This is a genomic window from Angustibacter luteus (assembly GCF_039541115.1).
GTDB classification, from domain to species: Bacteria; Actinomycetota; Actinomycetes; order Actinomycetales; family Angustibacteraceae; genus Angustibacter; species Angustibacter luteus.
Map to the genome: position 1 here is coordinate 849624 of NZ_BAABFP010000005.1, position 56534 is coordinate 906157.

The 56534-nt window shown below is 72.7% G+C and carries 56 protein-coding genes (2 of these 56 cut by a window edge); 22 read left to right on the plus strand and 34 right to left on the minus strand.

Annotated elements, in window-relative coordinates; translation table 11 throughout:
- The 3 genes from ABEB17_RS13225 to ABEB17_RS13235 all read right to left on the minus strand — a co-directional run.
- Window positions 1-2723, minus strand: the 5' portion of a protein-coding gene (locus tag ABEB17_RS13225; RefSeq protein WP_345717152.1) for a vitamin B12-dependent ribonucleotide reductase. The gene continues 187 nt to the left of window position 1, outside the view; the window shows 2723 of its 2910 coding nt (coding positions 1-2723); the start codon lies at window positions 2721-2723; its stop codon lies beyond the left edge, outside the window.
- Between the two features lie 184 nt (window positions 2724-2907).
- Window positions 2908-3402 carry a transcriptional regulator NrdR gene (gene nrdR, locus ABEB17_RS13230; RefSeq protein ID WP_345717153.1) on the minus strand — a complete coding sequence of 165 codons (495 nt, stop codon included), beginning with the start codon at window positions 3400-3402 and terminating at the stop codon, window positions 2908-2910.
- A gap of 442 nt (window positions 3403-3844) precedes the next feature.
- Complete coding sequence (locus ABEB17_RS13235) at window positions 3845-4264, minus strand: LysM peptidoglycan-binding domain-containing protein (RefSeq protein WP_345717154.1); 420 nt, start codon at window positions 4262-4264, stop codon at window positions 3845-3847.
- A 276-nt stretch (window positions 4265-4540) separates the two neighbouring features.
- On the opposite strand from ABEB17_RS13235, the gene lexA reads away from it, so the two are divergent.
- Window positions 4541-5284: a transcriptional repressor LexA gene (lexA, locus tag ABEB17_RS13240; RefSeq protein ID WP_378226953.1), complete on the plus strand. Its 744-nt coding sequence runs from the start codon at window positions 4541-4543 to the stop codon at window positions 5282-5284.
- A gap of 30 nt (window positions 5285-5314) precedes the next feature.
- Here lexA and ABEB17_RS13245 read toward each other — a convergent pair whose 3' ends face one another.
- Window positions 5315-5620 (minus strand): STAS domain-containing protein, encoded by a 306-nt coding sequence (locus ABEB17_RS13245; protein WP_345717155.1) that lies wholly within the window; start codon window positions 5618-5620, stop codon window positions 5315-5317.
- A gap of 153 nt (window positions 5621-5773) precedes the next feature.
- A complete protein-coding gene (locus tag ABEB17_RS13250; protein ID WP_345717156.1) occupies window positions 5774-6841 on the minus strand; it encodes an aminotransferase class V-fold PLP-dependent enzyme in 1068 nt (355 codons plus the stop codon).
- An 81-nt stretch (window positions 6842-6922) separates the two neighbouring features.
- On the opposite strand from ABEB17_RS13250, the gene ABEB17_RS13255 reads away from it, so the two are divergent.
- From ABEB17_RS13255 to ABEB17_RS13275, 5 genes are read left to right on the plus strand one after another with little or no spacing between them, the layout of a single operon-like run.
- Entirely contained in the window at window positions 6923-7825 is a 903-nt protein-coding gene (locus ABEB17_RS13255) for a LysR family transcriptional regulator (RefSeq protein ID WP_345717157.1), read from the plus strand.
- Between the two features lie 22 nt (window positions 7826-7847).
- Window positions 7848-8585 (plus strand): monooxygenase, encoded by a 738-nt coding sequence (locus ABEB17_RS13260; RefSeq protein ID WP_345717158.1) that lies wholly within the window; start codon window positions 7848-7850, stop codon window positions 8583-8585.
- 11 nt (window positions 8586-8596) lie between these two features.
- Window positions 8597-9439 carry a carotenoid biosynthesis protein gene (locus ABEB17_RS13265; protein WP_345717159.1) on the plus strand — a complete coding sequence of 281 codons (843 nt, stop codon included), beginning with the start codon at window positions 8597-8599 and terminating at the stop codon, window positions 9437-9439.
- Window positions 9436-10563 carry a glycosyltransferase family 2 protein gene (locus tag ABEB17_RS13270; RefSeq protein WP_345717160.1) on the plus strand — a complete coding sequence of 376 codons (1128 nt, stop codon included), beginning with the start codon at window positions 9436-9438 and terminating at the stop codon, window positions 10561-10563. The genes ABEB17_RS13265 and ABEB17_RS13270 overlap by 4 nt, the downstream gene beginning before the upstream one ends.
- A 21-nt stretch (window positions 10564-10584) precedes the next feature.
- The gene (locus tag ABEB17_RS13275; protein ID WP_345717161.1) at window positions 10585-12096 is read left to right on the plus strand and encodes a phytoene desaturase family protein; all 1512 of its coding nucleotides are present in this window, start codon (window positions 10585-10587) and stop codon (window positions 12094-12096) included.
- A 13-nt stretch (window positions 12097-12109) separates the two neighbouring features.
- Here ABEB17_RS13275 and ABEB17_RS13280 read toward each other — a convergent pair whose 3' ends face one another.
- Window positions 12110-12631 carry a CDP-alcohol phosphatidyltransferase family protein gene (locus ABEB17_RS13280; RefSeq protein ID WP_345717162.1) on the minus strand — a complete coding sequence of 174 codons (522 nt, stop codon included), beginning with the start codon at window positions 12629-12631 and terminating at the stop codon, window positions 12110-12112.
- 138 nt (window positions 12632-12769) lie between these two features.
- Entirely contained in the window at window positions 12770-13708 is a 939-nt protein-coding gene (gene metF, locus ABEB17_RS13285; RefSeq protein WP_345717163.1) for a methylenetetrahydrofolate reductase [NAD(P)H], read from the minus strand.
- A gap of 96 nt (window positions 13709-13804) precedes the next feature.
- On the opposite strand from metF, the gene ABEB17_RS13290 reads away from it, so the two are divergent.
- Complete coding sequence (locus tag ABEB17_RS13290) at window positions 13805-14881, plus strand: polyprenyl synthetase family protein (RefSeq protein WP_345717164.1); 1077 nt, start codon at window positions 13805-13807, stop codon at window positions 14879-14881.
- A gap of 13 nt (window positions 14882-14894) precedes the next feature.
- Window positions 14895-16409 (plus strand): phytoene desaturase family protein, encoded by a 1515-nt coding sequence (gene crtI, locus ABEB17_RS13295; protein ID WP_345717358.1) that lies wholly within the window; start codon window positions 14895-14897, stop codon window positions 16407-16409.
- Here crtI and ABEB17_RS13300 read toward each other — a convergent pair.
- A complete protein-coding gene (locus tag ABEB17_RS13300; RefSeq protein WP_345717165.1) occupies window positions 16385-16714 on the minus strand; it encodes a hypothetical protein in 330 nt (109 codons plus the stop codon). The two genes, crtI and ABEB17_RS13300, sit on opposite strands and share 25 nt — an antisense overlap.
- A gap of 320 nt (window positions 16715-17034) precedes the next feature.
- Between ABEB17_RS13300 and ABEB17_RS13305 the strand changes: the two genes are divergently transcribed.
- On the plus strand, window positions 17035-17967 hold the full coding sequence (locus ABEB17_RS13305) for a phytoene/squalene synthase family protein (protein WP_345717166.1): 933 nt from the start codon (window positions 17035-17037) through the stop codon (window positions 17965-17967).
- On the opposite strand, the gene ABEB17_RS13310 is transcribed toward ABEB17_RS13305, so the two are convergent.
- Genes ABEB17_RS13310 through ABEB17_RS13320 form a run of 3 tightly spaced genes read right to left on the minus strand, consistent with a single transcriptional unit; the run spans window position 17899 to window position 18996 of the window.
- Window positions 17899-18306 carry a lycopene cyclase domain-containing protein gene (locus ABEB17_RS13310; RefSeq protein WP_345717167.1) on the minus strand — a complete coding sequence of 136 codons (408 nt, stop codon included), beginning with the start codon at window positions 18304-18306 and terminating at the stop codon, window positions 17899-17901. The genes ABEB17_RS13305 and ABEB17_RS13310 overlap by 69 nt on opposite strands.
- On the minus strand, window positions 18303-18632 hold the full coding sequence (locus ABEB17_RS13315) for a lycopene cyclase domain-containing protein (RefSeq protein WP_345717168.1): 330 nt from the start codon (window positions 18630-18632) through the stop codon (window positions 18303-18305). Before ABEB17_RS13315 ends, ABEB17_RS13310 begins: the two co-directional genes overlap by 4 nt.
- 7 nt (window positions 18633-18639) lie before the next feature.
- The gene (locus ABEB17_RS13320; RefSeq protein ID WP_345717169.1) at window positions 18640-18996 is read right to left on the minus strand and encodes an Rv2175c family DNA-binding protein; all 357 of its coding nucleotides are present in this window, start codon (window positions 18994-18996) and stop codon (window positions 18640-18642) included.
- A 206-nt stretch (window positions 18997-19202) separates the two neighbouring features.
- Here ABEB17_RS13320 and ABEB17_RS13325 point away from each other — a divergent pair, with 206 nt between their 5' ends.
- The 3 genes from ABEB17_RS13325 (at window position 19203) to ABEB17_RS13335 (ending at window position 23250) form a co-directional block, all read left to right on the plus strand.
- Window positions 19203-20297, plus strand: coding sequence for a LysM peptidoglycan-binding domain-containing protein (locus ABEB17_RS13325; RefSeq protein ID WP_345717170.1), 1095 nt, complete (start codon window positions 19203-19205; stop codon window positions 20295-20297).
- Between the two features lie 92 nt (window positions 20298-20389).
- Window positions 20390-22294 carry a Stk1 family PASTA domain-containing Ser/Thr kinase gene (gene pknB / locus ABEB17_RS13330; RefSeq protein WP_345717171.1) on the plus strand — a complete coding sequence of 635 codons (1905 nt, stop codon included), beginning with the start codon at window positions 20390-20392 and terminating at the stop codon, window positions 22292-22294.
- Complete coding sequence (locus ABEB17_RS13335) at window positions 22291-23250, plus strand: DMT family transporter (RefSeq protein WP_345717172.1); 960 nt, start codon at window positions 22291-22293, stop codon at window positions 23248-23250. Before pknB ends, ABEB17_RS13335 begins: the two co-directional genes overlap by 4 nt.
- Here the strand turns inward: ABEB17_RS13335 and ABEB17_RS13340 are convergent.
- The 10 genes from ABEB17_RS13340 to ABEB17_RS13385 all read right to left on the minus strand — a co-directional run bounded on the left by ABEB17_RS13340 (window position 23159) and on the right by ABEB17_RS13385 (window position 34717).
- A complete protein-coding gene (locus ABEB17_RS13340) occupies window positions 23159-23743 on the minus strand; it encodes a molybdopterin-dependent oxidoreductase (RefSeq protein WP_345717173.1) in 585 nt (194 codons plus the stop codon). The two genes, ABEB17_RS13335 and ABEB17_RS13340, sit on opposite strands and share 92 nt — an antisense overlap.
- 7 nt (window positions 23744-23750) lie before the next feature.
- Window positions 23751-24803 carry a threonine aldolase family protein gene (locus ABEB17_RS13345; RefSeq protein WP_345717174.1) on the minus strand — a complete coding sequence of 351 codons (1053 nt, stop codon included), beginning with the start codon at window positions 24801-24803 and terminating at the stop codon, window positions 23751-23753.
- A gap of 13 nt (window positions 24804-24816) precedes the next feature.
- Window positions 24817-26145 carry a class II 3-deoxy-7-phosphoheptulonate synthase gene (locus ABEB17_RS13350; RefSeq protein WP_345717359.1) on the minus strand — a complete coding sequence of 443 codons (1329 nt, stop codon included), beginning with the start codon at window positions 26143-26145 and terminating at the stop codon, window positions 24817-24819.
- A 156-nt stretch (window positions 26146-26301) separates the two neighbouring features.
- Window positions 26302-27309 carry a sugar phosphate isomerase/epimerase family protein gene (locus tag ABEB17_RS13355; protein ID WP_345717175.1) on the minus strand — a complete coding sequence of 336 codons (1008 nt, stop codon included), beginning with the start codon at window positions 27307-27309 and terminating at the stop codon, window positions 26302-26304.
- Between the two features lie 21 nt (window positions 27310-27330).
- Entirely contained in the window at window positions 27331-28479 is a 1149-nt protein-coding gene (locus ABEB17_RS13360) for a Gfo/Idh/MocA family protein (protein WP_345717360.1), read from the minus strand.
- A gap of 32 nt (window positions 28480-28511) precedes the next feature.
- Window positions 28512-29579, minus strand: a complete 1068-nt coding sequence (locus ABEB17_RS13365) for a substrate-binding domain-containing protein (RefSeq protein WP_345717176.1) — start codon at window positions 29577-29579, stop codon at window positions 28512-28514.
- A gap of 139 nt (window positions 29580-29718) precedes the next feature.
- Window positions 29719-30657: an ABC transporter permease gene (locus ABEB17_RS13370; RefSeq protein WP_345717361.1), complete on the minus strand. Its 939-nt coding sequence runs from the start codon at window positions 30655-30657 to the stop codon at window positions 29719-29721.
- Window positions 30658-30803: 146 nt separating this feature from the next.
- Window positions 30804-32282 carry a sugar ABC transporter ATP-binding protein gene (locus ABEB17_RS13375; protein ID WP_345717362.1) on the minus strand — a complete coding sequence of 493 codons (1479 nt, stop codon included), beginning with the start codon at window positions 32280-32282 and terminating at the stop codon, window positions 30804-30806.
- A 17-nt stretch (window positions 32283-32299) separates the two neighbouring features.
- Window positions 32300-33499, minus strand: a complete 1200-nt coding sequence (locus tag ABEB17_RS13380) for an ROK family protein (RefSeq protein WP_345717177.1) — start codon at window positions 33497-33499, stop codon at window positions 32300-32302.
- Window positions 33500-33694: 195 nt separating this feature from the next.
- Entirely contained in the window at window positions 33695-34717 is a 1023-nt protein-coding gene (locus tag ABEB17_RS13385; RefSeq protein ID WP_345717178.1) for a 6-phosphofructokinase, read from the minus strand.
- Window positions 34718-34834: 117 nt separating this feature from the next.
- Here ABEB17_RS13385 and ABEB17_RS13390 point away from each other — a divergent pair, with 117 nt between their 5' ends.
- The gene (locus ABEB17_RS13390; protein ID WP_345717179.1) at window positions 34835-35653 is read left to right on the plus strand and encodes a DUF1028 domain-containing protein; all 819 of its coding nucleotides are present in this window, start codon (window positions 34835-34837) and stop codon (window positions 35651-35653) included.
- Here ABEB17_RS13390 and ABEB17_RS13395 read toward each other — a convergent pair.
- The gene (locus tag ABEB17_RS13395) at window positions 35633-38818 is read right to left on the minus strand and encodes an ATP-binding protein (RefSeq protein ID WP_345717180.1); all 3186 of its coding nucleotides are present in this window, start codon (window positions 38816-38818) and stop codon (window positions 35633-35635) included. The two genes, ABEB17_RS13390 and ABEB17_RS13395, sit on opposite strands and share 21 nt — an antisense overlap.
- A gap of 68 nt (window positions 38819-38886) precedes the next feature.
- Window positions 38887-40284 carry an FAD-binding oxidoreductase gene (locus tag ABEB17_RS13400; protein WP_345717181.1) on the minus strand — a complete coding sequence of 466 codons (1398 nt, stop codon included), beginning with the start codon at window positions 40282-40284 and terminating at the stop codon, window positions 38887-38889.
- A gap of 165 nt (window positions 40285-40449) precedes the next feature.
- Between ABEB17_RS13400 and ABEB17_RS13405 the strand changes: the two genes are divergently transcribed.
- On the plus strand, window positions 40450-41388 hold the full coding sequence (locus ABEB17_RS13405) for a type IV toxin-antitoxin system AbiEi family antitoxin domain-containing protein (RefSeq protein ID WP_345717182.1): 939 nt from the start codon (window positions 40450-40452) through the stop codon (window positions 41386-41388).
- Between the two features lie 69 nt (window positions 41389-41457).
- On the opposite strand, the gene ABEB17_RS13410 is transcribed toward ABEB17_RS13405, so the two are convergent.
- Window positions 41458-42294, minus strand: coding sequence for a lysophospholipid acyltransferase family protein (locus ABEB17_RS13410; RefSeq protein WP_345717183.1), 837 nt, complete (start codon window positions 42292-42294; stop codon window positions 41458-41460).
- Between the two features lie 142 nt (window positions 42295-42436).
- On the opposite strand from ABEB17_RS13410, the gene ABEB17_RS13415 reads away from it, so the two are divergent.
- The 6 genes from ABEB17_RS13415 to ABEB17_RS13440 all read left to right on the plus strand — a co-directional run bounded on the left by ABEB17_RS13415 (window position 42437) and on the right by ABEB17_RS13440 (window position 46826).
- Entirely contained in the window at window positions 42437-43174 is a 738-nt protein-coding gene (locus ABEB17_RS13415) for an alpha/beta hydrolase (protein ID WP_345717363.1), read from the plus strand.
- The gene (locus tag ABEB17_RS13420; protein WP_345717184.1) at window positions 43171-43752 is read left to right on the plus strand and encodes a hypothetical protein; all 582 of its coding nucleotides are present in this window, start codon (window positions 43171-43173) and stop codon (window positions 43750-43752) included. Before ABEB17_RS13415 ends, ABEB17_RS13420 begins: the two co-directional genes overlap by 4 nt.
- Window positions 43753-43799: 47 nt before the next feature.
- Window positions 43800-45050, plus strand: coding sequence for an ornithine cyclodeaminase, nickel-pincer nucleotide-dependent (locus ABEB17_RS13425; protein WP_345717185.1), 1251 nt, complete (start codon window positions 43800-43802; stop codon window positions 45048-45050).
- Window positions 45043-45657, plus strand: a complete 615-nt coding sequence (locus ABEB17_RS13430; protein ID WP_345717186.1) for a hypothetical protein — start codon at window positions 45043-45045, stop codon at window positions 45655-45657. Before ABEB17_RS13425 ends, ABEB17_RS13430 begins: the two co-directional genes overlap by 8 nt.
- Window positions 45658-45670: 13 nt before the next feature.
- Window positions 45671-46408 (plus strand): class I SAM-dependent DNA methyltransferase, encoded by a 738-nt coding sequence (locus ABEB17_RS13435; protein WP_345717187.1) that lies wholly within the window; start codon window positions 45671-45673, stop codon window positions 46406-46408.
- A gap of 61 nt (window positions 46409-46469) precedes the next feature.
- Complete coding sequence (locus ABEB17_RS13440) at window positions 46470-46826, plus strand: VOC family protein (protein ID WP_345717188.1); 357 nt, start codon at window positions 46470-46472, stop codon at window positions 46824-46826.
- A 9-nt stretch (window positions 46827-46835) separates the two neighbouring features.
- Here the strand turns inward: ABEB17_RS13440 and ABEB17_RS13445 are convergent, their stop codons facing one another.
- The 8 genes from ABEB17_RS13445 to ABEB17_RS13480 form a co-directional block, all read right to left on the minus strand.
- Window positions 46836-46976: a hypothetical protein gene (locus tag ABEB17_RS13445; protein ID WP_345717189.1), complete on the minus strand. Its 141-nt coding sequence runs from the start codon at window positions 46974-46976 to the stop codon at window positions 46836-46838.
- Between the two features lie 88 nt (window positions 46977-47064).
- Entirely contained in the window at window positions 47065-48117 is a 1053-nt protein-coding gene (locus ABEB17_RS13450; RefSeq protein ID WP_345717190.1) for an ROK family glucokinase, read from the minus strand.
- Complete coding sequence (locus ABEB17_RS13455; RefSeq protein WP_345717191.1) at window positions 48114-49061, minus strand: ROK family glucokinase; 948 nt, start codon at window positions 49059-49061, stop codon at window positions 48114-48116. The genes ABEB17_RS13450 and ABEB17_RS13455 overlap by 4 nt, the downstream gene beginning before the upstream one ends.
- A gap of 1 nt (window position 49062) precedes the next feature.
- Window positions 49063-49494 carry a hypothetical protein gene (locus ABEB17_RS13460; protein ID WP_345717192.1) on the minus strand — a complete coding sequence of 144 codons (432 nt, stop codon included), beginning with the start codon at window positions 49492-49494 and terminating at the stop codon, window positions 49063-49065.
- Complete coding sequence (locus tag ABEB17_RS13465; RefSeq protein WP_345717193.1) at window positions 49491-50687, minus strand: ArsA family ATPase; 1197 nt, start codon at window positions 50685-50687, stop codon at window positions 49491-49493. Before ABEB17_RS13465 ends, ABEB17_RS13460 begins: the two co-directional genes overlap by 4 nt.
- Window positions 50688-50693: 6 nt before the next feature.
- Window positions 50694-51143, minus strand: a complete 450-nt coding sequence (locus ABEB17_RS13470; RefSeq protein WP_345717194.1) for an SRPBCC family protein — start codon at window positions 51141-51143, stop codon at window positions 50694-50696.
- 95 nt (window positions 51144-51238) lie between these two features.
- On the minus strand, window positions 51239-51691 hold the full coding sequence (locus ABEB17_RS13475) for a hypothetical protein (protein WP_345717195.1): 453 nt from the start codon (window positions 51689-51691) through the stop codon (window positions 51239-51241).
- Window positions 51684-52118 (minus strand): SRPBCC family protein, encoded by a 435-nt coding sequence (locus ABEB17_RS13480; RefSeq protein ID WP_378226955.1) that lies wholly within the window; start codon window positions 52116-52118, stop codon window positions 51684-51686. The genes ABEB17_RS13475 and ABEB17_RS13480 overlap by 8 nt, the downstream gene beginning before the upstream one ends.
- 138 nt (window positions 52119-52256) lie before the next feature.
- On the opposite strand from ABEB17_RS13480, the gene ABEB17_RS13485 reads away from it, so the two are divergent.
- Window positions 52257-54044: an AMP-dependent synthetase/ligase gene (locus ABEB17_RS13485; RefSeq protein WP_345717196.1), complete on the plus strand. Its 1788-nt coding sequence runs from the start codon at window positions 52257-52259 to the stop codon at window positions 54042-54044.
- Between the two features lie 71 nt (window positions 54045-54115).
- Window positions 54116-55345 (plus strand): glycosyltransferase 87 family protein, encoded by a 1230-nt coding sequence (locus ABEB17_RS13490; protein WP_345717197.1) that lies wholly within the window; start codon window positions 54116-54118, stop codon window positions 55343-55345.
- On the opposite strand, the gene ABEB17_RS13495 is transcribed toward ABEB17_RS13490, so the two are convergent.
- Both ABEB17_RS13495 and ABEB17_RS13500 read right to left on the minus strand, forming a co-directional pair.
- Window positions 55307-56464, minus strand: coding sequence for a glycosyltransferase family 4 protein (locus ABEB17_RS13495; RefSeq protein WP_345717198.1), 1158 nt, complete (start codon window positions 56462-56464; stop codon window positions 55307-55309). The two genes, ABEB17_RS13490 and ABEB17_RS13495, sit on opposite strands and share 39 nt — an antisense overlap.
- Window positions 56465-56498: 34 nt before the next feature.
- Window positions 56499-56534: the end of a M48 family metallopeptidase gene (locus ABEB17_RS13500; protein WP_345717199.1), read on the minus strand. Its footprint extends 1281 nt past the window's final position; 36 of the gene's 1317 nt are visible here — the last part of the coding sequence; its start codon lies off the right edge, out of view; it ends in the stop codon at window positions 56499-56501.

The window sequence follows — 56534 nt, forward strand, 5'->3', positions numbered from 1 at the left end:
ACCTCGGACGCCTCGGTCGGCGCCTTCGCTGAGGCCTTGACCGGCACGCCCTGCGAGAGGGACACGATCTCGGACTCGGTGTCGTCATCCGAGTCGCTGCTGCCATCCGACTCCGAGGCCACGTACGACCCCGTCTCGAGCTGGCGCTGACGCTCCTCCGCGGTGTGGATGCCCATGAAGGACCGAGTGTCGAAGTCCAGGTAGTCCAGGGCCAGCCGGCGGAACACGTAGTCCATGATCGACTGCGCCATCCTGACGTCCGGGTCGTCGGTCAGACCGGCCGGCTCGAACCGCAGGTTGGTGAACTTCTCGACGAAGGTCTCGAGCGGCACGCCGTACTGCAGACCGATCGACACCGCGATCGAGAACGCGTCCATCACGCCGGCGAGTGTCGACCCCTGCTTGCCGAACTTCAGGAACAGCTCGCCCAGGCCGTCGTCCGGGTACGAGCCGGCCGTCAGGTAGCCCTCCGCGCCGCCGACCGCGAACGAGATCGTCTGCGACGGACGACGCTTCGGCAGGCGCTTGCGCACCGGGCGGTACTCGACCACCTTCTCGACGGTAGCCTCCGCCGCTCCGTCGTACGCCTTGTCGGCACCCTTGGCCTTGGCGTCGGACAGCGGCTGGCCGACCTTGCAGTTGTCGCGGTAGACGGCCAGCGCCTTCAGGCCGAGCTTCCAGCCCTGCAGGTAGACGTCCTCGATCTCCTCGACGGTCGCCGTCTCCGGCAGGTTGACCGTCTTGCTGATCGCACCGGACAGGAACGGCTGCGCCGCGGCCATCATCCGCACGTGGCCCATCGGGGCGATCGAGCGCGCACCCATGGCGCAGTCGAACACCTCGTAGTGCTCGGGCTTGAGGCCCGGCGCGTCGATGACGTGACCGTTCTCGGCGATGAACTCCACGATCGCCTCGATGGTCTCGGTCGTGTAGCCGAGCTTCTTCAGCGCCCGCGGGATCGTCAGGTTCACGATCTGCATCGAGCCGCCGCCGACCAGCTTCTTGAACTTGACCAGCGAGAAGTCCGGCTCGATGCCGGTGGTGTCGCAGTCCATCATGAAGCCGATCGTGCCGGTCGGAGCGAGCACCGACGCCTGCGCGTTGCGGTAGCCGTTCTTCTCGCCCAGCTTCACGACGTCGTCCCATGCCTTCGTGGCCAGACGCTGCACGTCCTTGTCGAGCGTGGTCAGCGTGCGGATCGAGTCGTTCGCCGCCGCGTGCTTGCGCATGACCCGCTTGTGGGCGTCCGCGTTGCGGGCGTAGCCCTCGTACGGGCCGACCACGGCGGCCAGCTCGGCCGACCGGCGGTACGCCGTACCAGTCATCAGTGAGGTGATCGAGGCGGCGAGCGCACGGCCACCGTCGCTGTCGTACCCCAGGCCCGACGCCATCAGCAGCGCACCGAGGTTGGCGTAGCCGATGCCCAGCTGGCGGTACTTGCGGGTGGTGTCGCCGATCGGCTCGGTCGGGAAGTCCGCGAAGCAGATCGAGATGTCCATCGCGGTGATGACGAGCTCGACGACCTTGGCGAACGTCGCACCGTCGAACGTGTCGTCGTCCTTGAGGAACTTCAGCAGGTTCAGCGAGGCCAGGTTGCAGGACGAGTTGTCCAGGCTCATGTACTCCGAGCAGGGGTTGGACGCGGTGATCCGGCCGGTCTCGGGGTTGGTGTGCCAGTCGTTGATGGTGTCGTCGTACTGGATGCCCGGGTCGGCGCAGGCCCACGCGGCCTGGGCGATCTTGGTGAACAGCCCAGCCGCGTCGACGGTGTCGATGACCCGACCGTCGGTGCGCGCCTTCAGGCCGAACTGGCCCTTGGCCTCGACCGCACGCATGAACTCGTCGTTGACCCGCACCGAGTTGTTGGCGTTCTGGTACTGCACGCTGGTGATGTCGTGCCCACCGAGGTCCATGTCGAAGCCGGCGTCGCGCAGGACGCGGATCTTGTCCTCCTCGCGCGCCTTGGTCTCGACGAACTCCTCGATGTCCGGGTGGTCGACGTCCAGCACGACCATCTTGGCCGCGCGGCGGGTAGCGCCACCGGACTTGATGGTGCCGGCGCTCGCGTCGGCGCCGCGCATGAAGCTGACCGGGCCGGAGGCGGTGCCGCCGGACGAGCGCAGCAGCTCCTTGCTGGAGCGGATGCGCGAGAGGTTGAGGCCCGCACCGGAGCCGCCCTTGAAGATCAGGCCCTCCTCGCGGTACCAGTTCAGGATCGAGTCCATCGAGTCGTCGACGGCGAGGATGAAGCAGGCGCTGACCTGCTGCGGCGACGAGGTGCCGACGTTGAACCACACCGGCGAGTTGAAGCTGAACACCTGGTGCAGCAGCGTCCAGGTCAGCTCGTGCTCGAAGATCTCGGCGTCCTCGTCGGTGGCGAAGTAGCCGTGCTCCTTGCCCGCCTTGACGTAGGTCAGGACGACCCGGTCGATGAGCTGGCGCAGGGTCTGCTCCCGCTGCTCGCTGCCCACGGCACCACGGAAGTACTTCGTGGTGACGATCGTCGACGCGTTCACGGACCAGAAGTCCGGGAACTCGACGCCCCGCTGCTCGAAGATCGTCTCGCCCGTCTTCCAGTTCTGCTGGACGACGTCGCGCCGCTCCCAGGTCACCTCGTCGTAGGGGTGGGTCCCGGGCGTCGTGAAGATGCGCTGCACGCTCACGCCCTTGGCCTGCTCCTTGCGACGGGCACTGCCCCGAGCGCCGCTCGTGGTCTCTGTCATGTTCCCTCGTCCCCTCGCCCTGTCTGTGTCAACGCCCGTGGCGCGACCTGTATTGCCTGCTGAAGTCCGTTACTGCTGTTGTTCGTGTGACTCGTGTGGTGCTGTTCGGAGCGAGCCGCCCCGAGGAAGTTCGAGTGGTGACCGCCGGTGGCGTCGGCTTCCCCTCCGCCGCCACCGGCGGTGTCTAGGGAGCGTTGCTCGAGTCGACGCCGCCGGGCTCGACGCCCGTCGGCTCGCGCTCGGCGCGCAGCAGCGTGATGGCGGACTCGAAGTCCTCCAGCGAGTCGAACGCCTGGTACACGCTCGCGAAGCGCAGGTAGGCCACCTCGTCCAGCTCGCGCAGCGGCCCGAGGATGGCCAGGCCGACCTCGTGCGCCTCGATCTCGGCGCAGCCGGTGGCCCGGACGGACTCCTCGACGCGCTGGGCGATCAGGGCCAGGTCATCCTCGCCGACCGGCCGACCCTGGCAGGCCTTGCGTACACCGGACAGCACCTTGGCCCGGCTGAACGGCTCGGTGACCCCGGAACGCTTCACCACGGACAGGCTCGCGGTCTCGACGGTGGTGAACCGTCGGCCGCAGTCCGGGCACTGGCGCCGGCGGCGGATCGACGAGCCGTCGTCCGCGGCGCGTGAGTCGACGACGCGCGAGTCGGTGTGACGACAGAACGGACAGTGCACGTGCGCCTCCTCTCGGCGGTCGTTCTCGAGGTCGAGCCTGACATCTGCCACCGACAGTCCGAGGCCGTCCGACTTGACCGGCAAGGACCCGATTTCCCGCCCCGACCCGTGCTCCGCTGTGGACGGATCTGTGGATCACCTGGGGATGGACCTGTGGGTAACGACCACAACTTGTGGACGAAGCACATCGGTGTAACTACTAGATGTTGGGGTAGACGCTAGACCGTCCACTAGAGGTTCGCAAGGACCTCACGAGGATTGCTCGGCGTGTCCTGGACTTCCGTGCGGGTCGAAGCGCGCCATGCCCGATGCATTCACAGCCGTCACACGCGCCCCAGGGGCACGAACACCACGCGAAGGCGGAGCTGGGACGACGGAGGCCCCCAATCCAGTCGTGCTGGATGGGGGCCTGGGTCAGCCGCACGTCGAGGTGCACGTCACGTCAACGCGTGGGGACGGCGATCCGCTGGCCGGCCTGCAGGTTCACCGAGCGCAGAGCGTTGAGCTCCTGGATGCGAGCCACCGTGTCGCGACGGTCCGCGTTCGGCGCCACCTGGCCGGCGATGGCCCACAACGTCTGCCCGGGGGCGACGGTCACGTAGCGCGTCGGCACCGGGGCCGAGTCGGTGCCAGCCAGGCTGACCCCGCCGAGGAACATCGAGACGACGATGGCCGCGCTCGCGAGCAGCCCGGTGATCACGAGCCTGCCGCGACGCGTCAGCCGCAGCGCGGCCGCGGGAGCCGCCGACCGCACCGGCGCGATCTGGGTAGCACCCCACTTGGAGCCAGCCGGACGCGCGGCCCGCGCCGCGGCAGCCGGACGTCGCGTGGACATCGGTGCGTTGAGGGTGATCGCGGTCATGGGGGCCTCCGGGGAAGTAGAGGATCGAACGGTTGTTCGATCGAACGCCTGTACGATTTCTAGCACCAGGCCCCGACACTTGTCGAGTCCTGACCGAACACTCGTTCGACTCAGTCGCCTCATTCGTGCTCAGGGACACCACACCAGAGACCACCGACAACGCCCACTGACCGTGGTCCGCTCCCCCGTGGGGCCGGCAACACGTTCGAACAGATGTTTGAATCCGGGCCGGTCAGGCCCTACGGTTGGCCCACCGCCAGACGACGGAGGAACACGATGGCCACGCTCGGACGACCGCCCGCCGATGTGCACGAGATGCCCGAGCGCGACAACGGCGACGGCTTGACCGCCCGCCAGCGCAAGGTCCTCGAGACGATCCGGGACAGCGTGGAGCGCCGTGGCTACCCACCGAGCATGCGGGAGATCGGTGAGGCCGCCGGCCTGGCGAGCCCGAGCAGCGTGTCCCACCAGCTCACCGCGCTCGAGCGCAAGGGCTACCTGCGGCGTGACCCGCACCGCCCGCGCGCCATCGAGGTCATGTCGCCGGACGCGCCAGTGGCCTCGTCCGCCTCGTCAGCGGCCGCCTCCGCCGCACTGACCGCGGACTTCGAGGGCGATGCCACCGGTTCCGGCGATGCCCGTCCCACGCCGACGTACGTCCCCGTCCTCGGCCGGATCGCCGCAGGTGGGCCGATCCTCGCCGAGCAGGCGGTCGAGGAGATCTTCCCGCTCCCCCGCGAGCTCGTCGGTGACGGCGAGCTGTTCCTGCTCAAGGTGGTGGGCGACTCGATGATCGAGGCCGCCATCTGCGACGGCGACTGGGTCGCGGTGCGGCGGGAGCAGACGGCGGAGAACGGCGACATCGTGGCCGCGCTGCTGGACGGCGAGGCCACCGTGAAGACGTTCAAGCGCCGCGACGGGCACGTGTGGCTGATGCCGCACAACCCGTCGTTCGAACCGATCCCGGGCGACGACGCCTCGGTGCTCGGGATCGTCCAGGCGGTCCTGCGCCGCCTCTGACCCGCCCCGCCGCCACCGCAGGTGCGCAGGTCAGTCGACGATTGCCAGCCCGGCGAGGTTGTGTCGTGCGACGGCGTCGCGGACGGCGGGAGACGGTCGCACCAGGGTCACCACCGCCGGGCGGGCGGCCCGTCGAAGCTCAAGCAGCAGCCAGATGCCGGGCAGGCCGAACAGCGTGACCTGCTCGGCCAGCACCTGCACCGGGCGCCCGGCCGTCCCCGCGGCGTCGGACTCCAGGTCCGCAACGAGATCCCGCACATCGGCGTGCATCTCATTGCCGATCGCACCGTGCAGCACCACCAGGACGCCGACGTCGGCGTCGATGAGCAGGCTCACCGAGCCGGGCTCGTCAGCGTGGGTCGTTGGCTCTTGGACATCCAGGGACATGGGCAGCCTTTCAGAGCGCTCCCACCACGTGCGGGGAGCGGCTTCGTGAACGGCCCGCCACCTTGCTGGACGAGACGGCGGTCACCTTAGCAACTGCCGCCGTCATCTCGACAGCGCGTCCCCAACCTGTTGCAGGTCAGCCTCGTCGTTCCACAGGTGGAACGCGATGCGCACCAGACCGGCCCGGCCGGCGACCGTGCACCCGGCCTCCCCGAGCCGCCGGGCGAGCACCCCGTCGGCGTCCGGCAGGGACAGCACCGGCCGACCCTGCGGCGCGAGGTCGAGACGGGTACGCAGCCGGTCCGCCAGTGCGGCCCCGTGACCCAGCTGGTCGGGCGTGAGCGAGGCGAAGAGCTCCAGCGACGGCACGGTGCCCACCCAGGACAGCCAGGCCGGGGACACGTCGAACCGGCGCGCGTCGTTCGCCAGCCGCATCTGCGGCCCGTAGCACGACCCCCAGACAGACTCCCCCGCGTACCAACCCGCGTTCAGTGGGGTCAGGCGCTCGAGCACCTCGGGGCGGACGGTCGTGAACGCCGACCCACGCGGTGAGCACAGCCACTTGTAGGCGGAGCAGACACTCACGTCGAAGTCGGCGGCATCCACGGCCAGCCAGCCCACGGCTTGGGTCAGGTCGCAGAACGTCAGGGCTCCGACCTGGCGGGCGGCATCGAGGACCGCGTCGGCGTCGACCAACCGCCCGTCCGCGGACTGGGCCAATGAGAAGGCCACCACGTCGCAGCCCTCAGCGACCGCATCGGCGAGCTCCTCCAGCGGAACCTGCCGCACGTGCAGCGACCTCTGCACGAGGAACGGGTAGACCATCGAGCTGAAGTCGCCGTCCACGCAGACGACGCGACTGCCGGCTGGCAGGCTGGCCGCCAGCACCCCGGCCGTCACCGACACCTGGGAACCCGTCGCGACCCACGAGCTCGGCACGCCGACCAGGGCCGCGTACAGCGCGCGGGCCCGGTTGACGACCGCGTCGTACGCGACGGCGCACGCCTCACCCCGCTGCCAGGCCTCGACCTCGACGCGCACGGCGTCCGCCGTGGCCCGCGGCGGCAGCCCCAGCGTCGCCGCGTTGAGGTAGCCGGGCGCCGGCGCGAAGGCCGGGTGACCGCCGGGCGTGGGCGCGGTCGGCGTCTCGACATCCAGGTGCGTGATCATCCGACCAGGGTCCCGAGATCCGGGAAGTAGCACAATGACCGGCTCTGTCCGCTGTCCATAACACAGCGTTATGCTCTGTCCATGCTCGACGTCAACGCGCTCCGGGTCGTCCGTGCCATCGGCGACGAGGGCGGCTTCACCGCCGCCGCCAACGCCCTCGGGTACAGCCAGCCCGCCGTCAGCCAGCTGGTCCGCCGGCTCGAGCGCCGGCTGGGCACCGCCCTGGTCGAACGGCACGGCCGCACGGTCCGGCTGACCGAGGCCGGGCTCGTCCTGGCCCGGCACGCGGTCACCGTGCAGGGCGCGCTGGACACCGCCGACGAGGAGATCGCCGCCATCACCGGCCTGCGCGCCGGACGCGTGCGGGTGATGGCCTTCCCGTCCTCGTCCGCCTCCGTCGTCCCGCGCGCGCTGGCCGACCTGAGGGCCCGCCACCCCGGCCTGTCGGTCACCTTCAGCGAGGGCGAGCCGCCGCAGTCGCTGGCCGCCCTGCGCTCCGGCGAGTGCGACGTCGCAGTCGCGTTCACCTACCCCGGAACCAGCGCCGGTCGGGACGTGGACGACCTGTCCGGCCTGCTCACCGTGCCGCTGCTGGACGACGAGCTGCACGTCGTCCTGCCCGCCGACCACCCGCTCGCCGACGGCGAGCGGATCGGCCTGCCGCAGCTGCGGGACGAACCGTGGATCGCCGGCTGCCCGCGCTGCCGCGGCCACCTGCTGTCGCTGGCCGACCGGGCCGGGTTCACGCCACGGGTCGAGTTCGAGACCGACGACTACGTCGCCGTCCTCGGGCTCGTGTCCGAGGGCTTGGGTGTCGCCCTGGTGCCCGGGCTGGTCCTGCGCACCACGACCCACCAAGCTGTCGTCACCCGGCCGCTGCACCCGACGTCCCGACGTTCGGTGCTGGCCGTCACGACCCAGGACCTGCGGCGGGTCCCTGCGGTGCACGCACTGATCGAGTCGCTGCAGCGCGCGTCGCGCTGACCTCGGGCCGTACCGTGAGCCCGTGCCCGCCGCCGCCCCGACCGTCCTGCTGCAGCTCTGGGGAGTGGACACCCGGCACGTGGGCTCCGCCCTGACCCGGATGGCCACCACCCGCCGGCAGCTGCGCGACACCCCGGGGCTGCGGTTCCGCAAGCTCCTCGGCACGGGCAGCGGGCGCACCTTCACCGTCCGGGACGCCGACCCGCACCGCTGGGGGCTGCTGACCGTCTGGGACGGCGAGGCGGACGTCGCGCGCTACCTGGCCGGTCACCAGGCCCTCGACTCCTGGGACGCCGTCGCCACCGAGCGGCTCGACGTCCGGCTCGCGCCGCTCGCCTCCCGAGGTCGGTGGTCCGGGGTCGAACCCTTCGGGAACCCGTTGCCGCGCAAGGTGGACGGCCCGGTCGCCAGCATCACCCGGGCCCGCATCCGGCCGAGCAAGGCCGTCACGTTCTGGCGGGCCGTCCCCCCGGTGTCCCTCGACCTGCAGCGGGTCGACGGGCTCACCCTCGCCCTCGGCATCGGGGAGGCGCCCGTCGGGTTGCAGGGCACCTTCAGCCTGTGGCGCTCCGCGGAGGCGCTGACGGCGTTCGCGCACCGCCGCGCACCGCACGCCGAAGCGGTTCGGCGGACCGCGACCGAGCAGTGGTACGCCGAGGAGCTCTTCGCGCGGTTCCAGGTGCGCGACGTGCACGGCACCCTGGACCACCGGCCGGTCGAGGTCGGCACCCGACCCGACGCCAGCCCCACCAGCCCCTAGACTCGCGCCTCGTGACGGTCCGCACGCGTACCCGTCGAGGCGTCGGGCGCACTCGCGTCGCTGCGCACGACGGCCTGCGCCACCTCTCGGCAGTGCTGGCGGCGGCGACGGTGCTCGCCCAGATCGCCTACCCGCTGACCGATGAAGGCCGACCGCTGCGCCTCCTGACGATCACCACCGTGCTGCTGTTCGCCGGTGCCTCGGTGCTGCACGCCGCCGCGACCCGCGGCTACGGCTGGGCGCTCGGCCTGCTGGTGGTGGCCGGCGGCATCGGGCTGGCCGCAGAGGCGGTCGGCGTCCGCACCGGCTTCCCGTTCGGTGACTACGCCTACACCGGCACGCTCGGCCCCGAGGTGCTGGACGTCCCGGTCGTCGTCCCGCTGGCCTGGGTGATGATGGCCTATCCCTGCCTGCTGCTCGGCCGCCGCCTCGCCCGCGCCGGGGCGAGGCGCAGCCGACGGGGGACGCCGTCCTCGCTCGTGGTCGTCCTCACCGGCGGCCTGACGCTCGCCGCCTGGGACGTCTTCCTTGACCCGCAGATGGTCGCAGCGGGCTACTGGCACTGGGACGACCCGACGCCCGCGCTCCCCGGTGTGCCCGGCGTCCCGCTCACCAACTACGCCGGCTGGATCCTGGTATCCCTGGTCATGATGGCCGTGCTGGAAGCCGTGCTGCCGCCCGGTCGCAGCACCGCCGAGGGCGTGCCCGGCGTCCTGCTGGCCTGGACCTGGGCCGGCTCGACGCTCGGCAACGCCGTCTTCTTCGACCGCCCCGGCGTGGCGATCTGGGGCGGCGTGCTCATGGGCATCTTCGTCGTGCCCTACCTGTACCTGTGGTGGGACGGACGACCGTGAGCGCGCGCGGCCTCGCCCGCGCGCTGACCTGGACGACGTCCGCCGCCGCGCTCGCCCTGACCGCGCACAGCGTGTGGAACCTGCGTCACCTGCGCCAACCGCAGCCCGAACCCCCGCCGCCCGGTGAGTGGGTGTCGGTGCTGCTCCCGGTGCGCGACGAGGCGCACCGCGTCGAACCCACCCTGCGCGCCCTGCTGGCCGCGCTGGACGGCTGCCACGAGCACGCCGAGCTCGTCGTGCTGGACGACGGGTCGAGCGACGGCACGCTCGACCTGGTGCGGGCCGTGGTCGGCGACGACCCGCGCGTGCGGGTGGTCGAGGGCGAGCCGACCCCGACCGGTTGGCTGGGCAAGCCCTGGGCCTGCCGGCAGCTCGCCGACCAGGCGAACCACGCCAGTACCGTGCTGGTCTTCGTCGACGCCGACGTCGTGCTCTCCCCCGACGCCGTCGCCGCAACCGTGCACCAGCTGCGGGACAGCGGGCTGGACCTGGTCAGCCCGTACCCGCGCCAGGTCGCCGTCACCTGGGCGGAACGGCTCGTCCAACCACTGCTGCAGTGGTCGTGGCTGACCACGCTGCCGCTCGCGGTCGCCGAACGCTCCGCCCGCCCCTCCCTGAGCGCCGCGAACGGGCAGCTGCTCGCCGTCGACCGCGCCGTCTACGACCGGGCCGGCGGTCACGGCGCGGCGCGCGCCGACGTCCTCGACGACCTCGCGCTCCTGCGGGCGGTCAAGGCGACCGGCGGCCACGGTGGGGTCACCGACGGCACCACCCTCGCCACCTGCCGGATGTACGAGGGCTGGCCCGACCTGCGCGACGGCTACGGCAAGTCGCTCTGGACGGCGTTCGGCAGCGCCTCCGGCGGCGTCGCCGTCAGTGCGGCGCTCGGCGCCGTCTACTGCTGGCCGGCGCTCGCCGCGCTGGCCGGCTCCCCGATCGGCGCGTTCGGGTACGCCGCCGGGGTCGCCGGTCGGGTGGCGACGGGGCGGCGCACCGGCTCCCGGGTCTGGCCGGACGCCCTCGCCCACCCGGCATCCGTCGCTCTGTTGGGCGCCCTGACCCTGCGCTCCGTCCGCGAGCACCGGGCCGGCACCCTTCGCTGGAAGGGAAGGCCGCTCCCGTGAGCGGCCGGTAGCCTCCCGGCCATGGCGCGGATCGTGGTGGTGGGCGCAGGCATGGGCGGCCTCGCCGTCGCCGCCCGGCTGGCCGCGCAACGGCATGACGTCACCGTCGTCGAGCGGTCCGACACCGTGGGCGGCAAGCTCGGCTGGTTCACCCGCGACGGCTTCTCGTTCGACACCGGACCCAGCCTGCTCACCTTGCCCGCCGTCTACCGCGACCTCTTCCTGAAGACCGGCGCCGCCCTGGATCGCTCCGTCGAGCTCGTCGAGGTCGACCCCGTCTGCCACTACCGCTTCCCCGACGGCACCGAGGTCGACCTGCCGAACGCCTCCCGCGGCCGCGTCGTCCGGGCCCTGGACGAGGCGCTGGGCACCGGCTCCGGCGCGCAGTGGGCGGCTCTGATGGACCGGGCGGGCGCGATGTGGGAGATCACCCGCGGCCCGTTCCTGGAGTCACCGCTCGACGGTGCGCGCACCCTGGTCGGCCTCAGCCGTCGGGTCGGCGACCTGCGCACCGTCGCGCCCTGGCGCACCCTGCGCGGGCTCGGCCGCTCGTACCTGCGCGACCCCCGGCTGGTCATGCTGCTCGACCGGTACGCGACGTACACCGGGTCCGACCCCCGACGCGCCCCGGCCGCCCTGGCGACGGTGCCGTACCTGGAGCAGACCTTCGGCGCCTGGTACGTGCGCGGCGGGCTGCACCAGCTGGGCGAGGCACTGCACCAGCGGGTCGTCGAGACCGGCGCCCAGGTGCTGACCAGCAGCACGGTCACGGAGGTGCTCGTCGAGGGCGACCGGGTGTCCGGGGTGCTCCTGGCCGGCGGGCGGCGGATCGAGGCCGACGTCGTGGTCTCGGACGCCGACGCCGCGCACCTGTACGGCGACCTCGTGCGCAGCCCCGCCGCCGACCGGGCCCGCACGTCGCTGGCCGGCGCGACGCCGTCCCTGTCGGGCTTCGTCCTCCTGCTCGCGCTACGCGGACGCACGCCCGGGCTCGCCCACCACACCGTGCTCTTCCCGCAGGACTACGACGACGAGTTCGACTCCGTGTTCGGCACCGGCCCGCACTCGCGAGCGCCGCGGCCGGCGCCGGACCCGACCGTCTACGTCAGTGCGCCCGACGACCCCGCCCTGCGCCCGGACGACGACCACGAGTCGTTGTTCGTCCTGGTCAACGCGCCACGGCACAGCGTGGACGACGCCGCCGCCGGGATCGACTGGGACGCACCGGGTCTGGCGTCGTCGTACGCCGACCGGGTGCTGGACGTGATGGCGTCGCGCGGGCTCGACGTCCGGGACCGGGTCGTGTGGCGTGAGCTGCGCACCCCCGCCGACCTGGCCCGCGCGACGTCCAGCGTCGGCGGCTCCATCTACGGGTCGAGCAGCAACGGCGTGCGGTCGGCGTTCCTGCGCCCGGCCAACCGGTCACCCGTCGAGGGGTTGTTCCTCGTCGGCGGATCGGCCCACCCCGGCGGTGGGCTGCCCCTCGTCGGGCTGTCGGCCGCGATCGTCGCAGAGCAGATCGGCCGCGCCTGAGACGGCGACCAGGTCAGCGCAGCGTGCGACCCACGACCAGCATCAGCTGACCGAAGCCCACGGCCCCGACGGCGAGCAGGCAAGCGGCCCCCGCCGTCCCCCACGCCGCCGCGGAGTCCGGGTAGATGCCGGCGCCCAACAGGAACATGACCACGACGATGAGCCGGGTGGGGCGCTCGGCGACCGTGATCGCGCCCGCGTCCGGCATGCCGACGGCGGTCGCCCGCGCCCGCGCGTACTCGTGCAGGTAGCCGAGCACGCCAGCGCCGAGCGCCAGCCCGGCCCAGCCTCCGACCGCCCACAGCGCGAGGCAGGCCGCACCGTCCGCGACCCGGTCGGCGACGGCGTCCAGCAACGCCCCCCAGCGGGTCACCCGCCCGCTGAGCACGGCCACCGCCCCGTCCAGGTTGTCCAGCAGACCCGAAGCGACGAGCACGACCGCGCCCAGGACCGGCCAGCGACCGCCCAGCGCGGCGATCGGCACCACGGCGCAGGCGACGAGCAGCCCGACGCCGGTGAGCACGTCCGGGGGCACTCGCCAGGAGGCGAGCGGCCGGGCGAGCGTGAAGGTCAGCGAGAGCCAGAACCGGACGAGGCGGGAGGAGCGAGGGTCGGTACCGTGCAGCCGTGCCCAGCCGTCCAGGTACTCGTCGCGGTTCAGGTCAGCCCCCGCTCAGGCGCTGACGGTCCGGCGGTCCAGCCCCAGGCCCTGGTAGATCTCCAGCGTCGCCGTGGACCGGTTCAGCGTGTAGAAGTGCAGGCCCGGCGCTCCCGCGTCGAGCAGGTCGCGGGCCTGCTCGGTGGCGATCGCGATCCCCGTGGCCCGCACGCGCGCCGGGTCGTCGCCCGCGGCGTGCAGCCGGTCCACGACCCACTCGGGCACCGCCGCGCCGACCAGGCCGGCGACCCGTTCGATCTGCGCGACGCTCGTGATGGGCATCAGACCGGGGATGACCGGCAGGTCGCTGCCCAAACCACGGACCTTGTCCACCAGGTCGGTGTACGCCTCGACGCCGAAGAACATCTGGGTGATGGCGAAGTCGGCGCCCGCGGCCTCCTTGGCCACCAGCACCCGGGCGTCGTGGTCGAGGTCGACCGACTCGGGGTGCTTCTCCGGGAAGGCGGCGACGCCGACGCAGAACGAGCCCATCTGCCGCAGGAGCGTCACCAGCTCGTCGGCGTGGTCCAGCCCGTGCGCGTGCGGCGTCCAGGTGCCTCCTGGCCCGTCCGGCGGGTCGCCGCGCAGCGCGAGCACGTTGGAGACTCCGGCGTCGGCGTACTGACCGATCACCCGGCGCACCTCGGCCACGGACGCGGAGACGCAGGTGAGGTGGCCGACCGGGGTCAACGTGGTGTCCCGGGCGATGCGCTCGGTGATGCGGACGGTCCGGTCCCGGGTCGTGCCGCCCGCGCCGTAGGTGACGGACACGAACGTCGGCTGCAACCGCTCGAGCCGGCGGATGGCCCCCCACAGGGCCGCCTCCCCCGCGTCGTCCCGCGGGGGGAAGAACTCGAAGGAGTACGACCGGCCGCCGCTCTCCAGCAGGTCGCGCAGGCTCGCCTGCACGGACGGTGCGGAGGCGCGCGGCGACGACGGCAGGTCCAGGCCCATGACGCACAGGGTAATCGCGCCACTGCCGGGACCGCTCGGGTGCTCACGGTGTGGGCACGGCATACGCTCTGGTCACCCGTACCGCAGGAGGATCCCGTGCACCACCCGCTGGACGTCGAGGACCTGCGCGACCGCGTGCACAAGGCCGTCGACGACCACCTGAGCCAGCAGGGCGCGACCCTGGACCCGCTCGGTCCCGACCTCGTCCCGCTGCTGCAGGCCATCGCCGACCTGGTGGCCGGCGGCAAGCGGCTGCGCGCCGCCTTCTGCTACTGGGGCTGGCGCGGGGCCGGCGGCCCGGACTGCGCCGAGATCGTGCAGGCCGCCACCGCGTTCGAGCTGTTCCAGGCGGCGGCACTGCTGCACGACGACGTCATGGACGCCAGCGACACGCGCCGCGGCCGTCCCGCCGCGCACCGCCGGATGGCCGCCCTGCACCGCGAGAACGGCTGGGACGGCGACGCCGACCGGTTCGGTGAGGCGGCCGCGATCCTGGCCGGCGACCTGTGCCTGTCGTGGAGCGACGAGCTGCTCAGCCACAGCGGACTCCCGGCGGCCGCCATCACCCGGGCCCGGCCGACGTTCGACCTCATGCGCACGCAGCTGATGGGCGGCCAGTACCTGGATGTCCTCGAGCAGGTGCTGCCCCGATCGGCCGGTGGCGGCACGTCCGAGCGCGCCCGGCGGGTGATCCGGTACAAGAGCGCGAAGTACTCCGTCGAGCACCCGCTGCTGGTCGGCGGCCGACTGGCCGGGGCTCCGCCGGAGCAGCTCGCCGCCTACTCCGCGTACGGGCTGCCGCTGGGCGAGGCGTTCCAGCTGCGCGATGACGTCCTGGGGGTCTTCGGCGATCCCGCGTTGACGGGCAAGCCGGCTGGGGACGACCTGCGCGAGGGCAAGCGCACCGTCCTGGTCGCCGAGGCCCTGGCCCGAGGCAGCTCGGCGCAGGTCCAGCTGGTCGAGCGGCTGCTGGGCCGTCCCGACCTGGATCCGTCCGGGGTCGCGGCGCTCCGTGAGGTCATCGTCGACACCGGTGCCCTGGAGGTCGTCGAGGAGCTGATCGTCGCGTTGGCCGGTCAGGCGAACGACGCGCTGCGCGGGAGCGGCGTCACCGAGCCCGCCCTCACCGTGCTGGGCGACCTCGTGGTCGCGGCCACGTCGCGCACCTCATGAGCTCGCGGTGAGCCTGCGGACGGTGAAGGGTCCGACCGACCACGTGGTCGTCGTCGGGGCTGGGCTCGGCGGCCTGTCGGCGGCGATGCGGCTGGCGGGTGCCAGGCGCCGAGTCACCCTGCTGGAGCGCGAGGACCGGCCCGGCGGGCGCGCCGGACTGGTCGAGCTGGCCGCGCCGGACGGCGCCGGCACGTACCGCTTCGACAACGGACCGACGGTGCTGACGATGCCGGACCTGATCGAGGACTGCTTCGACGCCCTCGGCGAGTCCATGGGCGACTGGTTGCAGCTGGAGCCGGTCGCGCCGCTCTACCGCAGCCTGCACGCGGACGGGTCGCGGATCGACGTGCACGCCGATCCGGTGGCGATGGCGGAGGAGCTGCGGCAGGTGTGCGGACCGGCCGAGGCGGCCGGCTTCGAGCGCTACGTCGAGTTCGTCACGAAGCTCTACCGCTACGAGATGAGCGACTTCATCGACCGCAACATCGACTCCCCGCTGGACCTGCTCACGCCGAACCTCGCCCGGCTGGCCGGGATCGGCGCGTTCCGCCGGCTGGCACCGAAGGTCGGGCAGTACCTCAAGGACGACCGGACCCAGCGCCTGTTCAGCTTCCAGGCGATGTACGCCGGTCTCTCGCCGTACGACGCCCTCGCGATCTACGCCGTGATCGCCTACATGGACTCCGTGGCCGGGGTGTTCTTCCCCAAGGGCGGGATGCACGCCGTCCCCCTGGCGATGGCCGGCGCCGCCGAGAAGCACGGGGTCGACCTGCGCTACGGCACGACGGTGACCCGGGTCGAGCACCGCGGCGGGCGCGCTGTCGCCGTGCACACCTCCACCGGCGAGCGGATCGCCGCGGACGTCGTCGTGCTCAACCCGGACCTGCCGGTCGCCCAGCGCGAGCTGCTCGGCCGCAACCCCTGGTCGATCCGTCGGCTGCGCTACTCCCCCTCGTGCTTCCTGCTCCTCGCCGGGTCACGGCGGCGGTACGACACCGGCGCGCACCACACCATCCACTTCGGCCGGGCCTGGCGAGAGGTCTTCGACGAGCTCGGCTCGGGGCGGTTGATGAGCGACCCCTCCGTGCTGGTCACCAACCCCACACGATCGGACCCGTCGTTGGCACCGGAGGGACGCGAGATCTACTACACGCTGTTCCCGGTGCCGAACCTCGACGCCGACCTGGACTGGGTCACGCTGGCGCCGCGCTACCGCGAGCACGTGCTGGAGACGTTGGAGGCCCGCGGCTACGACGGCTTCGGCGACGCGATCGAGGTCGAGGACGTGACGACCCCGCTGGACTGGGCCGCGCGCGGCATGGAGCGCGGCGCGCCCTTCGCGGCCGCGCACACCTTCCTGCAGACGGGGCCGTTCCGGCCGCGCAACATCTGGGGCGAGAACGTCGTGTTCACCGGGTCGGGGACGCAGCCGGGCGTCGGCGTGCCGATGGTCCTGGTGTCCGGACGCCTGGCGGCAGAACGGGTGCTGGGGGTCGACCCCGGCTACCGCTCGCGGGCCCGGCGATGACCGGCCAGCGTCTCGCGGACCACCGCCACGACCCACAGCGGCCGACGCTGCAGGTCGCGGTAGGTGAAGCGCAGCATCAGGAAGTTCACCCAGCCCACCTGGTCGACGAAGACCTGGCTCTGGACCGGGCCGAGGTCATGGGTCAGCAGGAGCACGCGGGCCGCGCTCTCCAGCACAGACTGCGCCTTCGCGTCGACCAGGCGGACGGCGCGTCGGATCCCCGGACGGCCGAAGATCTCGAGACCGTGGTACTCGGCGGCGGCGCCGCAGCTGAGGACGCCGTTGACGCGGACGGCGACGGTCACGGGGTCCTCCCGGGCGCCCTCGAGGACGTAGAGGCCGCGTGCCTCGCGATGCACCTACCCCGTGCCGCACGCCCGACGCAGGGCGCTGCGGCTGACCCCGTGCCCGGCCAGCTCGGCCCACCTCGCGGCACCACCCAGATCGGTCAGCGCGGCCACCGGGTCCATGACTCCAGGGTTTCGTGGATGGCGTCGCCCTCGCTGAGGCTGTCCACAGGCCCGGCGTGTGCAGAGATCTACAGCCTTGTGCCGCTGCAGCGTCCCAGGAGCTCACCCACGTCACGGCCGTTGCACAAGGCTGTAGATCTCTGCAAGGAGCGGGTATGACGAGGTGGTTCGACCGGTCGCTGGACGCCGCCGGCATCCAGGACCCGTTCCTGCGTCACGCCTTCGAGCAGTGCCGCCTGGTCAACGCCGAGCACGGCAAGACCTACTACCTGTCGTCCCTGCTGCTCCCGGCCGACCGCCGCCCGCACGTGTTCGCGCTCTACGCGTTCAGCCGCACGGCCGACGAGTTCGTGGACGACCTGGAGGCGCCCGACCCCGAGGGGTTGCGCCGGTGGGGGGCAAAGGCCCTGCAGGACCTAGCCACGGGCACGTCCACCGACCCGGTCATCGCCGCGGCGGCGCACACGGTGGCCACCTTCGACCTGGACCTGACCCTGTTCGAGGACTTCCTCGCCGCCATGCGCCAGGACATCGACACGACGCGATACCAGACCTTCGAAGACCTTCGTGGCTACATGTGGGGCTCGGCCGCCGTGATCGGGCTGATGATGCTGCCCCTGCTCGGCCCCCTGCACGAGGACGCCCGCGAGCACGCCGTGGCGCTGGGCGAGGCGTTCCAGCTGGCGAACTTCATCCGCGACGTGGGCGAGGACCTGCAGCGCGGCCGGGTCTACCTGCCCCTGGACGACCTGGACCGATGCGGAGTCACCCCGGAGGACCTGGCCCGGGGCACCGTCACCCCGGCCATCCGCCGCCTGCTCCAACTGGAGATCGCCCGCACCCGGGAGATCTTCGCCTTCGCGGCTCGCGGCGTGCCCCTCGTGCGGCCCGAGAGCCGGCCCTGCCTGACCACCGCCGTCCGGCTCTACGGCGGCATCCTGGACGAGGTCGAGAAGGCGGACTACCAGGTGCTCACCCAGCGGGTCAGCGTGCCGAACCGACGCCGGGCCGCCGTCGCCCTACCCCAGCTGGTCCGAGCCGTCGGCGCCCGGCGCGACGACCGCCGTTGGCACCTCGCGGCGACCTGACCGCACCCGGTCGCGCTGCACCCCGCGACGACCCCAGAACACCCACCAGGACAGCGTCTGCAGGACCAGCGAGAAGCCGAATGCGAGGTCCTCCACCGGCGCGTACAGCACCCGCCAGTGACCGAACGCCACGGCTTCACCCGTGCCCAGGATCGCCGAGCCGGAGTAGGTGACCACGCCTCGGCCGGTGAGCCAGCCGTTGGTGAGCAGCTGGAAGAAGACGATGATCGCGTAGGACACCCAGAACGCCTTGCGCGCCAGCAGCCGGGTACGCAGCAGCGCGAGGTCGAGCAGCACTGCGAGCGGCACCGCGACGAGGCAGAGCTGGGTGTAGGTCATCGCTCGTCACCGACCGGCCACCCGCGCACCCGCCGGACCGCCTCCAGCGTCATCACCGCAGCGAGCGGCACGACGAGGAAGAAGGCGGCCTCCTCGAGCGGGAGCCCACCCGGCAGCCGGACGGCCAGCACCTGCGAGGGGTCGAACTGCCAGTGGTCCTGGGCGATGGCGTAGAGGTCCCAGGCCAGGAACAGGGGCGCCACGCACAGGACGGACAGGCCCAGCCGTCGCCAGCGCCGGTACACCCCGACCTTGAGGTAGAGCTCCAGGGGCAGCGTCCCCAGCAGGCAGAACGCGAGCATGCCCAGATAGCTCAGGTGGCGCACCGAAGGCTCAGATCGCCAGGGCCTGCGCCCGACGCCGGACCTCGGTCTTGTGCCCCGCGTGCAGGGCACCGATCGGGCTCCCACCGGTGATCGAGTCGTCCGGGGTGAACAGCCAACGCAGCGCGTCCTCACCCTCGTAGCCGGCGTCCGCCAGCACGGTGACGGTACCCGGCAGCTCGGGCAGCAGCCCCTCGGCGCCGAGCAGCCCCGCCGGTACGGACAGGATGTTGCGGTCCCCCCGCCGGACGGCGATGAGCTGGCCGTCGTGCACCATGCCGCGCACCTTCATGATGCCGATGTCGAGCCGCTCGGCGACGTCGGGCAGGGTCAGCCAGTCGCCCACGAGGGCGTCGAGTTCGGTCACGAGGCCAGCCTGCCACGACCGCGGCCACGGGAGTAACCGTCACCCGAAACGACGAATTACAGCGGTGTAACTCTTCTGCCGCAACGGATTTCGTGTACCTTCACATGAGTATCGCTTGTCACACCCGTCACTTGGGGCACGCTGGTCACCGGCCCGCCCCCGCCGCCGGCGATCGGCGCACGACGAGATCGAGGGGAACCCCATCCATGCCGGTCATCATCACCGCAGCGTTGGCCACCGCGCCGTTCCTGCTCAGCTCGGGCGCCGGGTCGTGGACGAGCTACACGGTCCAGCCTGGCGACACCCTCTGGGACATCGCCAGCAGGCACCACACCGACGTGCGCAGCCTCATCCGGGCCAACCACCTCAGCGCCGGCGGCCACATGATCCGGATCGGGACGAAGATCAAGGTCCCCGGGCACGCCCGCACCGCGGCGACCCGCCCCGCCGCCGCCCGGACCGCGACGTACCTCGTCCGCTCCGGTGACACGGTCAGCGACATCGCGCACCGGCTCAAGGTCTCCCCCGGCACCCTGCTGCGGCTCAACCACCTCGACGCCCGTGGGCGCATCTACGTCGGGCAGCACCTGAAGGTGCCGGCCAGTGCCCTGCGCGCCCAGACGAAGGCGAAGGCCGCCAGGGCCGCCGCACTGCGGTACACGACGTACCGGGTGCGCAGCGGGGACACCCTGAGCGCCGTCGCCGTGCGGTCCCGCACGTCACTGGCGACGGTGCTGAAGCTGAACCACCTGCACCTGAGCTCGGTGATCCACCCCGGGCAGGCGCTGCGGGTCCCCCGGCACGCCGCAGCCAGGACCAGCCACAACACGTTCGCCGGGCGCACCTACTCCAGCGCCGTCGTCCGCGCCGCCGACGCGAACCGGCACAAGCTGGCCAGCCGGGCCGTCCCGGGCAAGGAGGCCACCAAGCGCATGATCGTGCGCACCGCCAAGCGCTACGGCGTCAACCCGGCGCTGGCCCTGGCCGTGGCCTGGCAGGAGTCGGGCTGGAACCAGCGGCAGGTCTCGGTGGCCAACGCGATCGGCACCATGCAGGTCATCCCGTCGTCCGGTCGCTGGGCCGGCGAGCTGGTCGGGCGGCGCCTCAACCTGCTCAACACCCAGGACAACATCACCGCCGGCGTGGTGATCCTGCGGGCGCTGAACCACTCGGCGAAGACCCCGGACGCTGCGATCGCCGGGTACTACCAGGGGCTGGGCTCGGTCCAGAAGAACGGCATGTTCGCGGACACCAAGCGCTACGTAGCCAGCATCAAGGTGCTCGTGAAGCGGTTCGGCTGACGTGACGCGGGCCACCCAGGACGTCGGGCCGCGTGCTCGTGCCGTGCGTCGCCTCCCCGACGACGCGCCTCGGCGACCGTAGACTCCTGCGGGTGGACGTGTCGGTGGCCGATCCGCTCGTCGGGCAGCTGCTCGACGGGCGCTACGCCGTGCGCGCGCGCATCGCCAAGGGCGGGATGGCCACGGTCTACCTGGCCCTGGACGAGCGGCTCGACCGGGACGTCGCCGTCAAGGTGATGAGTCCCGCGCTGGTGGACGACGAGGACTTCGTCCGGCGGTTCACCCGCGAGGCGCGCTCCGCGGCCCGGCTGAACCACCACGGCATCGTGCAGGTCTTCGACCAGGGGATGCACGAGGGGGTGGCGTTCCTGGCGATGGAGTACGTCCCCGGCCGCACCCTGCGCGACCTCATGCGCGAGCAGGGCCCGATGTGCCCGGCCGACGCGCTGGACCTGCTGGAGCCCGTGCTCGAGGCCCTGGCCGCTGCGCACCGGGCCGGCATCGTGCACCGCGACGTCAAGCCGGAGAACGTGCTCATCGCCGACGACGGTCGGGTGAAGGTGGCCGACTTCGGCCTCGCCCGGGCCGTCGACGCCGGCACGGCGCACAGCCAGACGGGGCTGCTCCTCGGCACCGTCTCCTACCTCGCGCCCGAGCAGGTCGAGCGCGGTGTCGCGGACGCCCGCAGCGACGTGTACGCCGCGGGCGTCGTCCTGTTCGAGCTGCTCAGCGGGAGCAAGCCGTTCGCCGGTGACACGGCGGTGCAGGTCGCCCTGCAGCACGTGTCCAGCCGGGTGCCGGCGCCGTCCACCCGGGTGGCCCCGATCGACCCGGCGATCGACGAGCTCGTGCTGCTGGCCGCTGCCCGCAACCCCGACGACCGCCCGGCGGACGCCCGCGAGCTGCTGATGGTGCTGCGCGAGACCCGACGCCGGATGTCGCCGCAGGCGCTGGAGGCCGTCCCGGCCGCCCTCTCCGGCGCCTCGGCCGCCGACACCACCACCGCGCCCGTGCCCGCGACGCCACAACCGGCGGACGCCGGAGCCGCGCAGCAGGACCAGACCATGGCCCTGGCCGCCGTCCCGCTCGGGCCGGTGCAGGCGCCGCCACGCCGGCGCCACCGGGGACGCAACGCCCTGCTCGTCGTCCTGGTGCTGGCCGCGCTGCTCGGCGCCGGTGGCTGGTACGTGGGTGCCGGCCCCGGCGCGTACGTCGCGGTGCCCAAGGTCGTGGGGAGCACCCAGGCGCAAGCGACGCAGAGCCTGTCCCGGCATGGTCTGTCCGCCGACGTCACGCAGGGCTACAGCGAGCGCATCCCGGCCGGCACGGTCATCTCGGCCGACCCCGGTGAGGGCGAGAAGGTGCGCAAGAACGGCAGCGTCGCCCTGGTGGTCTCACGCGGGCCGGAGCGGCACGCGGTCCCGACCCTGGCCGGGCTGAGCGAGGACGCCGCCCGCAAGGCGATCACCGACAACGACTTGCGGGTCGGCAAGGTGACCCGGGCGTTCAACGACGACGTACCCGAGGGTTCCGTGGTCTCGGCGTCGGTCAAGGCCGGGACGCAGGTGCGGGCCGGGACGACGGTCGACCTCGTCATCAGCCAGGGACCCGAGCCGGTGGCCGTGGCCAGCTGGGTCGGCAAGCCGGCTGACCAGGCCGCCGCCGCGCTCGGCAAGTCCGGCCTGAAGGTCAAGACGTCGCAGGCGTTCAGCAACACCGTCGCCGAGGGCCTGGTGATCAGCCAGAAGCCGGGCGCAGGCACGGCGTTCAAGGGCGACACGATCACCCTGGTCGTGTCCAAGGGACCCCAGCTGGTGCTGGTCCCGAAGGTCGTCGGCAGCCAGGTCGAGGACGCCGTGCGTGAGCTGAAGGGCGCCGGCTTCAAGGTCGAGGTGCACAACATCCTCGGCGGCTTCTTCGGCACCGTCCGGTCGCAGGACCCCGGTGCGGGCGAGAAGGCACCGAAGGGCTCCACCATCAGCTTGACCGTGGTGTGAGCGAAGGACTCGTCCTCCCCCAGCCCGGCACCCGGCGTTCGACCGGCCTGGCGGCCCTGGTGCTGGTCGCGGTCACCGCGGTGTGGGGCAGCACGTTCGTCCTGATCAAGGACGTCGTCACGACCATCCCGGTGCCGGACTTCCTGGCGCTGCGGTTCCTCATCGCCGCTGCCGTGATGGTGCCGGTCTTCTGGCGTCCCCTGCGCCGGCTGAGCCGCGACCTCGTGCTGCGCGGTCTCGCCCTCGGCGCCGTCTACGGTGTCGCGCAGGTGTTCCAGACCTTCGGCCTGGCGCACACGTCGGCTGCGGTCAGCGGCTTCGTCACCGGCATGTACGTCGTCCTGACCCCGGTCATCGGCGTCGTCCTGCTCGGCCAGCGTGCCCCCGCCAGCACCTGGTTCGCGGTGGGTCTGTCCACCGCCGGGCTCGGGGTGCTGGCGCTGAACGGGTTCGCGGTGGGCACCGGTGAGCTGCTGGTGCTGGTCTCGGCGTTCCTGTACGCGCTGCACATCGTGGCCCTGGGGTTGTGGTCCGGAGCGCAGGACGCGCTGGGGCTCGCCACGATCCAGATGGTTGCGATCGCCGTCCTGTGCACCGTGGCCGCGCTGCCGCACGGCATCACGCTGCCCTCCACCGGCGCGGCGTGGGCGGCCGTGCTCTACACGGCCGTGGTGGCCGGCGCGCTGACGCTGATCGGGCAGACCTGGGCCCAGGCCCACCTCCCGGCGACCCGGGCGGCCGTGATCATGACGCTGGAGCCGGTTTTCGCCGCGCTGTTCGCGGTGCTGATCGGCGGTGAGCAGCTGACCCCGCGGATGCTGTGCGGCGGCCTGCTGGTGCTCGCCGCGATGTACGTCGTCGAGCTCACTCCTGGTAGGACCAGCGCTCCTCGCGCCACGCGTCGCCGGTCGCGTGGTAGCCGCGCTGCTCCCAGAAGCCCCGACCAGGCTCGCTGAGGTACTCGATCCCGCGCACCCACTTGGCCCCCTTGTAGGCGTACAGGTGCGGCACGACGAGCCGGACCGGCCAGCCGTGCTCGCGGGTCAACGGCTCGCCGTCGTGGTGGGTGGCCAGCACGGTGCGCGGCGACGCCAGGTCGGACAGCCGCAGGTTGGCCGAGTAGCCGTACTCGGCCCAGACCATGGCGAACTCCGCCCCGGACGCCGGCGGGAACAGGTCGAGCACGTACCGGGTCGACACCCCCGTCCACGTGTTGCTCGGGACGGTCCACCGGGTAACGCAGTGCAGGTCACCGCGCACGCTCACCCGCGGCAGCGCGTCGAACGCCGCCCGGTCCAGCTCGTGGTCCTGGCCGTCCTGGGTGGCGCCGGTCACCGTGAAGTTCCAGCGCTGGGCCCGGTCCGCCGGCACCGGCCCGTAGTGCAGCTCCGGCCACCCGTTCGCCAGCCGCTGCCCCGGAGGGAGCGCGTGGTGACCGCCGTCGCTCACGCCAGCCTCATCCGGCGAGCGCACCCGCGAGGACCTGGGCCGCCCGGTCGGCGCCGTCGTCGTCCACCTCGAGGTGCGTGACCAGCCGGACCAGGGTGGGACCGAACGCGGACACCCGCACCCCTTGGGCCGCAGCGGCCTCGACCACCTGCCGGGACGTGCGCCCCGTGCCGGCCAGGTCCAGGACCACGATGTTCGTCCGGACGTCGTCCACGTCCACCGCGGTCGGGACGGCGCCCGCGCAGGCCCGGGCGATCACGGCGGCGTGCGCGTGGTCGTCGGCGAGCCGCTCGACGTGGTGGTCCAGGGCGTAGAGGCCCGCCGCCGCCAGGACGCCCACCTGGCGCATCCCGGCCCCGTACCGCTTGCGCCACACCCGGGCCTGGGCGACGAGCTCGGCGTCGCCCACGAGCACCGAGCCGACCGGCGCCCCCAGGCCCTTGCTGAGGCAGACCGAGACGGTGTCGAACAACCGGCCCCAGTCCGCCAGCGACTCCCCCGTGGCGACGTGCGCGTTCCACAGCCGGGCGCCGTCCAGGTGCAGCCGCACGCCGGTGCCCTCGACGCCCCGGCGCAGCACCCGCGCCTGCTCCAGCGGCTGCACGGTGCCGCCACCCAGGTTGTGGGTGTTCTCGACCGCGATCGCGGCGGTGGACACGAAGTACGGCCCGGCGTCCGGCTGCATCATCGCCAGCGGCACCGCGGCGTCCAGCCGGCCGCGTTCGGACGCCCAGGTGCGCGTGGTGATGCCGCTGAAGACCGCGGCCGCGCCGAGCTCGGCGCGGGCCACGTGCGCGGTGACGTCGCAGAGCAGCTCCTGGCCCGGGGGCACGAGCATCCGCAGGCCGAGCTGGTTGGCCAGCGAGCCGGTCGGGGTGAACAGCCCGGCCTCGTGCCCGAGCAGCTCGGCGATCCGCCGCTCGAGCCGGTCGACCGTCGGGTCCTCGCCGTAGACGTCGTCACCCACCTCGGCCTCGGCCATCGCCGCGCGCATCGCCGGCACCGGCCGGGTCACGGTGTCGCTGCGCAGGTCCACGAGCGGCGCGCCGGAACCGCTCATCCGCGGGCCGCCATCAGCGCGCGGCCAGCATCTCGGCGACGAGGAACGCGACCTCGAGGCTCTGCTGGTGGTTGAGCCGCGGGTCGCAGACCGACTCGTAACGCGTGGCCAGCGCCTTCTCGTCGATCTGCTCGAAGCCGCCCAGGCACTCGGTCACGTCAGAGCCGGTGAGCTCCAGGTGCACCCCGCCCGGCACGGTGCCGAGCGCCTTGTGCACCTCGAAGAAGCCCCGGATCTCGTCGATGATGTCGTCGAACTGGCGGGTCTTGTAGCCCGTCGGCGACTCGAACCCGTTTCCGTGCATGGGGTCGCTGATCCAGAGCACCTGACCCTCGGCCTCGGCCACCGCCTCGACCAGGCGGGGCAGGGCGTCGCGGATCTTGCCCGCGCCCATCCGGCTGATGAAGGTGAGTCGGCCCGGCTCGCGGTCGGGGTCCAGCTTGTCGATCAGCTCCAGGACGTCGTCCGGCGACGTCGTCGGGCCGAGCTTGACGCCGATGGGGTTGCGGACGCGCGAGAGCAGGTCGACGTGCGCGCCGTCGAGCTGGCGGGTGCGCTCGCCGATCCACACGAAGTGGCCGGAGACGTCGTACGGGTCGCCGGTGCGCGAGTCGATGCGGGTCAGGGCGCGCTCGTACTCGAGCAGCAGCGCCTCGTGGCTGGCGTAGAACGCGACGGTGCGCAGGGCGTCGAAGTCGGCGCCGCAGGCCGCCATGAACTTCATGGCCTTGTCGATGTCGCGGGCCATGTTCTCGTAGCGGGCCTTGGCCGTGTTGCCGACGAAGCCGCGGTTCCACTCGTGCACCTGGCGCAGGTCGGCGAAGCCGCCCATGGTGAACGCGCGGATCAGGTTCAGCGTGGCGCTGCTCGCGTGGTACGCCTGCACCAGCCGGGCCGGGTCGTGCTTGCGGGCCTGGGGGGTGAACGCGTAGTCGTTGACGGCGTCGCCCCGGTAGGCGGGCAGCGTGACCCCACCGCGGGTCTCGTCGTCGCTGCTGCGCGGCTTGGCGAACTGGCCGGCCATCCGCCCCAGCTTGATCACCGGCAGGCTGGCACCGTAGGTGAGCACCACCGCCATCTGCAGGATCGTCTTGATCCGGTCCTTGATGTCGTCGGCGTTGGTGCCGGTGAAGGTCTCGGCGCAGTCCCCGCCCTGCAGGACGAAGGCCTCACCCCGCGCCGCGGCCGCCAGTCGCTCGCGCAGGACGTCGCACTCGCCCGCGAACACCAGCGGCGGGCTCGCCCTGAGCGTGCTCACGGCGCGCTCGACCGCGACCGGGTCGTCCCAGTTCGGCTGCTGCGCGGCCGGCAGCTCCCGCCAGGCGTCCAGGCCGTCGAGCACCAGGCGGGCGCGCTCGTCCGCCGGCGTGGTAGGCGCCGGGGTCGTCGGGTCCGTCGTCGGCACCGTGGTCGGCTCCGTGGGCAGGCTGTCGAGACTCACGACCTCAGGGTAGGTCCCCGGACCGCGCCCCCTGCGCGCGGTCCGGATACTGAACGGTCAGTCTCCCGTGCTGAACGCTGCGTCGAAGGAGGCGGCCGGCGGGTCGAAGGCCAGCCGGCGCACGAGCTCGAGCGCCTCAGGTGCTCCGACCAGCCGGTCCATCCCCGCGTCCTCCCACTCCACCGAGATCGGCCCGTCGTAGCCGATCGTGTTCAGCATCCGGAAGCACGCCTCCCACGGGACGTCGCCGTGCCCGGTGGACACGAAGTCCCAGCCACGGCGCGGGTCGGCCCACGCCAGGTGCGAGCCCATCCGACCGTTGCGGCCGTTACCGACCTGGCGCTTCGCGTCCTTGCAGTCCACGTGGTAGATCCGGTCCCGGAAGTCCCACAGGAAGCCCACCGGGTCCAGGTCCTGCCAGACGAAGTGGCTGGGGTCCCAGTTCAGCCCGAACGCCGGGCGGTGCCCGATCGCCTCCATCGTCGCGACCGTCGTCCAGTAGTCGTAGGCGATCTCGGACGGGTGCACCTCGTGCGCGAAGCGCACCCCGACCTCGTCGAAGACGTCCAGGATGGGGTTCCAGCGGTCGGCGAAGTCCGCGTACCCGGCGTCCACCATCGACTGCGGGACCGGCGGAAACATCGCCACGGTCTTCCAGATGCTCGAGCCGGTGAACCCGACGACCGTGTCGACACCGAGCGCCCGGGCCGCGTGCGCCGTCGCCTGCATCTCCTGCGCCGCCCGCTGACGGACCCCCTCTGGGTCGCCGTCGCCCCAGACCCGCGGCGACAGGATGCCGCGGTGCCGCTCGTCGATCGGGTCGTCGCAGACCGCCTGGCCCGACAGGTGGTTGGAGATCGCAAAGACCTTCAGGCCGTTGCGCTCCAGGATGTCGTGCCGGCTGCGCACGTAGGCGTCGTCCTCGGCGGCCCGGACGACGTCGAGGTGGTCGCCCCAGCAGGCCACCTCGAGCCCGTCGTAGCCCCACTCGCCGGCCAGCCGGGCGACCTCCTCGAACGGCAGGTCGGCCCACTGGCCGGTGAACAGCGTGATCGGTCGTGCCATGTCGCTCCCTCTCGGATCAGCTCAGACGTGCTGCCAGGCACCGGACCCGGCGGAGGCCTCGACGGCGGCGAGCACCCGCTGCACCTGAAGACCGTCGGCGAACGAGGGCGCCGGCTCCCGCCCGCCCGCCAGGTCGTTCATCAGGTCGACCACCTGGTGGGTGAAGGCGTGCTCGTAGCCCAGCCCGTGACCCGCCGGCCACCAGCCGCCGACGTACGGGTGCTGCGGCTCGGTGACCAGGATGCGCCGGAAACCCGCCGTCTCAGCATCCAGCGTGGCGTCGTGGAAGGACAGCTCGTTCATCGACTCGAAGTCGAACGCGAGGCTCCCGTCGCTGCCGTTGACCTCGATCCGGATCGCGTTCTTGCGCCCGTTGGCGAAGCGAGTGGCCTCGAAGACGCCGAGCGCCCCGGGGTGCGCCGTACCCGCGAACCGGGCCAGGAACACCGCCGCGTCGTCCACGGTGACCGCACCCATCTCGTCGCCGCCGCGCCCGCCGAGGCCGGCCGACTCGATCGGCAGCGGCCGCTCGGTGACGAACGTCTCCGTCGCCGCCGTGACCGAGCCGACCGTCAGCCCCGTGATGTGCTGCACCAGGTCGACGATGTGCGCCCCGATGTCGCCCAGCGCACCGGATCCGGCGCGCTCGCGCTGCAGCCGCCAGGTCAATGGCGAGGCCGGGTCCGCGAGCCAGTCCTGCAGGTACTGCGCCCGAACGTGCCGGATCGTGCCGAGCCGGCCCTGCTGCACCAGCCGGCGGGCCAGCGCGATGGCCGGCACCCGGCGGTAGGTGAACCCCACCATCGACCGGACGCCCTGCGCCGCAGCGCTTTCGGCGGCTGCGACCATGGCCTCGGCCTCGGCGACCGAATTGGCGAGCGGCTTCTCGCAGAGCACGTGCTTCCCGGCCTCGAGCGCCGCGATCGAGATCTCGGCGTGCGTGTCGCCGGGCGTGCAGACGTCGACGAGCTGGACGTCGTCGCGGACCAGCAGCTCCTTCCAGTCCCCGACGACGTCGCCCCAGCCGAACCTTCGGGCGACCGCCCCGGCCGCCGCCGTGTCGCGACCGGACAGCACATTCATCGCAGGCAGCAGCGGGAGGTCGAAGAACGCTCCCGCGTTGCGCCACGCCTGCGAGTGCGCCGCACCCATGAAGGAGTAGCCGACCATCCCGACGCCGAGGGGCCCCTCCCCCGACGGGGTCACGACTCGAAGCCCAGCGGCAGGTAGGTGTCGACGTTTGCCTTGGTGATGGTGGCCGAGCTGAGGGTGATGGACGACGGGACCTCCTTCTCGACCAGGTCCGACATCCCCTTCGCCTGGGCCACGAGGCGGGCCAGCGAGATGGCGCTGGACGCCATCGACGGGCTGTACGTGACGGTCGCCTTCAGCACCGTGTTGTCGGCCTTGATGTCCCGCATGGCGTTGGCCGAGCCGGCGCCGCCGACCATGAAGAACTCGTCCCGCCCGGCCTGCTTGATGGCCGCCAGCACGCCGATGCCCTGGTCGTCGTCGTGGTTCCACAGCGCGTCCAACTTGGGAGCCGCCTGCAGCAGGTTCGCCGCGACCCGCTGGCCGCCGGCCGCCGTGAAGTCCGCCGCCTGGCGCGGCCCGACCGAGAAGCCGAACGTCTTGAGGGCGTCCTTGAAGCCCTGGCTGCGCTGCTGGGTCAGTGGCAGGCTGTCGATGCCCGCGATCTCGCCGATGATCGGGCTGGCCACGCCCTTGGCCTTCAACGTGGCACCGACGTAGTTGCCCGCGCTGACGCCCATGCCGTAGTTGTCGCCGCCGATCCAGGTCCGGTACGCCAGCGGCGTGTCGAAGATCCGGTCCAGGTTGATCACCGGGATGCCGGCTGCGGTGGCCTTGAGGGCCGTCGCGGTGAGCTGCTTGCCGTCGTTGGGCAGCATCACGATGACGCTGACCTTCTTGTTGATCAGCGTCTCGACCGCGGCGATCTGCTGGGCGATGTCGTTCGTCGGGTTGACCGGCTCGAACGTGACGTCCTCGTACTGGGCGGCCTGAGCCTTGGCGTTGTTGGCGATGGCCGCGATCCAGCCGTGGTCCGCTGCGGGGGCGGAGAAGCCGATGGTGACCTGCTTGCCCTTCGCCGCGTTGTCACCGGCGGCCACGGCGACGTTCGCCGTGCTGGCAGCGTCGTCCTTGGAGTTGCTCGTGCAGGCGGCCAGCGCGGCCACGGACAGGGCGCCACCGCCCAGGAGGAAGCCACGGCGTCCGAGGGAGGACGGCGAGAGCTGCGGTTCGGTCATGACACGCTCCTTGTTCGAGAGGGGCTGTGCGGGAGGTTCTGTGTAGATGGTGCTGTGCGGAAGGCTTGCGCGAGAACAGGTGTGACGGGGTAGGGCCGCGGCGCGGGTGCGCCGGACCGGTGCGGTGGTGGGGTCTGGGCTAGGTGACGGACGACGTCCGTTGGGCGCGGGACTGGAAGAGCACCGCCGCGACGATGATCACGCCCTTGGCGATGTTCTGGACCTCGGTGGCCAGGTTGTTGAGGACGAACAGGTTCGTGATGGTGGTGAAGACCAGCACGCCGAGGATGGAGCCGACGAGCGTGCCGCGCCCGCCGGTGAGCAGGGTGCCGCCGATGATGACCGCGGCGATCGCGTCGAGCTCGTAGAGCGTGCCGTGGGTGCTCGAGCCGGTGGTGGTGAGCGAGGCGATCATGATGGCCGCGATCCCGGCGCACAGGCCGGAGACGACGTACAGCGCCGCGGTGTGCCGCTGCACGTTGACCCCGGCCAGCCGGGCGGCCTCGGCGTTGCCGCCGATGGCGAAGGTGCGCCGGCCGAACGTCGTGCGGTTGAGCACGATCCAGCCGACCACGACGACCGCGGCGAAGATGTAGACGAGGACCGGCACGCCGAACCAGCGCCTCGTCGCGATGTCGTTGATGGCCTGCTGGGTGACGATCTGGCTCTGCTTGCGGGAGATGCGTTCGGCCAGGCCCTGCGCGGTGATCAGCATGGCCAGCGTGGCGATGAACGGCACCACCCGTCCGTAGGCGATGAGCACGCCGTTGACCAGCCCGCAGCCCATGCCGACCAGGACGGCGCAGAGCACCATGACCCACGGGCCGTAGGACTGCGTCTGCGCGGTGGTCGCCCACACCGATGCCAGGGCCATCACCTTGCCGACGGACAGGTCGATGCCGCCGCCGATGATGACGAACGTCGCGCCGACCGTGATGACGCCGATCACGGAGGACGACGTCAGGATGGTCAGCACGTTGGACCGGGTGGCGAACGTGTCCGCGGTGGCCACCCCGATGATGCACAGGATCACGAGCACACCGACCAGGCCGAGGTTGCGCCCGACGCTGCTGTCCATCAACCGGGACCACCGGGACGCCGGCTGCCCGGCCTCGCGGGCGACCCGTTCGACGCGGCTGCGCTCGTCGGCGTCCGGCACGTGCGCCGTGACGGCGTCCGGCTCGGGTCCGGTCGAGGTGCCGGTCGACCTGCTCTGACCTTCGCTCACGCCGCGCTCCCTTCCATGACGAGGTCCAGGACCTTGCTCTCGTCCAGCTCGCCGGCCGGGGCCTCGTGCACGACGCGCCCCTCACGCAGGACGAGCACCCGGTGGCTCATGCCGAGCACCTCGGGGACCTCGCTGGAGACGAGCACGACGGCGACGCCTTCGGCCGCGAGCCGGTGGATCAGCTGGTAGATCTCGGTGCGGGCGCCCACGTCCACGCCTCGGGTCGGCTCGTCCAGCAGCAGCACGCGGCAGCCGCGCAGCAACCACCGGGCCAGCAGGACCTTCTGCTGGTTGCCGCCGGACAGCGTGCTGGCGGGACGGCGTGGGTCCGCGGGCCGGACGTCGAGCTGCTCGGTGACCTCGCGGGCAGCCTCGACCTCGGCCCGCTCGCGGACGAACGAGGCCCAGGAGAAGCGCCGCATGCTGGCCAGGGACACGTTGCGGTACACCGGTTCGGTGAGCAGCAGGCCCTGGGACTTGCGCTCCTCCGGGCACAGACCGAGCCCGGCCCGGACCGCCGCCTGCACGGACCCGCCCGGCAGCCGGCGCCCGTCCACCTGGACGGTCCCGGCGGTCGCCTTGCGCGCGCCGTACACCGTCTCGAGGATCTCCGAGCGGCCGGAGCCCACCAGCCCGGCGATGCCGACGACCTCGCCGGCCCGCACGCTGAAGCTGACGTCCGCGAACTCGCGCCCGCGGCTGAGCCCGTCCACCTGGAGGACGACGTCACCGATGTCGCCGTCGCGCGGCGGGAAGACGTACTCGATGCTGCGGCCGGTCATCAGCCGGATCACCTCGGCCGTCGGGGTGCTGCGGGCCGGCAGGTTCTGCGCCACGGTTCGGCCGTCCTTGAGAACGCTGACCCGGTCGCCGATCTCGCGGATCTCCTCGAGCCGGTGCGAGATGTACACGACGGCCACACCATCGGCCTGCAGCCCGCGGATGACGTCGAACAGCCCGCGCACCTCCTCGGGGTCGAGCACGGCGGACGGCTCGTCCATCACGATCAGCCGGGCGTCGCGGGACAGCGCCCGGGCCATGCTGACGATCTGCTGGCCGGCGGCGGACAGCCGGCCGAGCTCGCGGCGCGGGGAGATCTCGGGGTGCCCGAGCCGGTCCAGCAGCCCGCGGGCCAGGCGCTCGGCGTCGGCCGGGCGGCTGAAGCCGAAGCGCGCGTGCTCGTGGCCGAGCACGATGTTCTCGGCGACCGTGAGGCCTGGCACCAGGTCGAGCTCCTGGTAGATGGTGGCGATCCCCGCGGTGTCGGCCGCGTGCGGCGAGGCCAGGGTGATCGGCTCGCCCTGCCAGGTGATCTCACCGGCGTCCGGGCGGTGGGCGCCGGCCAGCACCTTGATCAGGGTGGACTTGCCGGCGCCGTTCTGGCCGAGCAGGCAGTGCACCTCGCCGGCATCGACGTCCAGGTCGACGCCGTCCAGGGCGCGCACGCCCGGGAACTCCTTGACGATGCCGCGCATGCTCAGCAGCAGGCCGCTCACGACCGGCTCCCCGGCAGGGTCGAGTACAGCTGGTCGCTGATCATCCGGGCCGCCCCGATGACGCCGGCCTCGTCGTCCAGCTCGGACAGCACGATCGGCAGGTTGCCCGTGGCCAGCGGCAGGGAGCGCTGGTAGACGACGCTGCGCACCTGGGCGAGCAGCTCGTGACCGAGCTGGCTGACCCCGCCGCCGAGGACGACCAGGCCGGGGTTGAAGAAGCTGACCAGTCCGGCCAGCACCTCACCGAGCACCCGGCCGCCTTCGCGGACCATCGCGGTGGCGTGCGGGTCTCCGGCCTCCGCGGCGGCACCCACGTCGATCGCGCTCAGCGTGACCCCCTGGGCGAGGCGGTCGGCGAGGAAGGCGGAGCGCCCCGAGCGGGCTGCGGCCAGCGCGTCGCGGCGCAGCGCGGCGCCGCCGAAGTGGGCCTCGAGACAGCCGAAGTTGCCGCACGTGCAGACCGGACCCTCGTCGTCCACCTGGATGTGCCCGATGTCGCCGGCCGAGCCGTTCACCCCGCGGTACACCTCGCCCCGGATGACCACACCGCAGCCGATCCCGGTGCCGATCTTGACGAACAGGAAGTCGTTGGCGCGCCGGGCGATCCCGGCGTGCTTCTCGCCCAGCGCCATGATGTTCACGTCGTTGTCCACGATGGCCGGGCAGCCCAGCGCGGTGGCGAACCGCTCGCGCACCGGGTAGCCGTTCCAGCCGGGCATGATCGGCGGCGACACGGGCTCGCCGCGGTCGAAGTTGACCGGGCCGGGGACGCCGACCCCCACGCCCGCCAGGACGGTGCCCGGCTGGTCGGCGACCAGCTTGCGGGCCAGGTCCAGCGCGCGGTCGATGACGACGTCCGGTCCGAGCCGCACCTCGACGTCCTCGCGGACGTGCGCCAGCACGTTCAGCTCGGCGTCGGCGAGGGCGACGTCGACCGACGTGGCCCCGATGTCGACGCACAGCAGCCGGGTGCGGGAGCTGAGCGCCAGGGCGGTCGAGCGACGGCCGCCGCGCGAGGCGGCCAGGCCGGTGGCCTCGATGAGTCCCAGCTCGATCAGCCGGTCGACCTCAGCGGCCAGCTTCGACCGGGACAGGTCGACGCCGTCGTTCAGCTCGGCGCGCGAGCGCGGACCCTCGTCACGCAGGCGGCGCAGCAAGGCCACCTGGTGCCGGTTCTCCGGTCGCTGCAGGGTCATCGTCGTCCCTTCGGGCCATCGCTGGCCGATCGGGGCGACCCTAGGACGCTTTGACCCAAGAGTGCAATACCTTTTGCCATTCTCAGCAGAAGTCGTGTCGGGTTGTTACCAAAGCACCGCCGACCCACCCCTCACGTCCGAATGGATCGCAGCAACAGCTGCGATCCATTCGGACGTGAGAGGGCGCGCTCGAGCTCAGCCGAAGAAGACGCCCGCCTCCGCGTAGCGCTCCGCGGGCACCGTCTTGAGCTCAGCGGTCGCCTCGGACAGCGGGACCCGGACGATGTCGGTGCCGCGCAGAGCGACCATCTTCCCGAAGTCCCGGTCGTGCACGGCCGCGATGGCCTCCAGCCCGAACCGGGTGGACAGCACCCGGTCGTAGGACGTCGGGGTGCCACCGCGCTGGGTGTGACCGAGGACGACGGCGCGCGTCTCGCGCTCGGTGACCCGCTCGATCTCGCCGGCCAGCCAGGTACCGACGCCGCCGAGACGCACGTGCCCGAACGCATCCACCTCGCCGGTGGTCAGCACCTCGGCGCCGTCCTGCGGCACCGCACCCTCGGCCACCACGATCAGCGCCGAGCGGCCGTCCGCGAAGCGCGACTGCACCCAGCCGCAGACCTGCGCCGGGTCGAAGGGCACCTCGGGGATGAGGATGCCGTCCGCTCCCCCGGCCAGCCCGGAGTGCAGCGCGATCCACCCCGCGTGCCGGCCCATGACCTCGACCACCACCGCGCGGTGGTGCGACTCGGCCGTGGTGCGCAGCCGGTCGATCGACTCGGTCGCGATGGCCACCGCGGTGTCGAAGCCGAACGTGTAGTCGGTCGCTCCGAGGTCGTTGTCGATGGTCTTCGGCACGCCGACCACGCCGATCCCGTCGTCCGTCAGCCGCTTGGCCACCCCGAGGGTGTCCTCGCCGCCGATCGCGATCAACGCGTCGACGCCGGCCGCAGCGAAGTTGTCGCGGATCCGGTCGACGCCGCCGTCGACCTTGTACGGGTTGGTCCGGGACGAGCCGAGGATGGTCCCGCCGCGCGCCAGGATGTCCTCGACGTCGTCCAGGGTCAGCGGGCGGGTGTGACCCTCGACGGGGCCTCGCCACCCGTCCTTGAACCCCACGAACTCGTGGCCGAGGCCGCTGCCCTTGCGGACGACGGCGCGGATGACGGCGTTGAGGCCGGGGCAGTCCCCGCCTCCAGTGAGTACTCCGATGCGCATGCGGCGACCCTAGCGGCGGGACGCCCCGGACGGCGACGGCTCGCCCACCCATCGGACGCCGCCGCGCAACCGCGCCCGGGCCGGGCGTCGTCCTGGTCCGCCACTACTGTTCCGGCCATGACCTTCTCGATCGTGGGCCGCGACGGAGACGCCTACGGCGTGGCCGTCGCCAGCAAGTTCCTCGCCGTCGGCTCCGCCGTCCCCGCGGCGCGGGCCGGGCTCGGCGCCGTGGCCACCCAGGCCTACGCCAACCTCGCGTACCGCGGCGCCGGGCTCGCGCTCCTCGCGGCGGGAGCGACCAGCGCCGAGACGGTGCAGCGGTTGACGGACGACGACGAGGGCCGCGACGACCGCCAGGTGGGCGTCGTGTCGGGGTCGGGAGGGACCAGCTTCACGGGGCCGAGCTGCCACGCCTGGGCCGGCGGACGGGCCGGCGACGACTACGCGGTGCAGGGCAACATCCTCGTCGGCGAGCAGGTGGTCGAGGCCATGGAGGCCGCGTGGGCGTCGTCCGCCGGCCAGCCGCTCGTGCGGCGGCTGCTCGCCGCGCTGTCCGCCGGGGACGCCGCGGGCGGCGACCGCCGCGGCCGGCAGAGCGCCGCACTCCTGGTGGGCCGGCCGGGCGCCGGGTACGGCGGCGACGACACCGAGTACGACCTGCGGGTCGACGACCACCCGGACCCGGTCCCCGAGCTCGTCAAGCTGGTGGACCTGCACGACCTGTACTTCGGTGAGCCGGACGCCGACGCCCTGCTGCCGCTCGAAGGTGCCGTCGCCGACGAGGTGCGCGCACTGCTGGCCAAGCTCGGCCACGCGGGCGACGACCTCGACGCCCTGCTGGACACCTGGGCCGGCTCGGCCAACTTCGAGATGCGGCTGCGTCCGGGCTCCATCGACCCGGTCGTGCTCGACCAGCTACGCCTCGGCCGCACCTGACCCGAGGGCGTGCAGCTGGTCGGCGAGCTCGTCGGCCCGCCGGGCGAACAGCAGCGCCCCGGTCCGCTGGGCCAGCCGGCGCCCCTCGGCCAGGGTGGCGTGCACGTCCACGGCCGGTACCCCGAGCGCCAGCTGCGCCCGGGCCCGCACGACGGAGGCGAGCGCCTCGTTCGGCCGCTGCTGGTAGCGGTCGGCCGATGCGGCGGCCTCGTCCAGCGCGGCCAGCGCCTGGGTCGGCTCCCCTGACGCCAGGTGCAGGTAGGCGCGGATCAGCAGCGTGCCGTGCTCGCCCGTCCTGGCGCCCATCTCCAGCAGCACCTCGTCCAGGCGGGCCACCTCGGCCAGCGCCTCCCGCGCGTCGTCCGGTGTGCCGTGCATGCCGCGCGCCCACGCCTGCTCGCTGCGCAGCATGGTGCCGAGGAACGCGAAGGCGCCGTCCGGGTCGGCCGCCAGTCCGGTGGCGCAGGCGGCCAGGGTGCGCTCCACGTCCCCCTCCAGCGAGGCCGCGTTGGCGGTGAACTGGGCCCAGACGACCGTGCCGTAGGGGTCGCCCTGCACCTGCGTGCGCATCCGCTGCTGGATCGCGTGCGCACTGTCCAGGTCGTCGGTCAGCGTGTGCACCAGGGAGCGGAAGGCCGGCGACAGCAGGCGGACGTCGTAGGCCAGGACGGGACGCTGCTCACCCTCGTCGAGCTCGGCCAGCAGGTCGGCGGCGGAGTCCAACGCGACGCGGGACTCACCGATCTCGCCGCGGTCCCACCGGTCGATGCCCCGCGCGTGCAGCGCGTACAGCCGGACCACCGGGTCGGCGCTGCCGGAGGCTCGCTCCTCGAGCCGCGCGATCAGCTCGGCGCTGCGGTCGAGCTCGACGCGTTGGGACGCCGCGCCCCACCGGGCGTACACCAGCTCGACGCCGGTGCGCACCCGGCCCAGCCGCTCGGCCAGCTCCTCACCGCGCGCCAGCAGCGCGTCGTCCGTGCCGATGTACCCGGCCTGGACTCCGACGATCGTCGTGAGCAGCGCAATGCCGTCCAGCTCGAGATCGTCCAGCCCCGCCGACGAGCTCACCCCGATGGCGAGCTCCAGGTGCCGGGTGGCTGCGGCGTACGCGTGCTTGGCCAGCGCGGCGTGCGCCGCCGCCAACAGGGCCGACGCCGTGCGGCGCGGCTCGGCGAGCGGTCCGGCCGACCAGAGGTGGTGCGCCAACGCCTCGGCGGCCAGTGGCGGCGCCGCCTCGGCGTCCGGCTGCCCGGGGCCCTCCGGCGCGCGGCCGGGGCTGAGGGCGTCCGCAACCCGCAGGTGCAGCCGGGGAAGCATCAGCGCGCCGGCGCCGTCCACCACCGCGTCGCGCACGAGGTCGTGGCTGAACCGCCAGATCCCGACGCGCGTCGGGTGCGGCACGAGCACGCCGTCGTCCACTGCCGGGCTGATGCCCTCGAGCAGCTCGTCCAGCGTCGACCCGTTCGCCGCTGCGAGCACCGTGAGGTCCACGTCCCGGCCCAGCACGGCGGCCAGCCTGAGCAGGACGACCGTGGGTTCGGGCAGTGCCGCCAGCCGCGTCCGGACGACGTCCCGCACCGACGCCGGCACCACGACGTCCTCCCCCTCGGCCCGTGCCTGCACCACCCGGGCCAGCTCGCGCACGAAGAACGGGTTGCCGCCGCTGCGGGCGAGCACGGCCTGCACGGTGCCGCCGGCCGGCGAGGTGCCCAGCTCGACGGCCAGCAGGGCCGCGACCTCGTCGGGGCCCAGCGCGGGCAGGTCCACCCGGGCCTGGCCCGGCACCCGAGCGAGCGCCGCGAGGGCAGCGACGAGGTGCGCCGGTGCGTGCTGGCCGGGTGGCCGGAGCGCGCAGCACAGGGTCACTCCGGCGGGTAGCCGCGTGGCGACCTGCGCGAGCAGCGCGGTGGAGGCCTCGTCCGCCCAGTGCAGGTCGTCCAGGACGAGCACCAGCGGACGTCGCCGGACCCGGTCGCCGAGCAAGGACACCAGGTCACCGGCCTGCCGGAAGGCGGCGCTCGGCTCGGGCGACTCCCCGGGCCGTCCCGGCAGCAGCGCCGCGAGCACGGTCGAGCCCGGCGCCCCGCCGGTCAGCACGTCCACCACCTGGCTCCAGGGCCACAGCGTCGGCGTCCCGGGGCCTTGAGCACAACGACCCCACACGACGTCCGCCTGCTCGTGCACCGCCGCGGCCAGGGCGTCCAGCAGGGCGGTCTTCCCCCCACCGGCCTCGGCCTCGACCACCGCCACCCGACCACCGTCGGCAGCGCTGGACACCAGGTCGGTCAGGGTCGCCAGCTCAGCGTCCCGGCCCACCAGCGCGGGACTCCCCGGCGGTGACCGGTGGCCCGCTGGCTGGGCGGCGGTCGGCACCGGTGTGGGTTCGGAGGTGGGCACCGCCAGGTGGTCGGCGTGGGACAGCAGGTCCAGCTCGAGCTGGCGCAGTCGCGGCCCGGGGTCCACCCCGAGCTGGTCGCCGAGGGCGCGCTTGCAGTCCGCCAGCACCTGCAGCGCCTCGCGCTGGCGGTCGCTGCGGTAGAGCGCGACGGCCAGCAGCGCGGCGACCTCCTCGTCGAGCGGGTCGCGGTCCAGCGCCGCCCGCAGCTCGGGCTCGAGCGCGCGGTGCTCACCGCGGCCGAGGCGCACGTCGTACGACAGCCGCACCGCGGCCGCGTGCACCCGCTCCAACCGGATTCGGTCGGGCCGGCTCCACTCGTCGTCCTCGAAGTCCGGCAGCAGCGGTGCGTAGTCGCCGAGCGCACCTGCCACCAGCCGGGCGGCACCGTCCAGGTCACCTGCGGCAGAGCAGGTCCGGGCGGCCGCCACCGCGTCCTCGAACCGCCACGCGTCGACCTGGTCGCGGGCGGCGACCAGCGCGTAACCCTGACCTCGGGTGACGAGGACGCTCGCCGGCTCACGGGGCTTGCGGTCCGGCTCGAGCGCCCGGCGCAGCGTGGAGATGTAGGAGTGCACCGAGGCCTCGGCCCGCTCGGGGGCGTCGGCCCCCCAGACGGCGCCGACCAGGCCGTCCAGCGACAGGGTGCGGCCGGACTGCAATAGCAGGACGGCGAGCAGGGCCTGCTGCTTGCGCGGACCCACGTCGAGGCGCCCGGCAGGCGAGGCGACCTCGAGCCCGCCGAGCAGCCGGTACGCGAGCTCGGGCATCGGCGCGAGCGTAGTGCTCACTCGTGCCGATGCCCGAGGAATTTCTCGCGCGGTCGCGCACCCCTGGGTCAGCCCTGCGGGATGGCGAACCCGTGGCAGAACACGTCGTCCGGGTCCAGCACGGCCTTGACCGCCTGCAGGCGGGCCAGGTGGTGCGGGCTGAACGCGCTCGCCGTCCGGTGCTGCTTCTCCTCGCCCTCGGTGAAGTTGAGGTACGTGGCACCGGTGACGAACGGGGCCAACGCCTTGCGGGTGTGCCGCAGGTGCGCCTCGAGCGCCAGCCCGGCGTGCGGGCTGACCACGATGCCGACCATCTCGAGCAGCAGCTCGCCGCTGCGACCGCGGTCGTTGGCCGCGCCGGCCGCGTTGCGCTTGACCGCACCCCCGGCGTGCCGGACCTCGGTCATCACCAGCATCGGCGGACGTCCCGGCTCGGGCAGCCCGGCCCTGACCAGCACCTCGACGGCCTCGTCCTCGAGCTCGTCGAACCACTCGGTGGACACCATGGCGGGCATCGGGTCCGGCGGGTCCTGGCTGATCATGTCGTTCATCGCGAACGGCATGCGGCCGAACATGTCCATCACCGGCGGACGCCACTCGCGCCACTCGTCGATGATCGCCGCACCCTCGTCGAGGTCACCGCTCCAGCAGCCCCGGACCATCACGAAGGACTGGCCGCGCAGCGGCTCCGGCACCTCGTCCAGGGGCGGGAAGTTCATCAGCACGAAGGACGACGTGAGCCGCTCGTCCTGCCGCGCTGACCAGTCACGCCAGCGGCGGATGACGTCGCGGGCCATGAACGCCGGGTAGAGCAGGTTGCCGGCGTAGACCTCGGTGACCGGGAAGAGCTCGATCTCCATCGCCGTGACGACCCCGAGCGAACCGCCGCCACCACCCTTGAGGGCCCAGAAGACCTCCGGGTTCTCGTCGGCGCTGGCGCGCAGCTCCTCGCCGCTTGCCGTGACCAGGTCGAACCAGCGCACGGCGTCCGAGGACAGGCCGTAGCGTCGGCCGAGCCAGCCGAAGCCGCCGCCGAGGGTGTAGCCGACGGCGCCGACGTCCGTGGTCGAGCCGACCAGCGGGGCGAGTCCGTGCTCGGTGGCCAGCGGCATAACGGCGGCCCACTTGGCGCCGCCCTCGATGCGGGCGGTGCGGGAAACCGGGTCGACCTGGACGCCGGTCAACCGGCTCATCACGATGAGGACGCCGCCATCGGACGGGCGGGCGACACCGTGGCCGGTGGCGTGGATGGCGATCGGGTGGTCGTTCGTCGTGGCGAAGCGCACGGCGGCGGCCACGTCGGAGGTGTCGGCCGCCACCACGAGCACGGCCGGACGGTGCTGGATGGCGAGGTTGTAGCAGCTGGCGGCCTCGGCGTAGCCGGCGTCACCGGCCAGCAGGACGTCGCCCGTGACGCTGGCTCGCAGGGTGGCGAGGTCGTCGCCGCGGGTGGTGATGGTGCTCATGGTGTGGTGCTCCTGATCTTGTTCCGCTGGCTCCCTCGGGTGGTGGGGAGCGCCTGGAACGAAGGTGCCGGAGCCTGCTTGGGGCCGACTTGGCTTCCACTTGGCCGCCTGTGAGCCACCCGCCGCGGGACCGTGGCGAACGGCCGGTTCGGTCAGGCTGAGTGGGTGCCGCCGAACCTCGATCAGCTCGCGGAGGCTCAGGCAGGTGCGGTCTCGCGCAGCCAGGCACTGACGAGCGGGTTGAGCGGATCGGCGATCGCTCACCGGTGCTCGAGCGGACGCTGGCAACCGCTCTACCCCGGCGTGTACGCCAGCTACTCGGGCCCGCTGGTGCCGCAGACCCGCGCGTGGGCAGCGCTGCTGCACGCTGGTGCCGGCTCGGTGCTGAGCCACCGATCGGCCGCCTTCGAGCAACGACTGCTGGACATCGCCCCCGACCTCGCGGAGGTGACCGTCCGCGCGACGCACCGCGTCACGCCGCAGCCCGGGATCGTGCTGCACCGCACCCGGCACCTGGAGGCTCGACGTCACCCGGCCCGGCGCCCTCCGCAGACCCGCGTCGAGGACACCGTGCTCGACCTGGTCGAGGCCGCCCAGGACGAGGACGAGGTCATCGGCTGGCTCACCCGAGGCGTCCAGCGTCGCCTGACGACGCCGGACCGGCTCAGCGCCGCCGCCGTCGCTCGCGGGCGGCTGCGACACCGCCGGCTCGTCGGGGCCGTGCTGGCGGAGGTGGTGGACGGCATCGCCTCCCCGCTGGAGCTCCGGTACGCGCGGGATGTCGAGCGCCGCCACGGGCTGCCGCGCGGACGTCGAGGCCTCGCCGATAGGCAGCGTGGCCGGCGGGTGTACCGCGACGTGGCCTACGAGGAGTTCACCACCTACGTCGAGCTGGACGGCGTGCTGTACCACCGCGACCAGCAGCTCCGGGACGACGAGCGGGACAACGAGCTGGTCGTTCGCGGGGCCGCGAGCCTGCGGTACGGCTGGGCGCAGGTCAACGGGCGACCGTGCCTCGTGGCGGGCCAGGTCGGGGCGGTGCTTCAGTGTCGCGGCTGGACTGGACGGATCCTCCGGTGCGGTCCGCGATGCAGCGCCGCGTGAGCGTGGCAACGGCGTTCGCCCTGGCGCATGCCGTTGCCACGGTGAGCCGTGGACGCGGCGACGCAGGGGTCAGCCGGCGGCGCGGGCCGGAGGCTCGGGCTCGGCGGGGCCGATGTCGGCGGCCGGGTCCTCGAGCTCGAGCTCAGCGCTTGCAGGATCGGCGGGATCGACGTCCGCGCTCTCGTCCTCAGGGTCACCGGGCAGGGAGACGGTCTTCCCGCGCCGGGCCGCCGCGAGCCGCTCCTTCATGGACGCCGCGTACACGTCCACGTACTCCTGGTCGGAGAGCTGCATGAGCTCGTACATGATCTCGTCCGTGATGGACCGCAGCACGAACCGGTCGCCCTCCATCCCCTCGTAGCGGGAGAAGTCCAGCGGCTCCCCGATCCGCACGCCGATCCGGGTGATCTTGGGCAGCTTGCGTCCGATCGGCTGGGCCTTGTCGGTGCCCACCATGACGACGGGAATCACCGGGACACCGCCCTCGAGGGCCATCCGGGCGACGCCGGTCTTGCCGCGGTAGAGCCGTCCGTCGGGCGAGCGGGTGCCCTCGGGGTAGATGCCCAGCAGGTCGCCCTTGTTGAGCACCCGCAGTCCGGTGTTGAGCGCCGCCTCGCTGGCCCGGCCGCCACCGCGGTCGATCGGCAGCTGGTCGGCGAGCCGGAAGAACAGGGCCGTGGCCCGTCCCTTGGGGCCGCGCCCGGTGAAGTAGTCGGCCTTCGCGAGGAAGGTGACCTTCCGGTCGAGCAGCAGCGGCAGGAAGATCGAGTCCGAGAACGACAGGTGGTTGCTGGCCAGGATCGCCGGGCCCTCGACGGGCACGTGGTCCACCCCGGTCACCCAGGGCCGGAAGATCAGGCGCAGGATGGGACCGAGGACCACGGTCTTCATCAACCAGTAGAACACCGCGCCTCCTCTCCGCTGACCCCACGACCTGACGGATGAACTCTAGTAGCACCTCTCGACCGAACCCCTGCCGCGTGGAACGATGCCCCAACCAACACCACCCGACCAGCCGAGCAGCCCTAGGAGTGCCCGCGTGCCCGTGATGCCCGGAGCGGAGCCGTTCAGCAGCGACGGCGGCGACGTCGGCGTGCTGGTGTGCCACGGCTTCACCGGGAGCCCGCAGAGCATGCGTCCGCTGGCGCAGTCGCTGGCCGCCGAGGGCTTCAGCGTCCGGTTGCCGCGGCTGCCCGGTCACGGCACGACGTGGCAGGAGATGAACCGCACGCAGTGGGCCGACTGGCTGGCCTGCGCCGAGAGCGCCTTCGCCGAGCTCGTCGACAGCTGCGACCGGGTGTTCGTGGCCGGCCTGTCCATGGGTGGCGCCCTGGCCCTGCGCATCGCCGAGCGACAGGCTCCGCACGTGGCCGGCCTGGCCCTGGTCAACCCGTGCGTCACCCTCGGTGACCCGCGCTTGGTGGCCCTGCCCGTGCTCAAGCACGTGCTCGCGTCGTTGCCGGGCATCGCCAGCGACATCGCCCAGCCGGAGCGCACCGAGCTCGCGTACGACCGCACCCCGCTCAAGGCGCTGCACTCGTTCGTCCAGGCGTTCCCCGAGGTGGTCCGGGACCTGCCGCAGGTGACCCAGCCGCTGCTGCTGATGCGCTCGGCCGTCGACCACGTCGTCCCGGCGAAGAGCTCGCAGCTGGTGCTGTCCCGCGTCTCCAGCAAGGACGTGACCGAGATCGTGCTGGAACGCAGCTTCCACGTGGCGACGCTGGACTACGACGCCGACGTCATCGAGCGCGAGACCCTCGCGTTCATCCGACGAGTGACCGGGTGAGCGGGATGCCAGCCGAGCGCGACCAGTCGAGCGGCGACGCCGGACGTGACGCCGACCTCGATGCCGCGTTCGCGCAGATCGTGGCGGGTTGGGACGAGGACACCCCGGTCGGCGAGATCCCGCCCTGGCCGGCGTCCGAGGACGCCAGCCGGCACGACGAGAAGCTCGACGAGTCGGCCGAGGGCGGCGGCGCCGAAGACCCACCCAACCCGCAGTCGATGGAGCAGATCCGGTACGTCCGCGACCACGGGCTGCCCACCCCGGACGACGACCCGCAACCGGTCGAGCCGTCCCCGCTGACCGGCCCGCGGGACTGGGAGCTGGCCACCGAGCACGAGGGCCACTTCGTCCCGCCGGACCCGCCGTTCACCGCCAAGCTCGACACGTTCGGACAGCTGGCCTGGGCGGGTGTGGTCCTCGGACCGGCGTTCCTGCTGTTCGCGGGCCTGTTCTGGCGCGACGTCGGGCACCTCTGGCTGGCCATCGCGGCTGTCGCGTTCGTCGGCGGCTTCGTGACCCTCGTGCTGCGGTTGCCGCAGACCCGGGACGACGACGGGGACGACGGCGCCGTCGTCTAGCTCCGCGCTGCCCTGCCACCTCACCCCGCTCGAAAGGAAGCTTCCTCGTGTCGTTCTCCGAGACCGTCCAGATCCGCGGGCACCTGCTCGACACCGGGGTGCTCTCGCGCTGCGTGGACGACGTCCGGTCCCTGGGCGGCGACTACGTGATCGAGCGCTTCGACGTCGGCAAGGACCACGACGACGAGTCGTACGCCCGGATCCGGGTGCAGACCGACGACGAGCAGCTGCTGGCCTCGATCCTGATGCGGCTGAACGCGCACGGCGTAAACCTGACCGACCCGGGCGAGACCGTCCTGCGCGAGGTCAGCGCCGACGGCGTCTTCCCCGGGGACTTCTACTCGACGACCAACCTGGACACCCAGGTGCGGCTGGACGGCCGCTGGGTCGACGTCGAGCAGCCCGAGATGGACTGCGGGCTGCTGGTCAGCGGGGACGCGGGTTCGCGCCGGGTGCGCACGGTGCCCGTCAGCGACGTGCTGGCCGGCGACCAGATCGTCTGCGGCGCCTCGGGCGTGCGGGTGGTGATGCCGGTGGCGGAGTTCGCCGAGGACGGCCAGGTGTTCGAGTTCATGAACTCCGAGGTGTCCAGCGAGAAGCCGCAGGCGCTGCTGGTCCGGCAGATCGCGGAGGAGATGCGCTCGGTCAAGGCGGCCGGCAAGAAGGTGCTGTGGGTGGCCGGACCCGCCGTCGTGCACACGGGCGCCGCCCCGGCGATGGTCGCACTGGTCGAGGCGGGGTTCGTCGACATCCTGTTCGGCGGCAACGCGATCGCCACGCACGACATCGAGTCCTCGATCTACGGGACGTCGCTCGGCGTGGACCTGTCGAAGGGGCGCGGTGTCGAGCACGGCCACGAGCACCACATCCGCGCGATCAACCAGATCCGCGCGGCGGGCTCCATCGCAGACGCGGTCGACCAGGGCGTCCTCACCTCGGGCGTCATGCACGCCTTGGTGCGCGGCGAGAAGCAGTACGTGCTCGTCGGTTCGGTGCGGGACGACGGTCCGCTGCCCGACGTGCACACCGACGTGATCGTGGGCCAGCGCAAGATGCGCGAGGCACTGGACGGCGTGGGCTTCGCGATCATGGTCGCGACCATGCTGCACTCGGTCGCCACGGGGAACCTGCTGCCCGCCTCCATCCCGCTCGTCTGCGTCGACATCAACCCGGCGACGGTGACCAAGCTGGCCGACCGCGGCTCCTCACAGGCCCGCGGCGTCGTCACCGACATCGGGCTCTTTCTCGAGCAGCTGGCCGGTGAGCTCAGCCCGGGATGGAACACCCGCGATGCCTGACACGACCGGCAGCGGCACGGACCAGCGTGACGAGGACGACGACTTCGAACCCTGGACGGCGGACGGCGCCTCGCGGCTGCGCATCGCCGCGGCCGACCTGCTCGCGGCGCTCGCCGAGCACGCCGAGACGGTGGCGTCAGCGGCCGGCGACGCGGACGTCCTGGACGTCTTCGCCGCGAACGACCGCCTGCTGCCCCTCGCCATGGCGTACGCCGACGCCCAGTTCGACTACACCGGCAACTTCGGCCCGTTCGGAGCGCTTACGGACGACGACGGCGACGAAGCTGACGGCGAGGACGACGAGGGGCCGACCGAGGAGTCCGTGGCCACCGGCTTCACCGTGTTGGAGCGGCGCGATTACGCGGTGACCGACGAGGCAGCCGTGCTCGCCGCCGCCGACGCGGACCACCTCGGCCGCGCGCTGCACCAGATCGCTGAGGCGGGCGGCTGGCACAGCCTGGGCGACAGCCCCGGCCTGCGCCGCCAGGCGGGCTTCGTGGCCGTCGTCCAGCACGACGCCCTGCTCGCACCCGACCCGGCGGACTGGCCGCAGGACCTGACCATCGAGGACGGCGAGCTGCTCTACGAGCAGCGCGACGCCTACTGACAGGATCGCCGTCATGGCTCAGCACGAGATCTGGGACGTCGACACCGCCGCCCGCTACGACACCCCGGGCACCGGGATGTTCTCCCCGGAGGTGCTCGAGCCGACCGTGCAGCGGCTCGCTGGGCTCACCGCCGGCGGCCGCGCCCTGGAGCTCGCCATCGGCACCGGGCGGGTCGCCGTACCGCTGGCCGAGCGCGGCGTCCCCGTCAGCGGCATCGAGCTCTCGCAGCCGATGGTCGACCAGCTGCGCGCCAAGGTGGACGCAGGGACGATCCCCGTCGTCCTCGGCGACATGGCCAGCGCCCGCGCGCCCGGCGAGTTCACGCTCGTGTACCTGGTCTTCAACACCATCTCGAACCTCCTGACCCAGGCCGAGCAGGTCGCCTGCTTCCGGAACGCGGCGAGGCACCTGTCCCCCGGCGGCTGCTTCGTCATCGAGCTGTGGGTCCCCGAGCTGCGCACCCTGCCGCCCGGGCAGCGGGCCACGGTCGGGCAGGTGGAGCCCGGCTACCTGCTGCTGGACACCTACGACGTGCTGAACCAGCGCGTCGTCTCGCACCACGTGCACTTCGGGGACGGCACTGCGGCCGAGCTGTTCCGCAGCCCGCACCGCTACATCTGGCCCGCCGAGCTGGACCTGATGGCCCAGCTGGCCGGGTTCGAGCTGGAGAGCCGGCACGCCGACTGGTCCGGCGCGGACTTCACCGCCGAGTCCGGCTCGCACGTCTCGGTGTACCGGCTGCCACGCTGACCTCCGCTGGCTGTCGCCTTCCGGACGCCGATCGTCCGCAATGGCCTCTAGGGTTCCGGTCATGGCTATCGCACGCTTCCCCACCGTCGTCCTCGACTGCGCCGACCCCGCCGAGATGTCGCGGTTCTACGGCGCCATGCTCGACTGGAAGATCGAGGAACGCCCCGACTGGACCGAGATCCGCGCCGACTACGGCGACTGCATCTCCTTCCAGCAGGTGAAGGACTACAAGCCCCCGCAGTGGCCGGGCCAGGAGGTGCCGCAGCAGATGCACCTGGACGTCGTCGTCGACGACCTGGACGCCGCTGAGGCAGCGGTGCTCGAGCTCGGCGCGACCAAGGCGGAGCACCAGCCCGGCACGACGTTCCGGGTGTTCCTCGACCCCGCCGGTCACCCGTTCTGCCTCTGCCTCAGCTGATCCCCGGTATCAGGCGGGCGCGGCCGGTCGCCCGACGACCAGGGACTCCAGAACTGGCGGTGCGAACGTGGCCGCGGTCTGCCCGTCCAGCAGGAAGTCCCAGGCCGCGCGCTGGGTCTCGTAGTAGCTCGGCGACGGCGCCCTCGGCATCGTCCTCGCTCACGGTCGCGATGAACATGCCGTCATCTCATCCCCGTTCGGGACGTAGAGAAGGACCAGGAACGGGCTGAGCCGCGGCTCAGGCGCGCGGACGACGACGCTGGCGGTTGCGGCGGCTGCGCCGGAACAGCCGGGCCCGGTGCCGGGCCAGGTCCGCAGCGCCGATCAGCCCCGCGTCGTTGCCCATCTGGGCGCGCACCAGCGGTGCCTCGGGCCGGAAGCCGCGGCCGGTCAGGTGCCGGCGGAAGGCGTCGCGGGCCGGGCCGAGCAGCAGCTCGCCCGCCTCGGACACTCCCCCGCCGATGATGAACAGGCCCGGGTCGAACGCGGCGGCCAGGTTGGCCACGCCGATCCCGAGCCAGCGGCCGACGTCGTCGAAGAGCTCCTGCGCTGCGGGGTCGCCGTCCTTGGCCGCCTGGGTGACCAGCGGTCCGGTGATCCGGGACGCGTCGCCGTCCACCAGGTCGAGCAGCCCGTGCGCGACGGGCGATCGCGCGGCTGCGAGCTCGCGCGCCTCACGGACCAGTGCGTTGCCGCTGGCGTACTGCTCCCAGCAGCCACGGTTGCCGCACTCGCAGCGGTGACCACCGGGCACGACCTGCATGTGGCCGAACTCGCCGGCGACGCCGAACTTGCCGCGGTAGAGCCGGCCGTCGACCAGCACCGCACCGCCGATCCCGGTGCCCAGGTTGATGCAGACGATCGAGCCCTCGCCCTGCCCGGCGCCGAACCGCGCCTCGGCCCACAGGGCGGCGTTCGCGTCGTTCTCGACCACCACCGGCAGGCCGGTGCGCCGCCGCATGGCACTGCGCAGCGGCTCGTGACGCCAGGACAGGTGCGGCGCGAACAGCACGGACGACCCGGTCTCGTCCACGAAGCCGGCCGCGCCGATGCCGATCGCCATGGCCTCGCGGTGGTCCCAGTCGTCGCGGAGCTCGGCGATCACCTCGGCGATCGTGTCCTCGACGACCTGGGGGCTCTGGCTGCGGTGCGGGGTCTCGCGGCGCGCCCGGCGCAGCACCTGCCCGTCGATGTCGACCAGCCCGGCCGCGACCTTGGTGCCGCCGATGTCGATGCCGATCGCGGGGCGCGACCAGATCTGGCGCGCCCCCTGCGACCGGCGCTCGGTCACTGCGCGGCCCGGGCCAGGTCGGCGGCACCGATCATGCCGGCGCCGTTGCCGAGCGCGGCCGGCACGATGCCGATCACCGGCCGGTGCGCTCGCCCGGTCAGCTGTCGGGCGAGCGCCGCCCGGGCCGGCCCGATCAACAGGTCGCCGGCCTCCACGACCCCGCCGCCGACCACGAACAGGGCCGGGTCGAGCACCGCCGCGATCTGCGCCATGCCCTCACCGAGCCAGTGTCCCAGGTCGGCGAGCAGGTCCACGGCGGCGGGATCGCCCTCGGCCGCAGCCTGGGTGATCATGCCCCCGCGCAGCTTGTCGGGGTCGCCACCGCACAGCTCGGACAGCCGGGCGCTGAACGCACTCCCCTTGGCCACCAGCTCACGGCCCTCTCGCTGCAGGGCGTTGCCGCTGGCGTACTGCTCCCAGCAGCCGCGGTTGCCACAGCCGCAACGGATGCCGTCAGGGACCATCCGCACGTGTCCGAGCTCGCCGCCGACCCCCACGTGGCCGCGGAGAACCCGCCCGTCGACCACGATGCCGCCGCCGAGCCCGGTACCGACGGTCACCAGGACGGCGTCGTCGACCTCGCGGGCAGCGCCGAACTTGAACTCGCCCCAGGCCGCCGCGTTCGCGTCGTTCTCGATCACCACGGGCAGTCCGATGAGCCGGGTCAGGTCGTCCTTGAGGGGTTCGTCGCGCCACGCCAGGTTCGGGGCGAACAGCACGACCCCGGACGTCGCGTCGACGAATCCCGCTGCCGCGACGCCCACCGCGTCGACGTCGTGGTCGGCCCGCAGCTCGGCCACCGCGTCGGCCACCTCCGCCTGGATGGCACCCGGGTCCGACGCGGACGTCTTGCGGCGCGTCTTGGCGACCAGCGAGCCGTCCTCGTCGACCACGCCGGCAGCGATCTTCGTGCCACCGATGTCGACGCCGATCGTCAAACCCATCTCAGTGCCCTCCAGGCTCGTCGTCCGGCTCGACCGGGATGGTGACAGTACGCACTCCAGGACCGGACTCCGCGGCCGGGTCAGGTGCGGCGGGGTCGGTCCGCGCCGCGCTGACGTCGCGGGACAGCTCGCGCAAGAGTCCCACCACGGACTCCGCCGTCGCCAGCAGGTGCTGCACCACCTCGGGACGCACGGTCTGCGCGCTCGACACCAGGCGGCACCACGGGCAGTACCGGCACGGGGACGCCGGGTCGTGCGCGGTCGGGCCAGCCGGGCCGGCCGCGCCGTCCGCGCCGGCCGCCGGCTCGGCCGAGGGCTGTCCCGGCTCGCCGGCTCGCTCGTGCCACCAGCCCTGGAACGCGTCGACCAGCCGGGCCGCCTCATCGGCGGCGCTGCCGACCGGTTCGCGCTGCGGTCCGTCGGACGCGGTCACGACGCCGGCCACAGGGTCGGGTCGGGCTCGAACCGCACGTGCAGGCCGCCGCCGGTGAACCGGGCACCGGCGACCGTGCACCGGCGCAGCGCGGACGGCAAGGTGATGACCCGACGGTGCCCGTCGACGGCGACCAGCAGGTCGTCCTCGCGGCGCGCCAGCTCGACGTCCTGTGCCCGCACGTTCGGCAGGTCGATGACCAGCTCGAAGTCGTTGCCGAGCCGTTCCACCCGCACCGGGCTGGGCGGGCGGGGGCCGTCGATCAGCTCGGCCATGCCCTGCTCGCCGACCAGCTCCTCGCCGAGCCGGGCGAGCGCGTCCGGACCGACCGGCTCCGCGGCCTGGTACGGCGCCCGGTCGACGCGCAGCGGCGCGAACGACTCGTCGGCCTGGTCCAGCACGTCCTGCTGCGCGCTCACCCAGCCGAGCTGCCAGGCCGAGGCGTCGTGGGTGGGGATCACCCGGTTCGCGACGGCGCCGTCCACGACGAAACCCTGCAGGGCCAGCGCGGTGAGCGTGCGGCGGGCCTCGGCCAGCACCACCGACTCGGGCGTCAGGACGATCCGCACCGAGGTGCGCTCGGAACGCAGGACCGTCATGGCGCCGGCCAGCTGCTCGCGCAGCCGCAGCAGCGCCGGCCCGACCTCGCGACCCGGTGCGGGCAGCGCGGCGGCACGACCGACCACCGGGACCAGCACCTTCGCGAGCGCCCGCTGCGAGGGCAGGAGACGGTCCACCAACCGGGTCAGCGCCTCGGGGACGGCGAGCCAGCGCAACGTCTCGGCGGTCGGCGCGCAGTCCACGACCACGAGGTCCCACGGGCCGTTCTCGACGTGGTCGCGCACGGCGAGCAGGGTCAGGACGTCGTCCGCCCCGGGCAGCACCGTGAGCTCGGCCGCGTCCAGGGGCTGCACGTCCAGTGCGGCCAGAACGTCCACCAGGTAGTCCTGCACCGCGCCCCAGGTCTGGGTCAACCGCCGTCCGGCGTCCACCTGCTGCGCCCACAGCCCGGGCTCGACCTCGCAGACGTCGTCCGGGGGCAGGTCCTGCCCGAGCGTGTCACCCAGCGAGTGCGCGGCGTCGGTGGACAGCACGAGGGTCTTGACCCCCGAGCGGGCCGCGTGGACGGCCGTGGCAGCGGCCACGGTCGTCTTGCCGACCCCGCCTTTGCCGGTGAACAGGACGACGCGCAACGCGGCTCAGCCCTCGGCCCGCTTCTTCAGCTCCTGCAACGCAGTCGCGATGATGCTCTTCTCCGCCTTGCGCTTGAGCATCCCGAGCATCGGGATGCGCACGTCGACCATCAGCTGGTACGTCACCGTCGTCGGCCCGGCCTTGTCACCCTCGAGCGTGTAGCTGCCGTCCAGCGCCTTCAGCACGGTCTCGGCCTCGACGAGCTCCCAGCTGACCGTCCCGGTGCCGGACTTCGCGACGTCCCACTCGTACGCCAGCGTGTAGGTGTCCTTGATGGCTCCGGCGTCCAGCACGAAGCGGACCTGCTCGGCGCGCCCAGCAGTGCCGGTCGAGACGACCTCGGCCTGCTTCACCGCGCCGGTCCACTCGGGATACGCGGCGAAGTCGGCGATCACGGCGAGGACCTGGGCGGGGGCGGCCTCGACGACGACGCTGGACTCGGTGCGGTCAGCCATGCAGGTGCCTTCCGTGGGACGGGCGGGGGCGGCCGGGACGGCGGATCCGCACCTCGGGTCGATGGGAAGGCTACCCCGCCGTGCACCGCCTCGGGTCAGAGCACCAGCCCGATCAGGGTGAGCACCAGCAGCACCACGATGCCGGCCCCGACGATCCCGGCGGCGATCGCGCCGGTCCGACCGCCGGGGAACGACTCCAGGCGGGCGACCCAGTTGACCTGCCGGTCCTCGTAGGCCAGGCGGGCCATCAGCTCGTCCGCCACCCGGTTCGCCTCGGCCGCGGCCGCCGCCGCGTCCTGGGCCGTCGGGGCGACGTGCTCGCCGTCCGGCTGCGCGTCGACTACCTGCCCGGCCACCGACTGGTGTCCCAAGGGCTGCTCGGGCGTCAGCTGCTCGGGCGTCAGCTGCTCGGGCGCGGCCGCGGGGGCGGCCGCCTCCGGGTGCAGGCTGGCGTAGCACTGCAGGCACCACGGCACGTCCTGGCGCACGGTGGCGCCGCAGGCCGGGCAGGTGCTCGGGGGCGTGGTCTGGGTCATCGGCTCACTCATCTGCCTGGATATCGGTCGTCTCAGCCGAGTGCTTGAGGTCTGCCGGCGTCGACCGAACGGGCTCGCCCGGCTCCCGTCCGCGCTCCAGGTCGTCCTTGAGCGCGTGCACCGCGCGCTTCCACTGCTGCGCGCGGTGGCGGCGCTCGCGGTCGACCCGGGCCCCGGTCGCGCTCTGGTCGCCTGGATCGGCCCGGAGGTAGAAGTGCACCAGGACGCCGTCCCGCCAGGGTTCGAGCCAGATCTCGCTGGTCCCCCGCAGGCCCCCGTCCACCCGCCACTGCCGACCCTTGGCGCCCCGGTCCCGGGTCGTGGTCAGCGCGAGGTCGGGCCACCACCGCACCCACCGGCGGGGGTCGGCCACCGCGCGGGCCACCTGCTCGGGCGGTGCGGCGACGAACGTGTCGTCCACGAGGTCGATCATCGGCACCGCCCCAGCATGGTGCATCCGGGGTCGGTGCTGGTGGACCTCCACCCGTGCTGGAACAATCGGCAGATGCCAGTGCTCCAACCTACTGGCCGGTAGGGTCTGAGCCGTACGACCCATCCCGATGCAAGGAGGCGTCTCGTGGTCGAGTTCTCGATGCCCGCTCTCGTGGCAGAGCCGACGACGGGCAACGCCAGCTCGATCGTCGTCGAGCACGCCGCACGGACCCCGGAGCTGGTGCTGTTCAGCCGGCGGGCCGACGGCGGTTGGACGGACGTCACCGCGGCCGAGTTCGCCGCCCAGGTCGACGAGCTGGCTCGTGGCCTGTTGGCGGCGGGAGTCGGCGTCGGCGACCGCGTCGCCCTGATGAGCAAGACGCGGTACGAGTGGACGCTCGTCGACTACGCCATCTGGTCGATCGGCGCGGTCACGGTCCCGGTCTACGAGACCTCCTCGGCCGAGCAGGTGTCCTGGATCCTGTCGGACTCCGGCGCGGTGGCCGCCGTGATCGAGACCCCCGCGCACGCGCGGACGGTCGCCGCCGCCCGCAGCGAGCTGCCCGCGCTGAAGGACGTCTGGCAGATCGACGCCGGTGGCCTGGACGACCTCGTCGTCGCCGGGGCGGACGTCGACCAGACCGCGGTCACCGAGCGGCGGGACGCCACCTCGCCGTCCGACCTGGCGACGCTGATCTACACGTCCGGGACGACGGGCCGCCCCAAGGGCTGCGAGCTCACCCACCTCAACTTCATGGCGCTGTGCGACAACGCCGTGGCCCGGCTGGGCGACGTGGTGAACGTGGACGGCGCCTCGACGCTGCTGTTCCTGCCGCTGGCCCACGTCTTCGCCCGGTTCATCCAGGTCCTCACCATCACGGCCGGCGCGCGGCTCGGGCACAGCGGGGACATCAAGACCCTGCTGCCGGACCTGGCCCAGTTCCAGCCGACCTTCGTGCTGTCCGTGCCGCGCGTGTTCGAGAAGATCTACAACTCGGCCGAGGCCGGGGCCGAGGCCGACGGCAAGGGCCGGATCTTCGCGGCCGCCGCGGCCACCTCCGTGGCCTGGAGCAAGGCCCAGGACGCCGGTGGGGGCGGGCTCGCGCTGCGCGCCAAGCACGCCGTGTTCGACAAGCTCGTCTACACCAAGCTCCGGGCTGCCATGGGCGGCAAGGTGCAGTACGCCGTCTCCGGCGGCGCCCCGCTCGGCGAGCGGCTCGGTCACTTCTTCCGCGGCGCCGGGATCACGGTGCTGGAGGGCTACGGGCTCACCGAGACCACCGCGCCGAGCACCGTGAACACCCCCGACCACCTGGTGATCGGTTCGGTCGGCCAGCCGCTGCCCGGGATCTCGATCAAGATCGCGGACGACGGTGAGGTGCTGATCAAGGGCCCGCACGTCCTGCGCGGCTACTGGAACAACCCCCAGGCCACCGAGGAGACGCTGGTCGACGGCTGGTTCCGGTCTGGCGACCTGGGCTCGCTGACCGAGGACGGCACGCTGTCCATCACCGGTCGCAAGAAGGAGATCCTGGTGACGGCGGGCGGTAAGAACGTCGCTCCGGCCGTCCTGGAGGACCGCATCCGCGCCCACCCGCTGGTCTCCCAGACCATCGTCGTCGGCGACCAGAAGCCGTTCATCGCGGCCCTGATCACGCTGGACACCGAGATGCTCCCGACCTGGCTCTCGAACAACGGGCTGCCGGCGATGGAGGTCGAGGCGGCTGCGGGCAACGAGCAGGTGCAGGCCGAGGTGCAGCGCGCAGTCGACAGCGCCAACAAGGCCGTCAGCAAGGCCGAGTCCATCCGCAAGTTCCGCATCCTGCCGGTGGACTTCACCGAGGACGCCGGCTACATCACCCCGTCGCTGAAGCTCAAGCGCAGCGTCGTGATGAAGGACTTCGCCGACGAGGTGGAGGAGCTGTACCGCTGAGCACCGTCCGCGCCGCCGGCTGCCTGGCGGTCGTCTGGCTGGGGTACTTCACCGCACTGCAGTGGAGCGTCGTGCGGTACCGGCTGGCCATCGTCGTGGTGCTCACCAGCGCCGCCGTCCTGCTGCTGACCGCCCTGCTGCGCCGGTGGCAGCTGCGGTCGATGCCCCGTGGCGTGCTGGCCGCGACGGCCCTGGCCAGTGGCCTGGTCGCCGAGGTGGTGCCGTTCTTCAGCCACGCCGGTGCGGGTGACCGGCGCCTGCTGGCCCACGTGGTCGCGACGACCTGCGTGCTGTCGGCCGCGCTGCTGGCCGTCCCGGGACCGCGCGGGCGCTGGCTGAGCGCCGGCGCCGCCGTCGCCGGGGTCGTTGCCTGGACGGTCACCGCGATCGCCCTGGTCCCCGCCCCGCGGATCGACGTCTGGGTCACGCTGCAGCAGGCCGCGGACGGGATGGCGGACGGGCAGAACATCTACGCGATGACCTGGCACGACTCGCCCGGCATCCAGGACGCCTTCACCTACCTGCCCTGGACGGCGGTGCTGCTCGCTCCCGGCCGCTGGCTGGCTGGCGACGTCCGGTGGGCGCTGCTCGTCTGGTTCCTCGTCGGTCTGGCCTGTCTGGTGGCCCTGGGCCGTCGAGGCGGTCGGACGTCGCAGCTGGCCCTCGGTGCGGCGACCCTGCTCGCGCTCGCACCGGGCTCGGTGACCCAGGCCGAGCAGGCCTGGACCGAGCCGCTGCTGTTCGCCCTGGTCGCGGCGTGGGCGCTGCTGGTCCGGCGCGGTCATCCGTGGTGGGCGGTCATCCCGCTCGCGCTGGGCTGCGCCAGCAAGCAGCACCTGGTCGTGCTGCTGCCGGTGCTCGCGCTCTGGACGGCGTTCGGCTGGCGACGGGCGCTGACGACGGCGGTCGGGGCCGGGGTGCTCGTGCTGCCGTGGTTCCTGGCGTCGCCGCGCGACTTCTGGCACGACACCGTCTCCCTGCTGGTCTCGTTCCATCCCATCACGTTCGCCAACACCTGGTTCATCGCGGCGCAGACCGAGCTGAGCTGGACGCCGCCGTTCTGGCTCACCGGGCTGCTGGTGCTCTCGGTGCTCGCGCTCGCCTGCGTCATGGTGCGCCGCCGCCAGCCGGGCCTGACCGAGCTGATCGGCTGGCTGGCCCTGGTGCTGCTGGTGGCGAACCTGGTCAACAAGCAGGCGTTCTACAACCAGTTCTGGCTGGTCGGCGCGTTCGTGGCGCTGGCGCTCGCGGCGAGCGAGCCCTCAGGCGAGGTCGCGCGGGACGGGCTCGCCCGCGAGTAGCCGCTGCAACCTCGCGGCCAGGTCGTCCCACCGCCAGTGCGCCGCTACCCACTCGCGCCCGCGAGCGCCGAACCGGGCGGCGAGCTCGCGGTCCTCGAGCAGCGTCGCCACCCGGTCCGCCACGGCCTCGACGGAACGCCCGGGCACGACGTACCCGTTCTCGCCGTCCAGGACCGCGTCCGGTGCGCCGCCGGAGTCCCCCACCACGACCGGCAGGCCGGTGGCCGCCGCCTCGAGGTAGCAGATGCCGAGCGCTTCCGGCTCCAGGCCGAGCAGCCGGGTGCGGGTAGGCATGGCGAACACGTCCCCCGCGTCGAAGTAGGCCGGCGTCTGGTCCCACGGCACCCGGCCGGCCAGGACGACGTCCCGCTCCAGCCCCTGCTGAGCCACGGCCCGCTCGATGTTCTTGAGGTTGGGCCCCCCGCCGACCAGCAGGAGCGCCGCGTCCGGCACGCGCCGCTGGATGGCCGGCAGGGCGCGCACCAGGACGTCCTGGCCCTTGCGCGGCACCATCCGGGACACGCAGACCACGACCGGCCGGTCCGCCAGCCCGTGCCGCTCCCGGACGACGTCACCGCCCGATCCCGGACGGAACGTGGCGTCGTCCACGCCCGGGGTCAGCTGGCGCATGCGCTCACGCGCCGCCGGGGTGAGTGGACGCTCGATCTTCGACCGGCAGAACTCCCCCAGGTACGTGAGCACGTCGTTGCGCTCCCCGATCCGGCGCAGCAGGCTCCGTGCGCCGGGCACGCTGGACCACCAGATCTCGTGGCCGTGGGTCGTGGCCACCGTGCGCTCGACGCCCGCCGCCCGCAGCGTCGGCGCCATCAGTCCCAGCGGCGCCGCCGCACCGAACCAGACCCGGTCGCAGCCGCGGGAGCGGGCCAACGCCGCGCTGCGCCGGGCGATCTGCGGGGTCGGCACCATCAGCCGTGAAGGGTCACGAACCACCTCGAACGGCAGCGTCGCGTCGTACGCGGCGTCGCCCTGCTGGCGCGCGGTGTGCACCACGACCTGGTCCGCCGGTAGTCGCTGGGCCAGCGCCAGCACCATCGACTCGATGCCGCCGGTGCGGGGCGGGAAGTCGTTGGTGACGATGAGCGTGCGTCCGGCGGCCACGCCCAGACCCTACGGGTCCGTCACACCTCAGCCGTTACGGGTCGGCCACCGGCGGGATCGCCGGCAGCCC

Coding starts and splice junctions, on each gene's coding strand:
- ABEB17_RS13235 (WP_345717154.1), bottom strand. CDS start 4,264: ATGACCGCGATCACCCTCAACGCACCGATGTCCACGCGACGTCCGGCT.
- lexA (WP_378226953.1), top strand. CDS start 4,541: ATGGCCACGCTCGGACGACCGCCCGCCGATGTGCACGAGATGCCCGAG.
- ABEB17_RS13250 (WP_345717156.1), bottom strand. CDS start 6,841: ATGATCACGCACCTGGATGTCGAGACGCCGACCGCGCCCACGCCCGGC.
- ABEB17_RS13255 (WP_345717157.1), top strand. CDS start 6,923: ATGCTCGACGTCAACGCGCTCCGGGTCGTCCGTGCCATCGGCGACGAG.
- ABEB17_RS13275 (WP_345717161.1), top strand. CDS start 10,585: ATGGCGCGGATCGTGGTGGTGGGCGCAGGCATGGGCGGCCTCGCCGTC.
- metF (WP_345717163.1), bottom strand. CDS start 13,708: ATGGGCCTGGACCTGCCGTCGTCGCCGCGCGCCTCCGCACCGTCCGTG.
- ABEB17_RS13305 (WP_345717166.1), top strand. CDS start 17,035: ATGACGAGGTGGTTCGACCGGTCGCTGGACGCCGCCGGCATCCAGGAC.
- ABEB17_RS13310 (WP_345717167.1), bottom strand. CDS start 18,306: ATGACCTACACCCAGCTCTGCCTCGTCGCGGTGCCGCTCGCAGTGCTG.
- ABEB17_RS13325 (WP_345717170.1), top strand. CDS start 19,203: ATGCCGGTCATCATCACCGCAGCGTTGGCCACCGCGCCGTTCCTGCTC.
- ABEB17_RS13345 (WP_345717174.1), bottom strand. CDS start 24,803: ATGAGCGGTTCCGGCGCGCCGCTCGTGGACCTGCGCAGCGACACCGTG.
- ABEB17_RS13355 (WP_345717175.1), bottom strand. CDS start 27,309: ATGGCACGACCGATCACGCTGTTCACCGGCCAGTGGGCCGACCTGCCG.
- ABEB17_RS13360 (WP_345717360.1), bottom strand. CDS start 28,479: ATGGTCGGCTACTCCTTCATGGGTGCGGCGCACTCGCAGGCGTGGCGC.
- ABEB17_RS13365 (WP_345717176.1), bottom strand. CDS start 29,579: ATGACCGAACCGCAGCTCTCGCCGTCCTCCCTCGGACGCCGTGGCTTC.
- ABEB17_RS13370 (WP_345717361.1), bottom strand. CDS start 30,657: ATGGACAGCAGCGTCGGGCGCAACCTCGGCCTGGTCGGTGTGCTCGTG.
- ABEB17_RS13375 (WP_345717362.1), bottom strand. CDS start 32,282: ATGCGCGGCATCGTCAAGGAGTTCCCGGGCGTGCGCGCCCTGGACGGC.
- ABEB17_RS13380 (WP_345717177.1), bottom strand. CDS start 33,499: ATGACCCTGCAGCGACCGGAGAACCGGCACCAGGTGGCCTTGCTGCGC.
- ABEB17_RS13385 (WP_345717178.1), bottom strand. CDS start 34,717: ATGCGCATCGGAGTACTCACTGGAGGCGGGGACTGCCCCGGCCTCAAC.
- ABEB17_RS13390 (WP_345717179.1), top strand. CDS start 34,835: ATGACCTTCTCGATCGTGGGCCGCGACGGAGACGCCTACGGCGTGGCC.
- ABEB17_RS13395 (WP_345717180.1), bottom strand. CDS start 38,818: ATGCCCGAGCTCGCGTACCGGCTGCTCGGCGGGCTCGAGGTCGCCTCG.
- ABEB17_RS13400 (WP_345717181.1), bottom strand. CDS start 40,284: ATGAGCACCATCACCACCCGCGGCGACGACCTCGCCACCCTGCGAGCC.
- ABEB17_RS13415 (WP_345717363.1), top strand. CDS start 42,437: ATGCCCGGAGCGGAGCCGTTCAGCAGCGACGGCGGCGACGTCGGCGTG.
- ABEB17_RS13430 (WP_345717186.1), top strand. CDS start 45,043: ATGCCTGACACGACCGGCAGCGGCACGGACCAGCGTGACGAGGACGAC.
- ABEB17_RS13435 (WP_345717187.1), top strand. CDS start 45,671: ATGGCTCAGCACGAGATCTGGGACGTCGACACCGCCGCCCGCTACGAC.
- ABEB17_RS13440 (WP_345717188.1), top strand. CDS start 46,470: ATGGCTATCGCACGCTTCCCCACCGTCGTCCTCGACTGCGCCGACCCC.
- ABEB17_RS13445 (WP_345717189.1), bottom strand. CDS start 46,976: ATGCCGAGGGCGCCGTCGCCGAGCTACTACGAGACCCAGCGCGCGGCC.
- ABEB17_RS13455 (WP_345717191.1), bottom strand. CDS start 49,061: ATGGGTTTGACGATCGGCGTCGACATCGGTGGCACGAAGATCGCTGCC.
- ABEB17_RS13470 (WP_345717194.1), bottom strand. CDS start 51,143: ATGGCTGACCGCACCGAGTCCAGCGTCGTCGTCGAGGCCGCCCCCGCC.
- ABEB17_RS13475 (WP_345717195.1), bottom strand. CDS start 51,691: ATGAGTGAGCCGATGACCCAGACCACGCCCCCGAGCACCTGCCCGGCC.